Source organism: Lacticaseibacillus sp. 866-1 (genome assembly GCF_016861825.1).
Classification (GTDB): domain Bacteria; phylum Bacillota; class Bacilli; order Lactobacillales; family Lactobacillaceae; genus Lacticaseibacillus.
The window spans coordinates 1-55,632 of record NZ_BOLU01000012.1 but is presented as its reverse complement, the minus strand read 5'-3'; the positions used below and the strand labels follow the sequence as shown (position 1 = coordinate 55,632).

Sequence of the window (55,632 nt, the reverse complement as noted above, 5' to 3'; positions counted from 1 at the left end):
CAAGACGATGTCGCAGCCAGGTCACTCCACACTGATGCCGAAGATGCCTGAAATTGCGACGCTTTGGGATCAGGCCGCGCCACTGATCAACGGTGCTTACAGCGGTTCAATCAAGCCTGCCGACTACATGACGAAGCTGACTTCATTCCACAATGCCGTTTCTAAAGCCAACTAGGCGTTGAACGTTCTGATGGTTGAGCTTGACCAATCTTGTACGTAAAGGAGAAGGTAGCGTATGTTCAGGAGAAAAAATAAACTCCCACCGGCAGCAACTTATCGGGAAGTCTGGCGCAAGGGCGATTGGACGACAAAGCTCTCATTCTTTGTCATGGGCGCATCGGCGCTGAAGAATCGCCAGTGGGTCAAAGGGGCAGCGTTCCTGATCACAGAAGTGGCCTTTCTGATTTGGCTGGTTTTCAGCGGCATTTCCTCGCTCAGCATGCTGAGTAACCTGGGGACGCTCAAGACCAAGAAAGTCGTTTTTGATCAGTCGCAAGGGGTCTATTTAACCAAGCTGCCGGACAATTCCGTCGTGATCTTACTCTTCGGGGTGCTGGCGGTGATCTTGCTGATCGCGATGGTGGGCCTGTACTGGGTCAACCTGCGTTCGACCCGGAAGTTATATGTGTTGAACCGCGACCACGGTCACATTGAAACCAACGGTGAGGAATTGGCGTCGTTGCTCGACGAGCGGCTGCACAGTGTCCTGCTGACGATCCCGATTATTGGGATCGTGGCGTTCACTATCCTGCCCACGGTGTACATGATCTCAATGGCGTTCACGAACTATGATTCCCACCATTCGATCGGCTTCTCCTGGACTGGGTTCCAAGCCTTTCACAACGTGCTTTCTGGTGATTTAGCCGGAACCTTCTTCCCCGTGCTCGGCTGGACCTTGATCTGGGCGGTTTGTGCGACGGCGACGACGTTCTTCTTCGGCGTCCTGCTGGCGATGCTGATCGAATCCAAGGGAATCAAGCACAAGGCCTTCTGGCGCACCATGTTCATCATTGTGTACGCGGTCCCGCAGTTTGTTTCTCTGCTGATGATGGCACAATTTCTTGACCTTCAGGGGCCACTGAACAACCTGCTGTTATCCTGGCACTGGATCGCCAAGCCAATCAACTTTATTGGGGCCTCTGCTAATCCGCTCGTGGCTCGGATCACGGTGATCGTCGTCAACATGTGGGTCGGGATTCCAGTTTCAATGCTGGTGTCCACGGCGATCATTCAGAACTTGCCGGAAGATCAGATCGAGGCGGCCCGGATGGACGGTGCTAACCCGTTCCAGGTCTTCAAGTCGATCACCTTCCCGCAGATCCTGTTCGTGATGGCACCATCCCTGATCCAGCAGTTCATTGGCAATATCAACAACTTCAACGTCATTTACCTGTTGACCGGGGGCTACCCGATGAACAACAACTACAGTGGGGCTGGTGATACCGATTTGCTGGTGACCTGGCTGTACAACTTGACCTTTGGCCAGACGCAGCGGTACAACGCTTCGGCGGTCTTAGGGATCCTGATTTTCATCATCAGTGCGGTATTCTCACTGTTTGCTTACCGGCGGACGAACGCTTTCAAGGAGGGCTGAGATCATGAAATCATACAAAGCACAGCGGCGCCTTTCGCTGAGCCTCCGTTACGTTCTGCTGGCCGTGTTGGTGGTCGTGTGGTTGTTTCCCATTGTTTGGATCATTTTGGCGAGTCTCTCGTACAACGATACCGGGTTTGTGTCGACCATTTGGCCCGAGAAATTCACGCTGAGTAATTACACGGGAATGCTGCTGAACAAGCAGTACCCGTTCCTGGACTGGATGCGTAACACCCTGCTCGTGTCCACAGTGTCGATGATTTTATCGACCTTCATCACGATTTCCGTTGCCTACACCCTGTCGCGGCTTCGCTTCGCTTTTCGGAAGAAGTTCTTGCAGATCGCGTTGATTCTGGGGATGTTCCCCGGGTTCATGTCGATGATCGCCTTGTACTACATTCTAAAGAGCTTCAACATGCTGAACCTTGCGGGGTTGACGATGGTCTATGTCGGCGGTGCGGGACTTTCCTTCTACATCGCAAAAGGGTTCTTTGACACCATTCCGCGGTCGATCGATGAGGCCGCAGAGATGGATGGCGCGACCAGGTGGCAGGTTTTCCTGCACATTGGGCTGCCGCTGTCCAAGCCGATGATCGTTTACACGGCCTTGACCACGTTCATCGCCCCATGGGTCGACTTCATTTTCTCCGGGATCATCCTGTCTTCTTCAGGCAACCCGAAGAACTACACGATCGCGTACGGGCTTTATAACATGCTGCACAGTGCTAAGGGCACCTCAACCACGTTCTTCACCCAGTTTATTGCCGGGTGTGTCATGATCGCGGTCCCAATCACCATTTTGTTCGTGATCATGCAGAAGTTCTATGTCAACGGGATCACTGCCGGGGCGGACAAAGGTTAATGGATCCAGCGTCGTTCAAGCGCTGGTGAGTGTCTGAACTCGGCTTCGGCCTCCAACCGGAAGGGATCTGACTGGTAACGGTCAGGTCCCTTTAGTTGTCCGGCCGCCGCGTGAGGCGCTGTCTGAGTTGGTGTAAAATGAGTGGTACAAATCAGTGGTGAATCTTCAGGAGGGTCCTCATGGTTACTTTGTCAGATGTCGCAAAACAGGCTAACGTGTCTAAAATGACTGTTTCGCGAGTGATCAATCATCCAGAACAGGTGACGCCGGAATTGCGGTGCCTGGTCGAAGAGGCGATGACGGCGTTAAATTATCATCCCAACTCAGCAGCCAAGGCCCTGGCCAACAATCGCACGAACGTCATCAAAGTGGTGATCCTGGAAGACATTGATACAACGGAGCCGTATTACATGAGCCTGATTTTTGGCATTGCCAAGGGGCTGGATAAACAAGGCTATGCGCTTCAGCTGGTCACTGACCGAGCGCACCTCACTGGGGGAAACCGGGCCGATGGGTTCATCGTGACTGGTGAGCGGGCCAAGGATATTCCGCTGATCGAACAGCTGACCCAGCCGTTCGTCATTTTTGGTGAGAATCGCTACGGTTTTGATTACATCGACAGCGACAATAAGGCTGGCACGGCCTTGGCAACGAATTACGCCTTGGCCAAGAATTATCAATCGATCGTCTTCATCGGGCTGGACGTGAAAGAGTCCTTTGAGTACTCAAGAGAGGCGGGGTACATCAACACCCTCCAGCAACACCAAAAGATCCCGCAGATTTACCGGCTGGCGAATCACTCGCACGTGTCTCAGGCCTTTATCACCGATAACTGGCACAAGTTTGCGCCGGACACCTGCTTTATTTGCGCGTCTGATCGCATTGCGGTGGGCGTGGAGCGCGGCATTCTCGAAAACGGCGGCAACGTGCCCCGCGATTTTGGCATTATCGGCTTCGACGGGGTCTTTCTCGATCAGGTCGCGAACCCGCAACTGACCACGGTGAAGCAGCCGGTTCAGCAGCTGGGTGAGCTGCTGGCTCGCATGCTGCTGCAGAAATTGGCGCAAAGCGGCGCGCAACAGGGCGAGGTCCTGGTGACGCCAGAATTAGTGACACGTGGCAGCACGCGTGATTAATTAGTTGATCCGTAGCGGCAGTGGCCGTTACGGATTTTTTTGGCAAATTTTAAAATAGCGGTTGACGATAATGAGTAGTTGGTGTAAATTCTAATCATTAACTAATTTAAGGAAGGGTGAGCTTTCATGAAACAATCAATCGATCAGTTCTGTGCAGCTCGCTCTTTCCGCAGTTTGGCCTTGTTGTTGCTCGAGTAGGACCCGGTCCGTTAGCGCAAGCTGATGTGAACAGGCCCTCATTCGCGTGATGATGGGGCCTGCCAGATGCGGCCTCATCATTGATGAGGCCACTTTTTTTGAAAAGCATCTGACACTTAAGGGAAAAGGGAGATCAGTTATGAAGATTTCGATGAGAAAAGTGATGCTGGGCGCGATCACGGCCGTGAGTGCGATTGCCCTGGCTGGGTGTGCGACGACTTCCGCCGGCGATAAAGGCAATTCTAGTACAGGTAACACCGTGAAAATCGGCATGAACATGGAGCTGTCCGGCGCCGCTGCCGGCTATGGGAACCAGATGAAGCAGGGCTTTGACTTGGCGGTTAAGCAGATCAACGCAGACGGCGGGATCAAGGTCAACGGTAAGAAATTGAAGATCAAGACTGTGATCCGCGACAACAAGTCCACGACTTCCGGTTCCAGCTCCGTTGCCGCCCAGCTCGCCGGCTCCGATGGCGTCTCCGCGATTGTCGGCCCTGCCACCACCAACGACGGGACCGCGGCGATTCCGAACATCACCAAGGCCAAGGTGCCATCCGTTTCCCCAAGTGCCACCGACCCGGATTACACCCTGCAGAAAAACGGCAAGGTTCAGCCGTACGTGTTCCGCGCCTGCTTTGAAAATAACTTCCAGGGCGAAACCGCAGCGCACTTTGCCAACAACACCCTGAAGGCCAAGAACGTCGCGATTCTTGAAGACAACTCAAGCGATTATGGTACCGGGCTCGCCAAGGCCTTCAAGTCCGCCTTCAAGGGCAGCGTTGTCTCGACGCAGTCCTTCTCCGAAGGCGACAAGGACTTCAACGCCCTGCTGACCGGGATCAAGAATAAGAATATCGATGCCATTTACGTTCCGGGTTACTACTCTGAGGCCGGCCTGATCATCAAGCAGGCCCGCTCGATGGGCATCACCGTGCCGATCATCGGCTCCGACGGCATGGCAGACCCGAAGCTGGCTGAAATCGCTGGCAGCGAGAACGCGTCTGACATTTACTACACCACGCCATTTTCCACCAAGTCTGGTTCCACGAACAAAATGGCCCAGACCTTCATGGGTGACTTCAAGAAGCAGTATCACACCGACGCGCCGACGTTCTCCGCGCTGGCTTACGATTCGGTCCTGATGGTTAAGCAGGCGATTGAGGATGCCAAATCCACCGATTCCGTCAAGATCGCGCAGGCCCTGGCCAAGATCAAAGACATGCCAGCTGTGACCGGTGCCATGACCGTCAACAAGACGCATGATCCGGAAAAGCCGATCATGATCGAAAAGCTGACCAACGGCAAGGTCGTATCCGCTGTCAAACAGAAGTAATGATTGCTTGAAGCACCGGGCTTACGCCTGATGCCACCCAGATTAGGAGGCGCTCTCGTGCAAACCTTTTTCCAGCAATTGATCAACGGCTTGAGTCTCGGCAGCATTTACGCGCTGCTGGCCCTCGGCTACACCATGGTCTACGGGATCATTAAGCTGATCAACTTTGCGCATGGGGACATTTATATGATTGGGGCCTTTTGGGGCTACTATGTGATCAACCAATACCACGTCGATTTCGGCGTGGCTTTGGTGTCTTCAATGGTCATTTGCGCCGCCCTGGGGATGCTGATCGAATATCTCGCATACAAGCCGCTGCGCAACTCGCCGCGGATTACCGCGCTGATCACCGCGATCGGCGTCTCGTACTTCCTTGAAAACGGCATGTCCTTCCTGTTCGGTGCCAACACCCGCAACTTCCCGCAGGTGGTGGCCTCGCACCGCTTCACCGTGTTCGGCGTGGCGGTGACCAACATTCAGCTGCTGATCGTGACGGTGTCGTTGGTCCTGATGGTTGCGCTGCAGCTTATTGTGCAGCACACCCGAATGGGGACGGCGATGCGTGCCGTGGCGGTCGACCAAGAGGCCGCCGAGCTGGTCGGCATCAATCCCAACCACGTCATTTCCTTCACCTTCGGCCTGGGCTCCGCCTTGGCCGGGGCGGCCGGCGTCCTGATCGGACTGTATTACAACTCGATCGACCCCCTGATGGGCATGGTGCCCGGCATCAAAGCCTTCGTGGCGGCGGTTGTCGGCGGCATCGGGTCGATTCCAGGCGCCGCGCTCGGCGGATTTCTCATCGGCATTTTGGAAACCTTCGTGCAGGCGATCGGCCTGTCGGCGTATAAGGACGCGGCGGTTTACGTGGTCCTCATCGTGATCCTCGTGGTCTTGCCGGCCGGGATCTTTGGCAAAAACGTGAAGGAGAAGGTGTGAGCATGGCAGCAAGATGGAAAGCAGCGCTGGTCTGGCTGGCGATCGCCGTTGCCGGCTTCTACCTGATCAATGAACTGATCGTGGTCGGTGTGATCAATAGTTTCATCGAAAACATGCTGGTCACCATTGGCATCAACATCATCTTGGCCACCGGCTTGAACCTGATTATCGGGTTTTCCGGCCAGTTCTCGCTGGGCCACGCCGGCTTTATGGCGCTTGGCGCCTATGCCACGGCCATCATTACCCAGTACTTGGGCAATGCGCTCGGTTTTTACCTGTCGATGGCTGTCGGGGTCGTGATCGCCATGATCGTCGCGGTGATCATCGGCATTCCGACGCTGCGGCTGCGCGGGGACTACCTCGCGATTGCCACCATGGGCGCGTCTGAAATCATCCGCGTGGTTCTGAACAACCTGAAAATCACTAACGGCGCGGCGGGGATGTACAACATTCCGGCGCTGGCCAACTGGCCGACCGTCTATGTGCTGGTGTGTCTGACGACCCTGATGATCGTCAACTTCGCCCGCAGCCGCGCTGGGCGCGCGATTCAGGCGATTCGCGAAGACGACATCGCCGCCGAGGCGGTGGGCATCAACCCGACCAAGTGGAAGCTGGCCGCCTTCGTGATGGGGGCCGCGACCGCCGCCGTTGCCGGCTCGCTGCACGCCGTGTACATTCAGACCATTGCGCCGAGTGATTTTGGCATCATGAACTCGATCTCGATCCTGATCATCGTGGTGCTGGGCGGCGTGGGCTCGATCACCGGCACCTTTGTGGCCGCGACCGTGCTGGGTGTGCTCGACACCGTCCTGCAAAGCTTTGGTACGCTGCGGATGGTGATTTACGCGCTGGCGTTGATCTTGATCATGGTCTTCAAGCCAAGCGGGCTACTCGGCCGCTACGAGGTGTCCATTCGCAAACTGTTTGAAAAGAAAGGAGTCCGCCATGGCACTGCTGACAGTCACGAATCTGAGTAAAAAGTTTGGCGGCCTGGACGCCGTGTCAAACGTCGACATGCACGTGGACGACGGTGAGCTGGTGGCCCTGATCGGCCCGAACGGCGCGGGCAAAACCACGCTGTTCAACATGCTGACCGGGGTGATCCCGCCCACTTCTGGCAAGATCACGCTGACCACGGCGACTGGCACGATTTCCCTGCTCGGCCACAAGCCATACCAGGTGGCCAAGCTTGGCCTGGCGCGCACCTTTCAAAACATCCGGCTGTTTGCTAACCTGTCCGTTCGCGACAACCTGCTTGCGGCGATGACGCACCGGTACACGGAAAACTTCTTTGGCGAGATTTTCCGCCTGCCCGCCTATTACAAAAAAGAGGCCAAGGTGGGGGCGTGGACCGATGCGCTGCTGCGCGAGTTTGACCTGACAGACGTGGCCGACTACGACGCCGGTAACCTGCCATACGGGACTCAGCGGCGGGTGGAGATCGCCCGCGCCACGGCCACGTCGCCGCGAATCATTTTCCTCGATGAGCCGGCGGCGGGGATGAACCCAGAGGAAACCGCGGCGCTGATGAAGCTGATCGGCAAGCTGCGCACTGATTTTCAGCTGACGGTGGTCCTGATCGAGCACGACATGAGCTTGGTCATGAACATTGCTGAGCGCATTTACGTGCTGAATCAGGGTAAGCTGATTGCCGAGGGCACGCCCGCCGAGATTCAAAAGAACCAGGCCGTGGTCGATTCGTATTTAGGAGGTGGCGTTCATGCTTAACGTGGCAGGCCTGAAGGTCAACTACGGCGCTATTCAGGCCGTGCAAGGCGTCGACTTCACCGTTAATGACGGCGAGATCGTCACGCTGATCGGGGCCAACGGGGCCGGCAAAAGCACCATCCTGAAAACCATCAGCGGTTTGCTGCGGCCCAGCGCCGGCACGATAACCTACAAAGATCAGAACCTGGCCAAGCTGTCGCCCTCTAAAATCGTTGCGGCCGGCATTGCGCAGGTGCCGGAAGGGCGGCACGTGTTCGAAGGCCTGACGGTCACCGAGAACCTGCGGATGGGCGCGTACCTCTCACCCAAGACGCGCGATGAGCAGCTGACTGCCGTCTACGACCAGTTTCCGGTGCTGAAGGAGCGGCGCAGCCAGGATGCCGCGACGCTGTCCGGTGGCGAGCAGCAGATGCTGGCAATGGGTCGCGCCATGATGGCTAAGCCCAAGCTGCTGCTTTTGGACGAGCCGTCGATGGGGCTGGCGCCAATTTACATCAACAAGATCTTCGACATCATCAAAAACATTCACGCCCAAGGGGTGACGGTGCTTTTGATTGAGCAAAACGCGGCCCAGGCGCTGCAGGTCGCCGACCGCGGCTACGTGCTGGCCAGCGGCCAGGTCAAAATGACCGGCACCGGCAAGGCCCTGCTCGCAAACGATGATGTGCGCGCGGCATACTTGGGCGGCTGAGGGTGTCATTGAGGTTCGATTAAGGTCTGTTCCCTGATGGGGACAGACTTTTTTTCTGGCTGGACGAAAAAACGCCTCACGCCGGTTCATTGCAAACCGGCGTGAGGCGATTGAAGGTTATGGCCGCAGCTGAGGCCGCTGATTCTTGATCAGCAGGTCCTGCTTGATCAGGTCAATGGTTTCCTGGTTTTGGGGTAAATCGCTGTGCTCAGCGTTGCTGCCGGACAGGGTGATCATGGTGTAATGCTTGACCTGGTTTTGAAAAATGTACTTGCCGGCGTCTACCGAGGCCAGCGGCACGATGCCGTCGGACGTGTAGTTCTCAGACCCGGCCACCGAGTACACGGTCAGACCAGCCGGCAGGCGCTTTTTCTGCCGAATCATGTCCGTCAGCATCTGCGTGCGGTTGGCGGGCTTGCTTTCTTCCAGATTATACGGCGAGCCCAGGGTGATCATGCGCTGCATGGTGTACTTAGACTGGTCCATGTACCGCTCCAAAAACAGGGTCAGGACCAGGCCGCCGTTGCTGTGGCCGATCGCGGAAAACCGGTCGAAGTGGTATTTCTTGGCCATGGCGGTGAAGGCAATGTTGAACCAGCGCGCCTGGCGCTGAATGTTCGGGTAGCCGTCCTTGTTATTGGCAAACGCGACCACGATATAGGGCTGGCGGTCGCGGGGGGCGATGCGGCCGGACTGTTTCAGCTGCCCTGACTCGGTCACGGTGATTTTAACGTAGCTGTGGCCAATGGTTTGGCGGTTGAGGGCGGAGACCAAGGCATTGAACCGGTTCTGGCTAGCCGAGCTGCCTGGCACCAGAAAAATCGGCCGCATGCGGGAGCGGTGGACGACGCGGGCGTTTTCGACGCTGGTGTGCATCCACCGGTAGGCTGGAAAACCGATGCCCACCAGGAGGACGCAGAACACCAACAGTTTAACGAACCATTTTCGCATCGGCCTTCGCCTCCTGAGTTAAGCCCTGGACAAACGGGTAGTAAATCGCGACACTCGCGGCCAGGCACAGCAGACTGACAACCAGGGCAGACCAGTTGCCGTTAGTGCCCAAAAAAGCGAAAAGCGGCCCTGGTGTGCTCGGCGGCACCGGGTAAACCACTGGCGGCATTAGGTGCAGCCAGAGCGCCAGCGCGGCGATGCCACTGCTGGCAAGCGGCGCCAGAAAAAAGGGGATGAGCATGCGCAGATCTAATATGACCGGCGTTGAAAGCAGCGTCAACAATGGCAGGTTGACGGTGGCCGTCACCAGCTCTGGGACCGCGACGCGCCGATTGACTAGCGCAAGCGCGAGCACGAGCGCCAGCATTGACCCGGTGCCGCCCATGTTGGCAAACGGCGCAAAGATGGTGCCGGTCGTGAAGCGGTACGGGATGGTGCTTAAACTAGGGTGGGCCAGCGCAGCGTTCAAGTTGGCAGCGGCTTCTGGGCTCATTGCAAAGTTCGTCAGCGGCGCCAGCAGTGGTGGCAGTCCCAGCCACGTCAGCGCAAGATTGGCGGGCAGCACCAGGAAATCCGGCAGCGTCAGCCACGACCAGGACAGGTGGTTGGCGAGCACTCTGGCGCCGGCGCCGATGGCCAGGCCCAGCAGTACGACCCCGATCAGCCAGGTCGCGGCCCAGTGGTCATTTTTAGCGTGGTCAAACAGCCAGGCCACAGGCGGTGCGACCACTACCGCCAGCAGCAGCGCGCTGGGACCCAGGTGCGGCCAACTCAGCGTCCGGGTCGGATCCGCGGTCGCCAGTGCCATGAAACTGAGCACCCCGATCACGGCCAAGGCCAGGTACCGGTGGCCCAGCTCGGCCACCATGAGGCCCGCCACCATCAAGGCCAGACTGCCCCACAGCACGGTGGTCAAGTTACTGAGCAGCACCGGCAAAAAGCGCGGCCAGCGCAGATGGTAGATCTGGGCAAAAAAGCCGTCCTTCACCACAACGCTCAAGTTGAATGCCTGTGTCACTGCTGCAATGACCAGCACCGGCCGTAGTGTCTTTAAGGCCTCACGCAAGCTGCGCAGCACGCGCGTGGATTCTAGTTTCGTTGCCCAACTCATGGCGTTTTCCCCCTATTTGGTCGCCTACATTATGCGAGCCGAATCGTTTCTTGGCAATTTTAGAAAGCGGTTCTATGGTACTATTTAACTAGTTTGGAACATTTAAAAAGAGGGAGCAAAACATGGAAAAGCCATTAGCGAAATACATTGATCACACATTGCTCAAGCCGGACGCCACGCAGGATCAAATCGACACGGTTCTCGCGCAGGCCAAGCAGTACCATTTTGCCAGCGTCTGCATCAACCCATACTGGGTCCCGCGGGCGGCGGCCGCCTTGCGCGGCACCGACGTGAATGTCTGCACGGTCATCGGCTTTCCGCTGGGCGCAAACACCACGTTCATCAAGGTCGACGAGGCCAACCACGCCATTGACGATGGCGCTAAGGAAGTCGACATGGTGTTAAACATTGGCGAATTGAAGGGCGGCCATGACGATCAGGTCAAGGCGGACATTCAGGCCGTGGCTGATGCCGCGCATGCCAAGGCGGCGGTGCTTAAGGTGATCATTGAGGCCGTGCTGCTCTCCGATGACGAAAAGGTTCGGGCCTGCCAGGCGGCCGAAGCGGCCGGGGCCGATTTTGTGAAAACCTCGACTGGTTTTGCCAGCGGCGGCGCCACCGTGCACGACGTGACGCTGATGCGCGAAACGGTCGGCACACGGCTGGGCGTCAAGGCGGCCGGCGGCATTCACTCCTATGCAGAAGCCAAGGCGTTGATCGAGGCCGGGGCGGACCGCCTCGGCGCCAGCGCCGGGGTCACCATTCTCCAGGAAGCCGGGGTGATCGACTGATGGCAAAATTTAAACGCGTCATCAGTATCGTCACGGATTCCATCGGGATCGGCGCCGCGCCGGATGCCGGCAAGTTCAACGATGAGGGGTCGGACACCCTGGGTCACATCGGTGAGTTCTTTCACGGCGACTGGGCGCTGCCAAACTGGCAGAAACTCGGCCTGGGCAACATTCGCGAAGACGCGCCGATCAAGGGCGTCGAACCGATCGCGCGGCCCATTGGCTACTTTGGCAAAATGTACGAGATTTCTGCCGGCAAGGACAGCATGGATGGCCACTGGGAAATGATGGGCCTGCCGGTCACCGAGCCGCTCGGCTTTTTCCCGCAAGGGTTTCCTGCAAAGCTAATTAAGCAGATCGAGGACTTTTCCGGCCGCAAGGTGATCGTCAACCTGCCATACTCCGGCACTGAGGTCATCAAAAAGTACGGCGAAGAGCAGCTGAAAACGGGCGACCTGATTGTTTACACGTCAGGCGACTCCGTGCTTCAGATTGCCGCTAACACCGCGGTCATTCCGCTCAAGGAGCTCTACAAGATCTGCGAGTACGCCCGGAGCATCACCACCGACCAGCCTTACAAAATCGGCCGGGTCATCGCAAGGCCGTATGTGGGCGACAAGGCGGACAATTTCACGCGCACTTCGGACCGCCACGATTACGCGCTGATGCCAAACGCGCCAACGGACCTCGACCGCCTGCAGGCCGCCGGGATCCCGACGTACGGCGTCGGTAAGATCAACGACATTTTCTCCGGCCAGGGCCTGGACGATGGCATTCACACGGTCTCAAACGAGGACGGTATGAACCAGACCATTAAGCAGGTCAAATCGGCTCGGGAAGGCTTCATTTTCACCAACCTGGTCGACTTTGACGCCATGTACGGGCACCGGCGCAACGCGCAAGGCGATGGCGAGGCGCTGATGGCCTTCGATAAGCAACTCGGGGAGCTGATGGCGGCGATGCAAGACAGCGACCTTCTGATGATCACCTCGGACCACGGCAATGACCCCACGTTCCGCGGCACCGACCACACCCGCGAGTATGTGCCGCTGGTCGTATACAGCAAGTCCCTGCCAGGCGGTGGCAGCCTCGGGATTCGCTCACCGTTTGCCGACATGGGCGCGACGATTCTGGACAACTTTGGCGTTCAAGGCACCGGCGTTGGGCACTCATTTTTGGCTGAACTGAAATAGCTCGAATGGAGGACAATCATGAGCACACACATTGATGCGCCAAAAGACGCGATTGCCGACGTGGTTTTGCTGCCAGGGGATCCGCTGCGCGCCAAGTACATTGCCGAAACCTACCTGGACGACCCGGTGCTGTACAACACCGTGCGCAACGCGTTCGGTTACACCGGCACGTACCAGGGCCGGCGGGTGTCCGTTCAGGCGACCGGCATGGGGATCCCATCGATCTCAATCTACGCGACCGAGTTAATGAAGGATTACGGCGTCAAAACGCTGATCCGCGTCGGCACCACCGGGGGCCTTGCCCCGCAGGTCAAGGTCCGCGACCTGGTGCTGGCACAAGGCGCAACCACTGATTCGTCGATTATTTTGAACACGTTCGGGGCCGGGCTCTACTTTGCGCCGCTCGCTGACTTCGGTCTGCTGGAAACGGCGGCCAAGTTGGCGCGTGAGACAAACCTGCGCTGCCACGTCGGCAACGTGCTGGGTGAGGACCGCTTCTACAACGATGAGATGGACCGGCAGAAGCTGATTGACTACGGGGTCCTCGCCACGGAAATGGAGACGCCGGCGCTGTATCTGCTGGCAGCCAAGTACCATCGGCGGGCGCTGGCTATTCTTACGGTGTCCAACCACCTGGTGACCGGTGAGGAAACGACTGCCCAAGAGCGTCAAACCAGCTTCGACGATATGATCCGTCTGGCGTTGCAGACTGTGTGCAGTTTGTAACATAAATGAAAAATAACGTGCTTGGACAGCTGAGGCCGCTTGCTCACGGGCCTTATCGCCTTTGGCCACGTCAATTTGGACAAAAACGAACGCCCATTCGGTGAAAACACCGAGGCATGGTGCTAAGCTGAAACTAATCGTTAAGAAATCTTAAAACAGCTTTTTTAATCAGTAAATGTGATGTTGAAATTGGAGGCACTTACGTATGGGAAAATCGACTAAGGCAATTGCACTGACCGCTGGTCTCGCGGGGGTTGCGGGACTAGCAGCGCTGGTGTCTGCACCGAATCAGGTCAGCGCGGCAACTACCGGTACAGTGACTTACCAACAGGGTGCAACAACTGTTTGGCAGACGCCGGCCTTTAACCAGGTCAAGCGCTACGTCCTGTTCAACCAGCGCATTGCAATTCAGGGCTCCAAGGTCGTTAACGGGGCAATCTGGTATCAGATTGGCGCTAACGAATGGATCCCGGCTATTTATCTGCAGGCCGATGATGGCCAGACTGCCAACGCCAACGCAGCAGCCGATCAGGCAACCAGTTCAAATTCCGCCAGCGACACCGAGGTGGGGTCGTACACGCTGACAGTGACTTACGAAGGCGGTGCGACGACGGTTTGGGCTTCGACTCACTACCAGACGGCGACTGGCCGTTATTTGACTGCTGGCCAACAGGTCACAGCGGTTGCCAAGACCACCAGCAATGGTGAAACATGGTACCGCCTGAGTTCTGGCGGTTACGTTCCGGCACGCTTTACCTCTGAAAATGGGACAGTGGCGGCGCCGGCGGCAACGCCAGCACCCGCTGCTTCTGCTGCGCCAGTCGCTAGTGCCGCTGCACCAGCCGCTTCAAGCGCCGCACCGGCTGCTTCTTCTGCAGCACCTGCAGCCTCTAGTGCTGCGCCTGCTGCAAGCACTGGGACGACGGTTGCAACCAGTGCTCCCCAGGCCGTCACCCCAGCAGTCACTGCTGGCAGCTTCAACCTGACGGTCAACTACGCTGGTGCGGTGACGGTATGGAATGCCCCTAGCTTCACGACCGCTTCTGGCAAGTACCTGAGCAATGGCCAAAAGGTCACGGCCAACGGCAAAGTTACTGCCGGCGGTGCCACATGGTACCAGCTGACTTCTGGCGGTTATGTGCCAGCTAACACGGTTACCACTGGCACGGTTGCTGCTCCTGCAGCAACAGCCGCTCCTGCGGCAACTGCCACACCTGCAGCACCAGCTGATCCTGCGGCCACCCCTGCACCAGTAGCTAAGCCTGCGACCGCGACGGCCACGGCAAGCAAGCCGGCCACCGCGACGCCAGCGCCAGCAGCCACGGCGACCCTTAGCCGGGCAGCCAAGGTTCAGCGTCTGATTTCCACTGCGCGTGCGGAGATTGGCAAACCTTACTTATGGGGCTCCAAAGGGCCGAATAGCTTCGATTGCTCTGGCCTCATGTACTACACATTCAAGAATGCGCTGGGCATTACGCTTGGCGGTTACACCGGGACCCAGCAAAACAATGGGACACGGATCTCCATGAGTCAGGTCCAGGCTGGCGATTTGATTTTCTGGGCCACTAATGGGACTCCTTACCACGTCGCACTGGCCATTGGTAACAACCAGTACATCAATGCAGTCAAGCCAGGCGTCCCGGTCCAAATTGGGACGATTTCCCAGTACTTCAACCCAAGCTTCGCGGTTCGCGTGGCGTTCTAAAACCAATTTCGACAATCAATAAGCGTCCATCTAATCAAAGAGATGGACGCTTTTTTGGTGGTTAGAATGAGGTGTCGAGGTAGTGGCCCATCACACTGAGAAAATGCCGCAGCTGCAACTTGCGCAACACTCCGGCACCGGGAAAATGACGGGCCGCGGCCAGCTCGATCAGCTCACGCAGGGCTGGCGTGGCCGCTTTGGGGTGTGCGGCCAGCCACGCCGGCAGTGGGGCGGCCGCCTCGAAAAATTTGTCCTGGGGGCGGCTAAAGTCCTCATTGTTCACTGAGGTGAAATGCTGCACCCACAGCTGCTCGTGCTGCTCAAATAGTAGGTGCAGGGACAGCGCCCGCTGCGGGTACCCGCGTTCGTCGTAGTGCCGCGTCGCGAGCGGGTAATCGGCAAAGCCGCTGCCAGGCAAAGTCTGTTGAGGGTACTGATAAAATTCACGCTGGACCAGGCGGTAGTTTTCGGTGCGCTCGCGCGTGGGGGTGTGGTCTTCCAAGTACGCCGCATGTTTCAGGTGCAGGCGGCGAAACCGGGCGCCTGCAGGAATCAGGCTGGCTTGGCCTTTTGGCAGGGCCACCACCTGCGCCAGGGTCTCGGCGATGATCAAGGCGCCTGCCTGGCCGTCAAAATACCGCGCGGACCGAACCCAAGGCGATAGCCCAGCGCGGTGGACCGGGCTGGCTAGGAGGCCGTAGCGGCCGACCTGCGGGTTTTGCACGACAAACAGGAGATGTTTTCGGGCGGTGAAGGCCTTGGCCACGGCAGTCAGGGCCGGCAGGTCTTTGACCGGTTCAATCACCGGCAGCACGTGCGGCGAAAGGGCGTCTTTTTCGACGGCCTCTTTCAGGGCCAGCAGATCGTACTGGCGTCCACGAATCAGCGGGTAGTAGTTCATGATGGCTGCCTCAGCAAGGCCAATTCCTCAGCGAGTGCGTCTACTTCGGCCTGCAGCGTGCTGACAGCGGTGCCTTCGACCCCGCCCATGACGCGATCGTAAAGGTTCGATTCGGGGTCGTACACGCGGTACTGATCCGAGCGCCGCTTGATTTCGGCCAGCAGCTGCTCGTCGGAAAAGTGCGAAAGGCCTTTGTCCACCTGCTTGGCTTTTTGCACCTCGCGGTTAAGGCTGGCGATGAAGCGCTCGAGGAGTGCCGTTTGCGGCACCTGCAGGGCCTGCCGGCGCGGCGGGCGGCTGATGGTCAGCTGGCCGGGCACCGTGATCGGCACCGTGGCCGCTTTGATGGCCGCCGGGTCAAAGGCTTGGTATGTCATGACCCCGATACCGGCGGGAATCTCATCGGCCACCTGCTGGTAAAGGGTTAACGGCAGCACAAAATAGTTGTAGTCGCCGATGAAGCTGAGTTTGGCGCTGCTGTGGAAGTCGCTTTTGGTCACCTTCAGCTCGAAGCACCGCCAGGTCAGCGGGTCACCGGGCTGCATGACCAGTGTGTCGACGATCCCGCGGTCGGCTGGCATGGTGACCTCTTCGACCGCCACCGCCCCCAGGTCTTCCCAGTAGGCGTACAGCGTTTTTTCCAAATCAAGCGTTAGGGGTGTTTTCACGATGAGCCTCCCAAAAGTCGGTCAGTTGCGCGGCCATGTCGTCAAGGTCAGTGGCGACGGTGGCATGGGTCCAGTGCGGCGGAAACAGCGGCGCGTATCGCGGCCCGGCGAAGCGGCTGTCGGCCAGCAGCACGACGCCGACGTCCTTGGCCCCGCGGATGACCCGCCCGCCGGCCTGCAGGACATTGTTGAAGCCGGGCAGCTGGTAGGCGTAGGCAAACCCGTCCTGGCCCTGCGCGTCAAAATACGCACGCAGGCGGTCGGTTTCTGCGTTCAGGCCGGGCAGGCCGACGGTGACAATGGCGACGCCGATCAACTGGACGCCGCCCAGGTCGATGCCTTCGCTGAAAATCCCGCCGAGCACGGCAAAACCGACCACGGGACTGGGGTCATCGCGAAACCGGGCCAGAAACGTGGTGCGTTCGTCGCTGGTCATGCTGCCGCCTTGCACGACGGTGGCCAAGTCCGGGTTGGCAGCCTTGAAGGCGTCGGCGACGGTGGTCAGGTAGCTGTGCGACGGTAGGAAGATCAGGTAGTGCCCAGCTTTGGTGCTGACCATCATAGTGAGGCTGGCGATCAGCGCCGGCAGGCTGGACTCGCGATTGCGATAAGTCGGGGTGATAAAATTGGTGACCAACACCTTGAGGTTTTCCTGGGGAAACGGCGACGGTAGGCGGTAGGCCAGCGACTGGTCGCGGCCGCCGAGAATGTCCTGATAGTAGGGCAAAGGCGACAGGGTCGCTGAAAATAGCACGGCGCCGCGGCCTTTGTCCAGACAGTCCGAGATGAACTGGCTGGGATCCAGGCACAGCTCCTTGAGGTGGATGGCCCCGGCCGCGTTTTCAATTTCCGTTTCGTAGGCGTCGTTGTAGTAATCAGCGATGCGCAGGTAGCTGGTGGCGCTGAAGAACACTGGCAGCACCTGATCGACGACGGCCTGGTCACGCGTGTCGGGGTCCTGGCCCAGCCAGTCGTGCACGGCGCTGGTGAAGCCGGTCAGCTGCGCGATGAAGTCGTCGAGCTGTGGTTTTTGAAACGTCAGCGGCTGGTCATTGACTGTCAGGCGCACGGCGTCAAAGGCGGTCAGGACCTTGGACAAGGCGCCTTTGACTGGCGGCAGACCCTTGCCCTTTTGCTTATCGATTGCAGACCGTAACGTGGCAAAATCGGTGTCGAGCAGCTCGGCGCTGTACATTTCCCGCGCCCTTGCCACCAGGTTGTGCGCCTCGTCGATCAGGAAGAAGTTGCCGGTGTCCGGCTCGGCAAAGAAGCGCTGCAGGAACACCGCCGGGTCGAACAGGTAGTTGTAGTCGCAGATGATGACATCGCAAAACAGGCTGACGTCCAGCGAAAACTCGAAGGGGTCCAGCGTGTGCTTCTTGGCGTACTGCTCGATCACCGGCCGCGTGATGGCGTCCTCGTGGCCCAACAGATCTTTCAGCGCCGGCTTGAGGCGGTCGTAGTAGCCGAGCATGTAGGGGTTGATGCTGGGGTCGTCGGGCTCGTCGGCAAAGGTGATGGTGTCCTTGGCCGTCAGCGTGATGCTTTTGGCGTGCAGGCCGTGTTTGGTCATCAGCGCCATCGCCTCTTCGGCCACGTGCCTAGTGCTTTGCTTGGCGGTCAGGTAGAAGGTGCGCTGGATGAGCCCGGCGCCCATCGCCTTGATCACCGGAAACAGCGTCGAAATGGTTTTGCCGGTGCCGGTCGGGGCCTCGACAAACAGCCGCGTCGAATTGGCGACGGTGCGATACACCGCCGCGGCCAGTTCGCGCTGCCCTTTGCGGTACACCGGGAAGGGAAACGGCAGCGGCTCAATGCTGGCGTCGCGGCGGACGACAATGTCGCTGCGCATTTTCAGCCAGTCACCAAAATCGTTCAGCAGGTCCTGAAAATCATCGGCGAGCTCAGCCGCGGTTTTGACCTCGGTGAAGCGCGTGATTTGGTCGGTGGTGGTTTGGTAGTAGATCAGATCCAGCTCGACTTCGGCCAAGTCCCGCTCGTCGCACAGAAAATGGCCGTAGACCCGGGCCTGCGCCCAGTAGCGGTCCTTGGTGTTTTGGGTGACGTCGGCCCAGTCGCGCGCTGAGGTTTTGATCTCCTCGACCACGGTACGCTTCTTGCTGGTGTCCACGCCGTCTGCGCGTCCGTCGATGGTGTAGGCCACACCGTTGACCGTGACCGTCTGGGCCAGGTAGACTTCCTTTTCATAGTTGCCGTCATGGGCGGCCTGCAGGCGGCGGTGGATCGAAGCGCCCAGCATGGCGGTGTTATTGGAATTGGTGGTGACCGGGTCCAGGTCACCGGTGCGGACGGTGAGTTCGACGAGCTCGCGCACGCCAATGCGGTTGTCTGCCATGAGAACGCTCCTTTCTTAAGCAATTTTAACCGGCGCAGTGAAACTCGTCGCGCCGGCTTTTCCTTCCAGTATAAAACGGATGTTCGGGCTTGAAAAGGGAAGCCGGCTTGAACCGAGCCGCTTACATAGGATATGATGGCCAAAGAATAAGTAAAGAGGGATAAACATGGAAATCAACGTGAAGGCTTTTCAGGAAGCCATTGAAGCGGAAAACTTCGAGCAGACCAATTATCCAATCACCGAGGCAGCGGCGACGTCCGATATCGAAAAGGCCCTGGCGCCGGTGTTTAACGACGTGGACCAGGCGCTTTCAACCGGCAAGCTCATTTCGGCGCAGCTGACGATTGCAGGGGATGAGCCCACCTATGTTCGGATCGAAACCGGCATCATCAACCTGCCGTTTGAGGACAGCAAGAAGGTCACCAACTTCCTCGATGCGGACAAAGAAACGCCAATCGACCTCAACCTGATCGTGGTGTCGCCATACGTCAACGCGTCTGGTCTCCGCATCGATGAGATCGCGACGGCGGACGCCTACCTCGCCGATAAGCGGGCCAACATGGCGGCGGTTGCGGCCGAGGTCCACGAAAAGCTGGCCGTCATCAAGACGACCCGTGAGGCGCCAAAGCCAATCGTCAAGGAAGTCCCGGCGAGCCGCGCCAAGACCACCCGCAAAACCACCACGCGGCGCACGGCGGCCAAGAAGCCGGCGACCCGCAAGCGCACGACGCGCAAGCCCGCGGCCAAAAAGCGCAGCACGACTAGCCGCAAAAAGGAGGACTAGCCGATGGTGGGTCAAGCACTTTTGCTCGCCGGCGTTGGCCTGATGGCTGGCATCCTGGGCGCCTTGCTGGGGCTGGGCGGCGGCATCATCATCACGCCGGTGTTGACGTTGATGATGGGTCTGCCGATCCAGTACGCGATCGCCGCCAGCATTGTCGCGGTCATCGCCACCTCCAGCGGCGCCACCATCGCGTACCTCAAGGACGACATGCTCAACCTGCGCGTCGCGATGTTTTTGGAAATTGCGACCACGGTTGGCGCGGTGCTCGGCGCGATTTTAACCGGGTTGTTCAACGCCAACATCCTGTACTTCCTGTTCGGGGCGCTGCTGCTGTTTTCGGTTTACAACATGATCCGCAAGATGCTGATGAAGCCGGAAAACATCAAGGCGCCGGTGCCGGACAAGGCGGCCGAAAAATTGAATCTGAACGGCGAGTACTTCGACAAAAGCACCGGTCAACGCGTTGAGTACCAGGTCACGAATGTCCCAGGCGGGTTTGCCATGATGTTCGGTGCCGGGCTGGCATCTGGTTTGCTGGGCATCGGGTCTGGGGCCTTCAAGGTCCTGGCAATGGACACCATCATGAAAATGCCGCTGAAGCCGTCGACTGCCACGTCAAACCTGATGATGGGGGTCACCGCTGCCGCCAGTGCGACCGTGTACTTTTTCAACGGCTCGCTGCAGCCGCAAATTGCCGCGCCGCTGGCAATCGGTATCCTGATTGGCGCCACGCTCGGCACCCGGCTGATGCAGATCATGCCGACCAAGGTGCTGCGCTGGATCTTCATTCCGGCGATTGGCTACATGGGCCTGCAGATGCTGCTTAAAGGATTCGGGGTGAACATCGGATGAACCAGAAAATCGAAACCGAAACCAAAGACATTGAGCTGATCATCGGCAAGATCCTGCGCATCGGCGTGATCGTCGCCGCGACCGTGATCGGGATTGGCCTTCTGATGTTCCTGATTGAAGGCACCGGCGGTTATCCAGCCGGCGCGCACCCAAGCCGCCCAGCGGCCATCCTGCAAGGAGTGATCGCGCTGAAACCATACGCGGTGCTGATGCTGGGGTTGTTTCTGTTGATCCTGACCCCGGTCCTGCGGGTCGTCGTCTCCATTTACGCCTTCATCAAGGAAAAAGACCGCCTGTACACCTGGATCACCACGGTGGTGCTGGTCATCCTGATCGGTGCAATGGTCATTGGGTACTTGGGCTAACTGGTAACGCCTCGCTGGCAAGCGAGGCGTTTTTGCATGACACGAGGGCTTGACCGCCGCCCGGACAGGCGTATGATTATTCACATAACATGATTTACTGTGAAAATTCATCACGTGAGGAGCCGCCATGTCCAACTTCAGTTACCAAGTTTTTCGCGCCGTGGTCACGGAGAAAACCTTTATCCGCGCCGCCGCGGCGCTCAATGTCACGCCCAGCGCGATCAGCCACAGCGTCTCGCAGCTGGAAACCGCCCTTGGCTTTCCACTGTTCATTCGTAATCGCACTGGCGTTGAGCTGACCCCGGACGGCCGGCAGGTGCTGCCGACGGTGCAGGCCATCTTGAACCTTGAGGATCAGCTCACCCAGATTGCAGACAACATCAACGGCCAAAACACCGGCCGCGTTCGGCTGGGGGCTTTTTCCTCAGTGTCGACCAACTGGCTGCCGCCGGTGATTCGCCAATTCAAGGCCGAAACGCCGAAGGTTGACGTGTCGGTGATGCAAGGCGGCTTCAACGAAATCGGCGAGCAGGTGCGCACCGGCACGCTCGACATCGGTTTTTCACTGCTGCCGGTGGAGTCGTCGCTGGTGGTCGTGCCGCTGCTCAAGGACCCGATTTACTGCATCACGCCGCGCGACTTTACGCCGAAAAACGGCAAGACGATGACCGATGCCGACATGAATAAGCAGACCTTCATCCTGCAGCAAGGCGACTACGACCGCGACACCAAGGCGGCCCTGGACCGCTATCAGGTGTCGACTAACTCGCTGAATTACTCGATCGATGACCAGTCGATTCTGTCGATGGTCGAGGCGGGACTGGGCTTTGGCGTGCTGCCTGAGCTGGCCTTGCAGAAGCTGACCGGTGATGTCAACGTTTGGCCGTTTTCCGAGCCCTTCGCCCGGACTTTGTGTCTCGTCACGAATCCGACCACGCAAAAATCACCGTCAGTGGAGCACATGCTGACGGTGATCGCGCAGTTCGTTCAAAAGACGTATCCGGATAACTTAATGCCCGCGGGCCGGTAGCTTGTCCATGGCGGCATTGAGCGCCGCGTCGACCTCGTTGTTGTGCTGGTTGGTCGCGTGGCCCTTGACCTTGTGAAACACCGGCGGTTCGGCGAAGCGGTCGACTTGCGCCAACAGCGCCTGCCACAATTCTTTGTTGATGACCGGCTTGCCTTTTTTCTGCCAGCCGTTTTGCTGCCACTTGACCCACCAGCGCTCGTTCATCGTGTTGATGACATAGGCGGAGTCGGAATAGACATCGACCTGGTAGTTCGGCTTGGTGATCGCCTTGAGGCCTTCGATGACCGCGGTGATCTCCATGTAGTTGTTGGTGCGACCGTAATCCGCGCCGGAAAGCATTTTCTTATGCGCCCCGTAAATCAGCAGCGCGGCCCACGCGCTTTTGTCCGTCGGCCGCACGGAGCCGCCCTTGACGTTGCCTGTGTTGCGGTTGCCGCCGTCTGTGTACAGTTGAATGTTGATGTCTGCCACCTCCAGCAATCATTATACGTGCTGGTGGGCTTCAAGCAAGAAGGAGAACCCATTGACCAATCCCAAAAGCATCTACTTTGCCGCCGGCTGGTTCACGCCGGCGCAAAAACAAGCCTACGACCAGGCCTTAGCCGCCATGACCCAAAACCCGACCCTGGCGGCTGATCAGTCATACATCCCGCTGGCCCACCCGTACAAAAACTTGGACGTGGGCCAGCACCCTGAGTACCTGAAGGACCCGGAATGGGCCACGGCCACCTATAAGGGCGACCTGCTGGGCATCAAGCAAACCGACCTCGTGGCGGCCGTTTATCTGCCCAAGGCGGAAGACGTCGGCTGCGGCGTGGAGATCGGGTACGCGCACGCGCTTGGCAAGCCGGTGGTGCTCATCGTTCCCGACGCGCAGTTTGGCGAGCCCATCAATCTGATGGCCTGGGGTGCCGCCGATATTGTGATGCGGCTGTCCGAGATGGCCACTTACGACTTCTCCAGCCTGACCGCCAATTTCTATCCCGGCGCCGTGTACTGATCCGAACCAAGAGTAGGAGGAACGCTTATGAACCAAAAATTGATTGCCTTAGACCTGGATGGCACGACCCTGAACCAGGACAGCCAGCTGAGTGCTGAAACCATTAAGACGCTGCGGGCGGCCATCGCTGCCGGCCACCTGGTGGTCATCACCACCGGCCGGCCGGATTCGATCACCGAAAATTTTTACGATCAAATCGGCCTGACCGGGCCCATGATCAATTTTAACGGCGGCTTGATTCAAAAGCCGCACCAGCAGTGGGACCGCGAGCTGCAGGCGACCATTCCAATCGCCACGGCGTTGCAGCTGCTGGACCTGCGCCAGGATTTTGACATTCGCGTGATGGTGGCGGAAGGCAAGCAGCTGCTGCGCGCCGACCACCCGTACACCAACATTCCCTTCCTGCCCGACCTGCCACATCCGGCCCACCTGTTTGATCAGGTCGGCTTGACCCAGGCCCCAATTTCGGTGACCCTGTTTGTCGACGGCGACCTGCTGGCGCCGCTGACTACCGCCGTCCACCAGCGCTTCCCGCAGCTGGTCGCCAAGACCTGGGGCGCGTGGAGCGGTGAGCACACGGCACTTGAGATCACAACGGCGCACGCCTCCAAGTCGCGCGCTGTGGCTTACGTCGCCGGCGCTTACGGCATCGCGCAACCGGATATTCTTGCGTTCGGGGATGACCTCAACGACCTGGATATGATCGAATACGCCGGAGTCGGCGTGGCCATGCAAAATGCCCGCCAGGAGGTTCTGGCCGCGGCCAATGCGGTTACCCCGGCTGACAATGCGCATGACGGGGTCGCCCGCTTTTTGCAGTCGTACCTTCACCTTGCCGCCTAAGGAGGAGCCATGGCCTCACATCAACTGACGAAACGGGAACAACTTGTCATCGGCTCGATGCTGTTTGGGCTCTTTTTTGGCGCCGGCAATCTGATTTTTCCGGTGTTTGTGGGTCAGCAGGCCGGCAGCCACCTGGGACCAGCACTGCTGGGCTTCTTGCTGTCCGGCGTCGGGCTGCCGCTGCTCGGAGTGGCGGCAATCGGCATCACCAAAACCGACGGCGTCTACGAGCTGGCCAAGCAGGTGAACCGACATTACGCCTTTTGGTTCACGCTGGTGCTGTATCTCTGCATTGGACCGGCGTTCGCACTGCCGCGCCTGGCGCCGATTTCCTACGAGATTGGATTGGCCGATGTGGTTGGCCGCGGCCATCAGACGCTGGGAATGTTGGTTTACTCGGTGCTGTTCTTCGGGTTGGCGTGGTGGTTTGCCCGCCGGCCGAGCAAGATCATGGATTATGTCGGGAAAATCTTGACGCCGGCATTTCTGATCGTGCTGGGCATTTTGCTGGTCGCCGTCGTGGTTCATCCGCTGGGCCAAGGCGGCGCTCCTGCTGGGGTCTACCGCAGCCAGCCGCTGCTCACTGGCTTCACCGCCGGGTATTCGACCATGGACGCGCTGGCCGCCTTGGCTTTTGGCATCATCGTCGTCGATGCGCTCAAGGACCTGGGCGTCACCAAGCCCACGGCCATTGCCGGTAACACAATTAAAGCCGGGGCGCTGGCCGTCGTGTTGATGGGCATCTTATACGCGCTCTTGGCACTGCTAGGCCGCGATTCGTTAGGTGTCTTTGCCCGGGCCAGCAACGGTGGACCGATTCTGGCGAACGTCGCACGGGCCTACTTTGGGCCGGTGGGGGCGATGCTGCTGGCGGCGATTGTGATCTTGGCCTGCCTGAAAACGGCGATCGGGTTGATCTCCGCGTTCGGCGATGCGCTGCACGAGCTGTTTCCGAAAATCTCCTACTTCACGCTGATCAGTTTGGCCTCTGGGGCCGCGCTGCTGTTTGCGAATTTTGGGCTCGATGCCATTCTCAGCGTGGCCACCCCGGTGATGTACTTCCTGTACCCGCTGGCGATCACGCTGATCTTGCTCAGCCTGCTGACGCCGTGGCTGGGCCACGCGCGCGGCTTGTTTGGCACGGTGACGTTATTCACCCTGGTGCCGGCGCTGCTCGATGGCCTCAACGCGCTGCCCACTGGTCTGCACCATGGCTGGATCGCCCAGTTGCTGCGGCTCGGTCACTTTCTGCCGGGGTTTGCTTACGGCCTCGGCTGGGTCGTGCCGGCCGTCCTGGGCCTGGTGGTCGGCACCGTGCTGGAGCGCGGCTTGCGGCATCAAAAAAGCGCCTGATTTCAGGCGCTAGGGTTTTTACTTTTTGGCGTTGCGAGCCGGCTGGTCTTCCGGTTCTGGCTCGGGATCGGGATGGCCGCCGCCGAGGTTTTTGGTGACGGCTTTGAAGTTGATGACAATTTTGAAGTTGAGTTCGGCGGCGTTTTGCTTGTCGCTGGGATCATAGTCGGTGATGTTGAGCAGTGCTGAGTTTTCGTACTTTTTCTGCACGGTGCCAGTGAAGACGTGCGCCATATCTTCCTTGACTTTGGCTCTCACGGTATCGCCGAGCAGGATTTCTTCTCTCTTCATGACTTTCAGTTCCTTTCGCTCTATTCCTTAACGGATAGGAAGGATACTAACGCATCACTAGGGTGAAAGCAATAGATATTGCTTAACTTTTCTCGAACCAGAATGATTTGCCAAAAAGCCTGTAGAAGGCTTATCGTATAGAGGAAAGAAAACGAGAAGGGATGACGATTTTTGGCTGAGACCACACTTTTGTTCAAGGATCTGAGCGATGCCGCAAAACACACGGCGATCTCGGATTTTGCCACGTTTTACATTGATCAGTACCAGCACGAGGGGCTAGACGCTTTGGCGCAGATCGACTTGACCGGACACATTGCCGATATTAACCAGTGGCTGCTGGTCAACGACTCATTTCTGCCGGACGAGTTGCATGATGGCCTGGTTCGTGACCGCAGCGACAACTTTGCCGCCTTGCTGACGACCGTGAAGGCGAAGTTTAACGCCAACGGGAAGCCCGCACAGCCATGGTCGGAATGGTACGACAAGACGATTGCAAAGGCCCCGCAAGGTCGTTAATCCATTGCAGCAGTGAGTGATCACTGCTTTTTTGATGCGCGGGGTTCCTGTATAATAACCTGATATTCTTTGGGAGGCGAGAGCATGACCCCATATTTGATCGTTTCAGACGTCGACGGTACCCTGGCCATCGACAACACCACCATCACCGCGCGCACCAGCGCGGTGATCAATCAGCTGCTGGACCGCGGCCACCAGTTCTACCTGGCCACCGGGCGCATGCACGCGCTGGCCGAAAACATGGCCAAGCAAATCGGGCCGCGGGCCGAGATCATCGCCTCTAACGGTGCCTCCTACGACGCCCCAGGCGGTCGGGTTCACCATCTGCTGGGAGCCAAAGCCTTGGCCGCTATTGAGGCCGCCACGACCAAGCACGGACTGACCGGTGTCTACTACACCGACGATGCCGTGTACTACGTCAGTGACCCTGATCCCGTGCTGAAGCAGTACATGTATTCTTTTGCGCCCAAAGATCTGGCCATGGCGGTCACACAGCTGCCTGACGTTTCCGCCCTGGTGGCGCACGCCGGTGAGATCATCAACGGCAATGTGTTTTCACTGCACGACCATGGTGAGCTAGCCGCGGTCCGAGCCGAACTCGCCCAACAAGACCTGCTGCACCTGTCAGCCAGTTTCACCAACAACATCGAGCTGATTCCTAAGCACGTCGACAAGGCCAACGCGGTCGCCGAACTCCAGGAAAAGCTCGCCATTCCGGCAGATCACACCATTGCGTTTGGCGACGGGCAAAATGACATCGGGATGCTGCAAAGTGCCGGCATCTCGGTCGCGATGGGTAACGCGGTGCCAGCCGTTAAGGCGGCCGCCAAGTACGAAACCGGCCCCAACACCGAGGACGGCCTGGCTAACTTTTTGGCTGATTACTTCAAGCTGTGAGTGCCGCACCCAGCGGCGCTTTTCTTATGCTTTTGGCCGGCTTCGTGGTACCGTTAAGGCAAACTAAAGGAGAGTGATCACATGTATCACGCAGACGAAAATCGTTACGCGAACGTGCCAGTGCGGCATGCCGGGAAAAGCGGCCTGATGCTGCCGGCGATCTCGCTGGGGCTCTGGCAGCACTTCGGCTCAGCGGACCCACTCGCAGCGCGCCGGGAGGTCATCCTGGCTGCTTTTGACCGCGGGGTGTTCCACTTTGATGTGGCCAACCACTACGGCGACGGGGACTTTGGCTCCAGCGAAAGCTTACTGGGCCAGATCCTCGGCAATGAGCTGAAACCGTATCGCGACGAGTTGGTGATTTCCACCAAAGTCGGCTACGAGATCCATCCCGGCCCCTACGGCACGGGCACCTCGCGCAAGGCGGTGCTGCAAGGCATCGACGACTCGCTACAGCGCCTGCAGTTAGATTACGTCGATTTATTTTACGCGCACCGCTTCGACGACACTGTGGATGTGGCCGAAACCGTGCGGGCGCTGGATGACGTCGTGCGGCAGGGCAAGGCGCTGTACATCGGGGTCTCGAACTATGACACGCCGCAGGCTAAGCGTGCAATCCGCTTGTTCCAGGACTTGGGCACGCCGTTTGTGGTCGACCAGATGAGCTACAACATGTTCAACCGCAGTGTCGAAACCACCGGCCTGCTGGACGTGCTGCGTGATGCCGGGGCAGGGCTGGTTGCTTATGGGCCACTGTCTGAGGGCCTGCTTTCCGATCGGTACCTGACGGGGATTCCGGAGACGTTCAAGATCCACCCCACCAACGAGGCGACCTTTGCCGCCGGCCGCGCTTCGGTGGTCACCAAGCTTAATGCCTTGAACGACCTGGCCGCGGGACGCGACCAGACGCTGGCACAGATGGCGCTGGCCTGGCTGCTGCGGGATACGGTCGTCACGAGTGTGATCATTGGCACGACTAGCGTGGCGCACCTCGAGGATAACCTGAAAGCTTGTTCACACCTGGACTTTACGGCGGATGAGTTGGCGACAATCGATAAGATCATTAGCTAACAGATAAGATTCACTAGGTTAACTATCGGCCTGTATTCCTGTTAAATCAGGGATGCAGGCCTTTTTGTATTGTTCATTCTTTTCCAGGACCTCGGCACCCCGTTTGTGGTCGACCAGATGAGCTACAACATGTTTAACCGCAGCGTCGAAACCAGCGGGCTGCTTAATGTGCTGCGCGACGCCGGGGCCGGTCTGGTGGCGTACGGCCCGCTTTCGGAGGGGCTGCTCTCTGACCGCTACCTCGGCGGCATTCCGGAGACCTTCAAGATCCACCCGACGAACGAGGCCACGTTTGCCAATGGGCGGGCCGCTGTCGTCACCAAGATCAATGCGCTCAACGAGCTGGCAAAAGGCCGCGACCAGACACTGGCCCAGATGGCGCTGGCCTGGCTGCTGCGTGATCCGGTCGTCACCAGCGTGATCACTGGAACCACCAGTACGGATCACTTAGTGGATAACTTAAGATCTTGTTCACACCTGGACTTTACTCCTGATGAATTGACGGAAATTGAGAAAATCATCAAGTAGCTAGACGTTATCATCAATTGCCAAAAAGCCCGCATTCTCTTATCAAAGGGGTCCGGGCTTTTTCTTTACATAATTATATAAATAACAAATGTCTGATTTTCTTGTGAGTGAGGCAACATGCTAGGCTTTAAATAGGTAAAAAATAACCGTATTCATAAGTTTGGAGGGGAATGTATGCGTTTTTTTAAACCGTACTATGACGACGGTTAGCGTGTCTCGCTGAGGTAGGGATCACACGTTAAGGAGGAACCACATGAAAAAAACTATCATGCACGGCCTCATGGTGCTGGTGTTGCTCTTGACTCAGGCCGCCAGCCTGAGCGGAGTGAACGTCAATGCGGTCGCTCCGCCCGAAGAACACGTCATCCTGGATGATGAGCAGCAGCGGGTGACGGTCAGCGGCGAGGAGACAGGCGATGAGATCACCTGGACGCTGAACTATCAGCGCTATCACACCACTGACCTGCGCGCATTAAAGCTGCGGGTCAGCACCGATGAGGCGGGCAACGATCAGCTCGCACCGCAGGAGAATGATCTGGTTCAAGCGACCCAGGCCACGACCCCGGCGGAACAATGGCAAATTGAAAAAGACTATAGTCAAACGGCTAAGGGCACGTTGAAATATACGACCCGCAAGGACGTGCGCAAGATCTTCGTCGCTGTCCAGGCTAACCAAAAAGGCGGCCGAACCGCCCAGATGCCTGCGGGCGTTGCGGTTCACACCGCTGGCGATGAAGCAGCCGCGGCAGGGGATGCCGACCCTGACGCCGACGCCGACCCTGATGCGGATGTTCAAGCTGATATCCTGAACGAGGATCAGGCCGGCCCGCACGAAGTGGCACTGCCGGAAGCCCCGGCAGTTGAAGAAGCTGCTCCGGAAGCGCCAGAAGCAGAAGCGACTGAAGACGAGGCCGAAGCAGCCGAAGAACTGGCGGCAGTATTGCCAGAAACAAAAGCGATCGGCAATATTACCAAGCCAGGCGGCGGCGCAGATCTCAATGCCGTTAACCTGATGCTCAGTAGCTCGGTTCAGGCCCAGAACTTCCGGGTAGCCGCCTATTCTGACGGCGTAGAAATACCTCTCAACAATAGTCAAGGTGTTAATTACTACGACAAAAGCGTGAACAGTCAGGCTGGCCGTGGCAAGTATGGTTCGCGGGAAGACATGGAAAAAAAGGTCTCGACTGATTACACGACTGGCACTTCAGCCGCAGTGATTTTCTCGCGTACTAACCCACCGACAAAATTCGAAATTCGCGTTTATTACAGCAACGTCGGCCAAGTTCTGGATACAAATCTCAATCCGGTCGACATTGGCGCGTATGTGACGGTAAACAATATCCAACGGCGCCAGAACAACCTCGAATGGAATTACCCTAATCCGATGGGAATCGATTTTTCTAGTAACTTCTACTCAGGGATCTCGATCGCGAATATCTTTGCCCTGGACTGGGAGGTTCAGTTCTTCCAGGCGAACGATCCGAGCCGCTTGATCAACTTTGTCACTTCCGAAAACGCGACTGGCAGTCCTCAACTGACGTTCACGTCACTTAACCCAGGGGAATTCGCTGGTTCAATGCAAGGCTTGACGGCGAGTGTTGTTAAGACCGACTGGGTAAAAAACACCGCGTTTAACGCAACCCGGCTTGGGCCGAGCAACAGTAAAACTTCCGTTAATTCGTGGCGTAATGGGACTCCGCCTAACACCTGGGTCGAAGCCGATAAGGCAGGCGCAGGCGATGTCACGGGGTACACGGCTCGTTACTGGGGCAACTGGGACAATCCTAACAACTTAGAAGACGACGAGTGGGGCGATAACATCACTGGCGACCGGTTTGAGTATGGTGCCGTCGCTTTCAACCTGACTGGTCACACATTTAAGTTTGTTCGCGGAACTGGCTCGCAGGCGACCTCAACGTGGCTGGCCAATGCCAGTGGGGACATCAAGCTCTTTAACCCGGACGTTGCAGTCAATAAGAGTGTCACGACTAATTCTGATGCGGGTGGTGGCACGGAGCAAGACATCCGTGATAAAGGTGCGATCTACACGCCTAACGAAATGGACGGAGAGAAGGTCAACGACTATTACGTTAATCCGCAAACCGGTCAAAATAACGCAGGTGGCAAGCAACTTTACTACTACCTCAACCAACAGCTGTACAGCCAGGTTGGTGACTACATCGCTCGGCCAGACAGAATTGAGATTACTGATCTGCTGCCAGCAGGGGTTAAGCTTTCGAGCTCCCGCACGCAACCAGCAGTTAGCTTGTTTGGTGATCGTACGGTAACCAGCGCTTCTCGCGTCATTTCCCTACCAGCTAACCAAATCGTCACGCAAGACGAAGGCGGCCGAACGAGGGTGACAGTGAAGCTTGATTCGGAGCAGATCAAACAGCTCAAATTTACTAAGGGATTCTTCAGTATTCGCTTGGCCATTGAGCCGACCACTGCAGAAGCTGACCTGCCAGATGGTAAATTCTGGATGGAGAACGTTGCCACCTCCGAATGGTTTATGCAAGATGAAAAGAATCAAGAGGAAAAGGTTTATAGCGAGAAAACGAACATGGTCAAAATCTTCCAAGAAAAGGAAGAAGTCGATGTTTCCTTCACCAAGATCGGCGACGCAGGCCAAACGCTGAAGGGTGCAAAGTTTGCCCTCTACGATGATGAGATTGAAAAGTACGTTTCCAACATCACCGGAGATAACGGCGTGGTTAACTTCACCAAGGTGCGTCCGGGAAAATACACCATGAAGGAAATTGAGACCCCGACTGGTCATAAAGGATTGCCAGCAGAAGGTATTCAAGTAGAGATCAAGGCCGACGGTAGTATTACTTGGGATACCAAGTGGGGTGAAGCCGGAAAGTTTAAGAATGCCCTTAAGCCATTCCGCCTTGATTTGACCAAGAAGGGTGAACCTGAGGACTACCTTAATGGGGCGGTCTTCAAGATCACTGGCGACGACTATGACAAAGAGGCAACCACCGAGGACGGCAAGCTAAACTTTACCGATCTCACTGCTGGTGTCTACACCCTTGAAGAATTGGTCGCACCAAGCGGCTATAAAACGCTGGAAGGTAAGTTCACCCTGACTATCGGCAAGAACGGCGAAGTGAGCCTGGAATACAGTGCCGATGACATTGCGCTGGATAAGGGCTACACCTTCGATTCCGAGCTAACCGCGGTCAGTGTGACCCATAATCAGATCAATATGACCGTGAACAACGAGCCAATCGATCCGGTGCTGCCAGCAACTGGTGGTCCGGGCACGTCAGCCTTCGTCGCGATGGCGGCGATGATCGTGGCCCTTGCCGTTGGCCTTTGGCTTTTCTTCCGCCACACCCGCGAAATGGAGGTGCGCTAACATGTTGAAAAAACTTCTGCTGTTTGCCGCCGCCGCGGCGTTGGCGATCCCATTTTTGAAACCGCAGGCCACGGCTGCGGCCGAGGCGGCGCCTAAGAACACGGAGATCGTGATCCACAAACGGATCAACCGCGATATTCGCACCACCGCCCGGCCGGATGATGAATGGGGGGATTTCTCCTGGAACTACAACAACACCGGGGAACTTCTTGACCAGATTCAAACCGACAACACCTTCGGCCTGAACGGCGCGACCTTCAAGCTGTTTGATGCCACTTCGGCATACAACGAAGCGCGGGCGAAGGGCCAGCCGGTGAAAGCGTTCGTCGACGAGTGGGCGAATAAGAAACGTAGCGAGGCGTTGAAAGAAGCCGAAGCGGATTTCGCCACTATCGCGGAGCAGACAACCGAAACTAGCACAGTTGCCGGCAAGGCTGAAGACGGGATTGCCCGCTTCACCGTGCCGACCAAAGTGGGTGATCAATACGCCGCCTACCTGATCATTGAAACCGGGGTTGGTGCGGAGTCACTTGTCAACGTCGACTTGTCACGCAAGGCAGCGCCGCTCATGGTGGTCCTGCCGCAGCGCAACTCGGCCAATGAGTACTTGAGCACGATTCACATCTACTCCAAGAACATCGGCTATGTTCGCGATCCGTACTTCTTCAAGTTTGGCCGGACCGCGACCGGTGAGGATGTTCGTCTGGAAGGTGCCGTGTTTGCCCTTTACGAGATTCAAAATGGGCAGAAGCGCTACCTGAGCATGTCCGAAGTGACCGACCTGAAGAACGAATGGGTTGAATCCGCAGACCCGCTCAACGATGACAAGGTGAACAAGTTCATCTCCGACAAGGATGGCCTTGTGAACACCGGCGAACGCTTCCTTCCGTCGGGCACGTACTACTTCGAAGAATTGCGTTCCGTGCCAGGCTATGTGAATGACTTGGGTGATAAGGGCGTTAAAGTTGAAATTCCCACTTCTTGGGAAAAGGAAGACGGCAGCAAAAACCCGGTACTGATCAACGGGGAACCAATGGACGAAACCGAATCCGGTGTCGTGCTGAAGCCGACGATTGAAAAGGGCCGCCCGCGTGTCTACAACGCGCGCAAGACCGACCCTTTCCAACCGACGACGCCAACGACCCCAGCGGCTCCGACCACCCCGGACAAGCCGTCTTCCGGCCGCTTACCGCAGACTGGCAATCTGATCAGTTTTGCGATGATTGCGCTTGGAATGCTTCTGATGCTCTTCGCTTGGCGGACAACGCGTCGCCACCAACTCAACCGATAAGGAGAACACAACAATGACAAAAGCAACTAAACTGACTCGCTTCACGATGGCAGGCCTGATGGTTTGCTCGATGGCCCTCACCACGATGACCACAGTTGCCGCAACTTCCCCAAACGTGACCACGGCGGCGAAGGCTAAGACAGACAATAAGCTACCGGAAACGGTCACCGTCAACGTACATAAGCTCAGCTTCCTTGATGCTGATTCAACCCCTCAGCAAAACACTGGGGCGCAGATGACTTTTGAAGGCTCAAAGCCTGTTCCGGGTGTTCAGTTTGATCTTTATAACATTCGTGGGTTAGTTGATTCCATGGTACCGGACTTGATGGAAAAAGACGAATCACTGACTTTGACAGAGGCGATTAAGAAAGCAACAACGCAAATTAGTCATGAATGGTCGCAAAACAAGGGCACCTGGATTGGCGCCGGTGCTGTAAAGGGCGACAGTGTGATCACAGGCAATGATGGTGTTGCCAAGTTTAATAACGTGGTCACCAAGACGGGTGATAAGTATCAAATCTACCTAGCTGAAGAAGTTCGGAGCGAAACGCTAGGTAACAGCAACATGTTCATGAGCTTGCCGCTAGTTTTTGGGATGCCTATCACGGACGATGAGGGTAAGTACTTCGAGGATATTCACCTGTATGCCAAAAATAGTGCCATCGAAAAGCAAATCACAAACACCAAGGATGAAAATTCTTCAGATGAAAAGGTCTATAACTTCGAAGTTGGTGAAGAAATTTCATACGATGCTCGCGTGAATATTCCGGGTAACATTAAAGATAAGAAAGCCAACGGAGAATACCTCTACAATAAGCTTAACATCAAGGACCAAATGACCGAAGTGGGAACGACCCTTAAAGGAATTGATAAAATCGAAGCCGATGGGGAGGACGTGACGCAGCTCTTCACTGATTTAGCACAACGAACAATCATATCAGGTGACGCAAATAGCAAGGCTGGGTTTACATACAATATTGACTTTGCAACGGCTAATCAGGATAAGCTGACTGAACTGCTGAATGCGATTGCCGGCACGCAGGTGAAGTTTACCTATACTGTTGTGATTAACGAATATGCGGTACCGACTCAAGATATCGGTAACGAATTCGGGGTAACGCTTGGTGATGAATCAATTGTGGCCAAGGCTAAGGAAGTTGAAACCGGGGGCTACAAGTTCACTAAGGTAGACTCCAATGACGACGATATTAAGCTGGCCGGTGCAACCTTTAAGGTTTCACGCCAACGCGGTGATATCACTGAGTATGCCGAGTTTGATGGTAAGGCAACCCTCAAGAATGTCGATGGGGTGTACGCAACGGATGACATTGTCTGGAATGAGACAGGGACAACCTTTGAAACGGGTAGTTCAGTAGGTAACGAGGGTAACCTGCAAATCAGAGGGCTAGAAACCGGTGACTATAAGTTGCACGAAATCAAGGCGCCAGACGGCTACGCTAAGTCTGATACCCCGCTGGATTTCTCGATCACCAAAGGGGCAGATGGCAAGCTTGAACTGAACACCGATAATAATCTGTATGCCGAAGTTGAAAACACCCCGATCGACGGCGTTCTGCCGATCACTGGTTCCATGGGCATCGTGGCCTTCCTGATCGTGGGGACGGCAGCGATGGGCACGGCGGTGATGATCAAGAAGCGCCGCGCGTAATCAACGAAACGGAGATGAGGCTGGATGGCCAAAAAGAAACGTAAAAAAGCGACCCTCTTCACGGACCTGCTCGTGATCATCGTCTTTTTCATTGGCTTGGCCGTCTTCGCTTATCCGTTCGTGGCCCGTGCCGTCAACTTCGTGGTGGTGGAATACCGCCTCAAGCGGGACGCCGAAACCGCGAAAAAGAACGCCGCGGACCGCGAGAAGGCACAAAAGGAATTCAACAAGCGCCTGGCAGAAACCGGGATGCGGCCGAACGCCGATGTCTTCCGGCAGCCGGGTAAAGGGATCCAGGACGTCAGCGCCCTGAAGAAGCACCTGATTGGCGCCGTCACGATCCCCAAGTTGAAGGTCAACGTGCCACTGTACGACACCGTCAGTGACACCCTGCTGGCCTCTGGCGCCGTCGTGCTGCCAGGGACCAGCTACCCGACCGGGGGCAAGAGCACCCACACGGTGATCTCGGCGCACAGTGGGGTCCCGAGCAAGACGCTGTTCGATGACCTGGAGGACCTGAACAAGGGGCAGCAGTTCATCATCACGGTGAACGACAAGCACCTGGCTTACAAGGTCCACCAGATCAAGGTGATCGAGCCCGATGACACGTCCAGCCTCAAGATCGAGGCGGAACGGGATCTGGCCACGCTGATGACCTGCACCCCGGTGGGGATCAATTCTCACCGCCTGCTGGTCACCGGTCACCGGGTGCCGTACTCTGAGGCGACCGCCAAGGAGGCCGACCGCGGCAACCGCCGCGCTTGGTGGCAGAACATTGGGATCATCGCCGTTGCGGTGGCGGCAGTCGCCCTGGTGATCACGCTCATTGTGCGCGCCGTCAAGAAGCATCGGCGGGTGCCGTAGCCAAACTTAAAACGCATCGACAAGCTTGTTAGCCAAGCGAGCCGGTGCGTTTTTCTGTGCCTTAATGGGTAAATTTGGCCAGGTGCGCCTTGAGGAAGGCACCAGTGTGGCCGTCAGTGCTTTGTGCAACTTCTTTTGGCGTGCCGCTGGTGACAATTTGGCCACCGAACCGCCCACCTTCCGGCCCAAGATCGAGCAGGTAATCCGCGTTGGCGAGCACATCCAAGTCATGCTCGATGGTCAAAACGGTTCCGCCGGCGTCGATCAGGCGCTGGAACACTTGCAGCAGGGTCGCCACGTCCAGGGGATGCAGACCGACGGAAGGCTCATCAAACACAAACAAGGTGCCTTTCTGGGTCCGGCCCATGTGGGCGGTCAGCTTCAACCGCTGGGCCTCCCCGCCGGATAGGGACGGGGTGCTTTCACCGAGGTGCAGGTAGCCAAGGCCCATGTCGTGCAGTGTCTGCAACGTCGCTTCGATGGCAGCCTCGCCTTTAAAGACAGGCAGCGCGGCGTCGACCGACAAGTCGAGCAGATCCGCGATGGACTGTCCGTGCCACTTTACGTCCAGAACTTCTGGGTTGTAACGGCGGCCGCCACAGGTCGGGCAGACTTGCTGCATATCCGGCAGGTACTGAATGTCCAAGCTGATCTGCCCGGTGCCCCCGCAGGTTGGGCACGCGCCGGCAGTGACGTTGTAGGAAAAATTGCTGGCGGTGTAGCCGCGCTGCTGACTTTCCGGCAAGCTGGCGAACAAGTCGCGCAGGCGGTCCAAAATGTTGGTGTAGGTGGCAACGGTGGAGCGCACATTCTTGCCGACTGGGCTGGCGTCGATGGCCACGACTCGCCGTAGCCCGCCGCGGTGCAGGTCTTTGACAAAACTCGGGGCCGGGTTGGTTTTGGTGGCCGTCAGCGCTGGCACCAGCGCGTCAAAGACCAGCGTCGACTTCCCGGCGCCGGAAAAGCCAGACACCACGCTGAGCTGGTTGACCGGAAACTGAACGGTCAGGTTGTGCAGGTTGAACCGGTCCGTGACGGTCAGGCCGTACCACTTTTTGGCGGTGGTTGTCTTTGCCTCAGCGGTTGGGCGCACGATCATCTTGGCGCGGCCGGTCAGGTACGGCCCAATCAGTGAGTTCGACTGTTTGGCGACTGCGGCCGGCGTGCCTTGATTCAGCAAGCGACCGCCCGCCTCACCGGCCCCAGGGCCGATTTCCAGCACCTCGTCGGCAGCGTCAATGATGGCCGTGTCGTGGTCGACCACAACGACTGAGTTGCCTTGGTTGACCAAACTGCGCATGACGTCGATCAGGCCGGCGACGTTAGCCGGGTGCAGGCCGATGGAAGGCTCATCCAGCACGTAAAGGACGCCGGTAGTTTGGGTGCGCAGGGTGCGGGCCAGCTGGATGCGCTGAAGCTCGCCGGTGGACAGGGTCGCGCCGGCGCGGCTGAGTTGCAGGTAGGACAGGCCGAGGTCGATAAGCGGTTTGAGCACCGTGGTCAGCTCGCGCAGCACATCGTGCGCCAGCGCCTGCATGTCATCCGGCAGCCAGGTGTAGATGGTCGGAATGAAGGCTTCCAGTTCGCTGAGAGTCATGTCTGAGACCTCGGCGATGTTTTTGCCGTTGATTAGCTGGTGCAGGAGCTCTGGACGAAAGCGGGAGCCATGGCAGGTCGGGCAGACGTCGAAGCGGTAGAACCGGTTCAGGCGGGTGATGGCCCGCTCGTTAGTGGTGGTGGCCATCGAGTCCTCAACGGCGTTAAAGGCATTTTCGTACATCGCGTTGTTCATGTGGAAAATTTTGCCAGTCTTGGACGGAATGTTGATAGCGTAGGTCTGCTTTTTGCCGTGCCAGACCATTTCTTGCTGAGCCGCAGGCAGATCCTTGAACGGCGTGTCGATGTCGATGCCGATCTGCTGCGCCACATTCATCATAAAATTGCGGCCAGGCAGGCGCCATGAAGCCACGGCCCCTTGGCGGATGGTCAGCGATTGATCAGGAATCAGCCGCTCTGGCGCAAGGGTGCGCGCGACCCCGGTGCCGTTGCAGGTGGGGCAGGCGCCAGCTGCATTAAAGGCGAAGTCCTCGGCGCCAAAGGCCTTAAATTGCGCCCCGCAAACGGGGCAGGTCAACATGCCCATGCCGCTGCCTGGCTGATTCGGCAGATCCATGAGGCGGGCGATCGTCAGCGTTGGTGGCAGCTGGTGGCCGTTGGGACAGCGCACCGAGCCGAGCCGGGAAAAAGCCAGCCGCAGCACATTCAGCGCCTCGGTCGTGGTGCCGACGGTGGAGCGTATGCCAGGCACGACGGGCCGCTGGCGCAGCGCGATGGCACTGGGAATGTGCTCGATCGACTCGACCTGCGCGTGGCCGACCTGGCCCAGGCGGCGCCGGGTGTAGGTCGACAAGGCGGACACATACCGCCGCATGCCTTCCGCGTACAGGACGCCCATCGCCAGTGAGGACTTGCCGGAGCCGGAGCGGCCGGTGATGGCGACCAGCTTGTGCAGGGGGATGTCAACGTCGAGGTGCTTGAGATTGTGCACGGCTGCCCCGCGCACCTTAATTGCTTCTGGAATCGTGGTAGACTTAGACATTAGAAAACCTTCTTTGAGAAAAGAGTGACTTTTATGACCAATAATCATAGCGGGTTGCATCACCGCAGCATTCGCAAATTCAGTGCGGCTCCGAGCCTTGCGCAGCAGCAGACCCTGGAGGACGTGGCCCAGGCGACAGCCTCAAGCAACTTCTTGCAGCAGGTCACGCTGATTAAGGTGACCGATCCGCAAAAGCGTCAGCGCATTGCAGACCTCACGAACTGCCCGTTTGTGGCAGGTGAGGGTCTGCTTTACGTGTTTGTGCTGGACCAGTACCGCAATATCGAAACTGCTCACCTGACAGAAGAACAGGCGGCTCATTTTACCGGTTGGGCCGGCTTTTTCGGCGGCGTTGCCGACGCTGAACTGGCCGCGCAGAATGTGCTGGCTGAAGCCGAGCGAAACGGGCTGGGTGGGTGCTTCCTGGGCAGCGTCTTGAATGATCCGCGGCAGATGCTCGCCTTGCTGGCCTTGCCGCGCTTCACGTTCCCAGTGCTCGGCCTGATGGTCGGCGTGCCGGCGGAAGCACCGCAGCAGAAGCCGCGGCTGCCGCACGCCGCTGTGGTCGGTGAAAACGCCTATCCGGCTGCCCAAGACCTTAAAGATTATGATACCACCCTGAACAATTATTACCGGACCCGGGCGTGGAACGCCCGCGAGGAGACGTTCACCGACAGCCTTTTGGCGTATACAAAAACCGACCTCCATCATCGCCTGGAGATCGGTCAGATTTTGCGCGAGCAGGGCTTTCACCTGCCGCAGTGATCACTCATCGGCGCCGACCAGGACCTCATTAGCCTGATCGAGCAGATTGATCAGCTTGTTGAACTTCTTTTTGCCGAGGCCTTCGCGCAGCGCGTTCATCGGCTTGAAGTAGTCATCGCTCATGTCCCGCACCGCCTGCTTGCCATCCTCAGTGAGGGTCAGGGTGAAGCTGCGGTTATCATCGGGGTCGATGGTCTTCATGAGCAGCTGATCATCGAGGAGCGGCCCCATCATTTTGGTGATCGCCGCCTTGGACAAGCCCATCGCCTCAGCAAGCTCAGTGGGCGTTGGCGGCACCGGTTCCGCCGCAACCCAAAACAGCAGGTTCTGCTGGGCAACGGGGCGGCCCTCGGCGCCGTCGCTGGGCGTCAGGCGGCTAAACTGATTCAGGGTCTGATTGATTTGTAAATGGCGCAATTTCACAGTACCACGTCCTTTCGCGGCGGGCTTTCGGTCACTATCTTAAGCATACCGAGATGAAGGCGTGAAACGCAAAGGAAAAGGAGCGGCTGATGACCCAAGAAGAACAATTGATGGCCTACGCACAAAAGGTGCTTGGCAAAGACGCGAGCGGCCACAACATGGACCACATTCGCCGGGTGGTGGCGACCACTAAGACGCTGCTCAAAGGCACGCCGGCTGCCGATGCGACCATCGCGCTGGCGGCGGCGACCCTGCATGATACGTACGACGATAAACTGGTGGCCGATGTGGCCGCAGCCAAAAAGCGGACCGTGGCGGCGATGACCGCAGCCGGATTGACGGCGGCACAGAGAACCGCCGTGCTCGCCATCATCGATCACATGAGTTTCAAGGCCAGTCTGGCGTGTAAACAGCCGCTAAGTCTGGAAGGTCAGCTGGTGCAAGACGCCGACCGGCTGGATGCCATCGGCGCCATCGGCATTGCCCGTACTATGATGTACGGCGGCGCGCATGCTACCCGCCTGTACGACCCGGCCTTGCCGCCGCGCACGCAGCTGGACGCGGCCAGCTACCGGCAAGGCGAAAGCACCATCATCAACCATTTTCACGAAAAGCTCCTGCACTTAGCCGCTCAGATGAACACGCCAGCCGCTCGCCGGCTCGCCGCGCATCGCCAGCAGGTGATGACAGATTACCTGGCTGAGTTTGGCGCCGAGTGGCGTGGCGAAAAATGAGGCACTTTTTAGGCGTGTAGGGTTGCAAGGCACTGGGGATATATAGTATATTGTTTAGGCAGTTGTTTTTAGGTAAACAACCCCATGCCGTTTTAGCTCAGCAGGTAGAGCGCATCCATGGTAAGGATGAGGTCACCGGTTCAAATCCGGTAAACGGCTTTTTTTGTACTTTGTTGGTCTTCGTTGAGTAGCAGGAACGCCTATATAAAGGCATTCCTGCTTTTTTCTTTTCGTTGATTTTCGTCGCTTTTTGAGCCGAGTGGGACAAAAGTGGGACAAAAAGTTCAGAGCTCAGCCAGCGCCAGTACGGCTTTTGAGGCCTGTTCGTTTTCAAAGTCCTTCAGCAGGTGGGCATATGTCGTCAAAGTGATTTGTATATTTGAGTGACCCAGTCGGTGGGAGATGTATGTGATCGTGCAGCCATTACTGATGAGGTAGGACACGTGAGTATGACGCAGTCCGTGAAAAGTAATCCGGGGATGGATGTCCAAACGGTCTTCAACAGCATGCAATGTCTTATTACACCCGTACTCACCAGGGACCTGGCCCAGTGGATTACGGAAGATGAGATTTTTGTCATCTCGCCGGCCCGTCTTTAAATTGTACGCGTATTGCTCATATTTTAGCTGTTTCAGTAGTTTTAGAAGGTCATCCGGTACAGAGATGGTACGCACGCTTGATGGCGTCTTAGTGGGCTTAAATCCCGTATTATGGACATAGTCCCATGATTTACTTATAGAGACAGTTTTATTTTTGAAATCCAAGTCCGTCCATTGCAGGGCGAGAATTTCAGAAATGCGCGCGCCAGTCATGATTCCGGTCGCAATCACGTAGTATGTAATTGCAGATAGTGAAGCATGGTTGAAGGCGTATGCTTTGACTCTGGCAAAATCCGCCACCTCTAAATATTTAAGGCTTGCAGATTTCCCCTGGTGTCCTGGATTAACAGCACCACGGGTGAAATTTGAGTAAATAATTTGATCGTCAATGGCGTTGTTGACCATCGTGCGCACATAGCCATTTAGTCGGCCGACTAAATCTTTTGATCGTGGTTTGCGCTCGTGTGTCTTGGGGTCAGTCGGACCGGCTGCATAGTCGTTAAGAAAGGTTTGCCAATCGCTCTTGGTTATCTCGCGGAGTTTATGATCACCCCAGTAGCCTTCCAGTGCCTTCCGTAGCGTCTTGTAACGACTCTCGGTGATCATGGCGTGCTTGCCCTGTTTGTATGCCCCAATCCAAGTGTCCCAGTATTCTAACAGGGAAATGTCCATCTTATCCATCTGGGCGCCGCGTCGATATTTCCGCTCAATTTCTGCAGCTTCCATAGCTGCCAGTGCTTTGGTGCGGTATCCACTATTGGAGATCACTTGTTTTACGCCGTGATTGTCGGTGTAGGAGACTCTGTATTCCCATGTCTTACCGCGTTTCCGAAATGATGCCATGATATCTACCTCCATGTGATATACTGGGGTACGCAAAGAGCGCACTCGTGGTGCTGTTTGTCCTAGCGTCTACCCGACCGGCCAAGGTATGGGGTAGGCGCCTTTTGTGTGGTATAATGATGAAGAAAATTCAATCAAATTGAAATAAGGTGAAACTTTGAGCGCTTCGTATTTTCTTCAAACCTTGGCACTGTCAGGGGTTCTTGGATTTATCGGGTTAAACTGGTTGCAAAGTCATGACGTGGTAACTAGTTACTTGTCATCAAGTGAAGCTAACCTATGCCGAGTTGTTCTGGGACTAGTAGCATATTTACAGTATCTTGGATACAGCGCCGTCATCACGTTGGCGTTTTCTGAAATGCCAATGATTGCGCAGACGATAGTTTCTGTTCTAATCACAGTTTTAGGCACAATGGGCGTCACCGTAGCATACGGGGCTTGGCGTAAACACCATGATCAGAACCCGGCCGGTTATAACACGATGACTGCTAGAGAGCAGGCATTTACTCAAGACCCGGGTGCTTGGACACGGTTAGATATATTTGACTTTCAAGGCCACAAGGTCGCATCTGGATACCTAGCCAACTTTGATAAGGCTGGGAATCTGTCTGGCGACGTTAATCTTCGACCGCTCCTTCCCAAAGATCCGATTCATGATACCGAACAATCTGTCGAGTCAGCTGGCCAGTACAAAGATCTGTATATCGACGCGAATAGCGCGCTTAAATATTACATTACTTCTGTCCTGATTGAGGAACAGAAGGTCGGCTAGGCGGGGCGACAACTGATTTATTAGGACTATTCCTGGTCTCGTGAGTAGGAAACTTTGGATCCACTGGTTTGGGCATTTGAATTACGCTTTCTGTCTCCCGTCTAGCGGGGGGCTTTTTGTTTTGCGTCCAGTTTGGGCGTAAGCCCGCGGACTGGCTTGCACAGTCCTGCCGCTAGACGGGCTTTGTTACGCAGGTGTTACTTGTCTGCGTGGTGCCAGTGGAATACGAATAGCAACGAGGATACTACCAGCATGATGGCCCCGCTGAATAGTTGCTGGTAGAGGTAGATTCCAGGCTGCGCGGACTTGTCAAACCATATAAGCTCGGATATTCCAGATACAACGACGTACAGCGAAATCAAAGCGACTACGAGACAAACCAAACATGCTGCATACATATATAAGTTCTTGATCTTCATATCGATTCTCCTTTCAGATTAACGCCCGCGGCCCGAGTTGCACGGGCCCGATACTGTTGCGGGTTAGTTCAGTACAACACCGATGATAGGGAACGGCACGCTTTGTTTAGATCTATTTAGTGTTCACTGTCTTCTTAATGACAATGAGATGCCATGCGAAGAACCCGACCCCAATTATAAATGATAGCCAACCCCAAATTTGTAGGTCAGAGTATACGTGTGCGTTGCTAATGGCAAAAATCCATGCAATCAGCATCATGATTAATCCTGCGATGTCGCCACCAAGCTTATCTGATTTGCGCGTAGCAATGTAGACGGTGCCGGTTGCGATGAACAATATGGCGACAATGAATCCTGCGCTACCACCGACATCCTTTGATTCGTCTATGGCATTACCAACACCAACTGCACACGATTGAAGCAAGATAACAAGTGCTAAGACAATCTGTAATATCCCAACAACCAATTTTGTAACTTTCATATGACAATCCTCCGAGCAGCTTTTAACGTCGATCACGCTTGGACGTAAGCCCACGGCACGTCCTGCCCGTGCCTGCTGCTTAGTGGGTTAGTTCAGCACAACACCGATGATGCTGACATCTTCGGGATCGAGGTATCTGTCGGGATACTTGTCATTCAGTGAGTGGAGAACAATTTTCTTTTGTTGATAATCGCGGGATACCTGCTTGAATGTGACACCTTCGTCAGCCACACGGACAACGGCCAGATCGCCGTCATCGATCGTGTCTTGCCATCGAACAAATATCTGCGAATACTTCGGGTAGTCTGGCTCCATCGAGTCACCCTCAACGGTCACGATTTCATCTGCACTAGCTGGGATGTCGTTAACATTGACGCGCGTCCTACGCACCTCAGCGTCCTGTGTGGCGCCATCGATAGGATCACCGGCTGCCGTGCCACGCCCGCAAACAATCTCACGCTGTTCTGGTAACGGGACAATATTCTCGTTCTGCTGTTGCTTGAGCTGATCTTCCGCATAGGTGTACACGTTCTGCTGGCGAGCGGGGTGGAGCTTGTTGTATATGGGGAGTATGTCAGTGGAAGCCTCGCGGTTCTTTTTGCTCGATCGACGTTCTTGGGGGACATCGAACCCCATCAGCCAAGGCTCACTAACGTTAAGAGTATGTGCTAGTAAATAAATACGATCTTGGTCGGGTGACTGAACCCCATTAACGTATTGGGAAAGAGTGCTTTTCCCCATTTTAATGCCAAGAGACTTTTGGAAGGGCTTGGACATGTTCAAAATATCGACCTGTTTTAGTCCGCGGTCTGTCATTAACTGATTTAGCCGTTGAGCTGTTGTTGACTTCATCTAAAGCACCTCCTTAATTAGAAGTATACCGGCGAATGAACATAAGTTCAACAGAAAAGTTCACGAAACATGAATATTTGTGTTGACAGACATACTAGCCGCTGATATGATAAGTTCATAAAGTTCATGAGTAATGAACTGGAAAGGAGGACGGACAATGAGCTATGACTATTCTAAACTTCTGGGAAAGATCACAGAGCAGTTTGGCACACAATATAACTTTGCGATTGCCATGGGGCTGTCAGAACGCAGCATATCTCTAAAGCTGAATGGGAAAACATCATGGCGCGATAGCGATATTGAAAAAGCAATGTCGGTGCTGCACGCAGACGTTAGAGACATACCAGATTATTTTTTTAAGAAAAAGGTTCACGTTGCATGAACACAAGGAGGCATAGTAATGAACGAATTAAAAGTAATCGGTCGTGAGCATATCGGCCATATCGAATTCACCGGTATCGAAGGCGGATTCGGTAAGAACAAAAAGGCGATGTTGGTTAAGGACATCGCGTTGATTCATGAACAGCCACTTGGTGAGATTAATCGACGTATCAATGACAACCGTAAACGTTTCAAAGATGGCATCGATATTCTAGACCTAAAAAAACTCGATGGGTTTGAGCCATTGAGTTTCGGGTTCACCAAACAGTCCGCTTCGAACTCAGCTAATATCTATCTGCTTTCCGAGCGTGGCTACTCCAAGCTTCTGAAAATTCTCGAAGACGACAAGGCTTGGGAAGTATATGACCAGTTGGTCGATGGGTACTTCACCATGCGGGCGGAGGCCAAGGCAACACAGCCGCGTATCGATTCCGCTAAGCGGCTTGAGATCATGAGCGAGAATGCACAAACACGCAAGGGAGCATTGCTTTACCGTATCGCCATGCAAACCAAGTCCGAAACGTCCAAGCAGGCGCTGTTGGCCAAGGCTGCGGAAGCAATCACCGGTGAGATGACCATTCCCGTGTTGCTCAAGAAGGAGTACAGCGCAACGGCGGTCGCCCAGAAGCTTGGAACCACAGCCAACAAGGTGGGCCGCATTGCTAACCGACTGGGAATTAAGGCCGAACAGCCGGGCCAGAACAAGTATGGCCGCTGGGCAAACAGCAAGTCACAGCACAGCGACAAGGAAGTACCGCAATGGCTGTACTTCGATGAAGGTGTCAAGGCTATTGCAAAGGCAATTAATTCAGCTAAGGAGGCCGTATAGATATGAACGAACATGCAAAGGGTGAGCGTAGTGCTGAACATCTTGCTTCGGTAAAGAAGGTACAGGACAAAGAAGTCGAAGACCAAGTTACTGAAATGGTCATTGATCTGCTCGCGCAAAAAGGCTTCACATTTGCCAACTTCGAATCCGTTGTGGCTCGTGTGAAGTCTCACTTTCAAGACAATGCAACTATTTAGACCAGGTGTAACGGTATTGTTCGCCTGACCCGTTATCGACAATCAGATACCAGCGTCCCGATCCAGACACCCGAATTGTCACAGGCGTTTGGTCATAGTGGCCGCCAAAATACTGGAAACGACCGCCACGTTGTCGAACGTTGAAATTTGCTTGATCCACCAAGTAAACATCTGCAGCGTGCTGGAGTTCAACCGTAACAGCTAAAGATCCGCTCGGATTGTCGTAATAAGGAATTTGTGCCATTAATTTTCACCTCCTTTCATCATCAGATAACCTGATTATCGGTCTGGAGGAGGCCAAAAGAAAGGAGGCCGTATAGATATGAACGAAAAAGAATACAAGTATCTTCGTAAGGTTGCTGATGAATTAAATGGTGCATCAGGGCACATTGTGCCCGGCTCAGAAGAGTTAAGCAATCAGATTATGGATGTTATCCGTAAACAAAAAGGGCTCACATACTTTACAGTATATGCAGCCCTTCAATACACACACAATCGACTAGTTGCAGAAGCTAACTTTGTTCAAACCCAACCAGCTCATAGCTTGGTTGATCTAGTGAAACAAAGTCTAGCTGAAGATGGTCTTGGAAAGTAACCGTAGCCAGGTTTGCTAAGCGTTGTTGGTCAACACCCAGTGGTAGATTTCCGGGGCCTTCAAACTCGCTTTGATGCGTTCGCTCGTTTTTCAGAATGACATCAACGATTTCGAGTGGCGCACTTAGGTCATGGTCATTGGAATCTTCCAAAGACCACGGGAATAAGACGGCTAACCGACCCAATAGCAAATCTTCAAATACAGGGGAAAGTTTGTCTCGATTAATCCAGCCACACCTTGCTTCAGAGTCGAAAAAAGTGGGTCTGAATAAGCCTTCATGGGATGAGTACCAGGGTTTGTATTCAATTTTCCGTCGGGACATTACAAATTCTAAGACCTGCATTTCAAGAATCGTAAGTTTCATATTTTTCACCTCCCTTCGAGGTGAATTATCCCACAAAAAGGAGGCATCAGATATGCCACCAACATTAGACCTGATGCCATTAATTCAGGAGGCAATCAAAACAGCCGTGGATCGATCCGTTGCCGACCAGTTCAAGCACGAACCCGACTATCGCCGCTGGTGGTCAGCAAAGGACGTTCAAGACCGCTACGGTGTCACACCTACGTGGCTGAGTGAACACGTGCTCAACAAGCCGAGGTTTCAGCGGCAACTTGACGGCTTCGCATTCAACTACCGCGGTCAGATTGGCTGGCGGTTTGAACCGCTGGCGTTCAGCGAGTTCATGCGTAAAGAGTTCCGCAACATAGCGAAGGAGGCTAAGTCATGACGATAAGTATCTTGCATTTGGTTGGCGCACTGCTGGCCGCCGGCATGATAGGCTGGCTGATCGGCATCGTGGGAACGCACAAAGAGAAGGGGTGGTTGCGTTGAGCAATGAGGGATATGCGAACGATGATCCGGCTACGATCTACCCACCGGAGACGGACTGGCAGGACGAGCCTATCGACCCCAGCCAAGAGTACTGGCTAATCGATGACGACATCGTGCGTGACAGTCAGCTGTACGACTACCTGCAGTGGGAGAAGGGAATGAAGCCTTATGAACCTTAAAGCATATGAGATGAACGAAGCACGCAAAGGAGGAAAAGAACAATGCTAATTTACTTGACTAGTGAAGAGATTATGGAGGAACTACTGAAGGACGTTATTAATGCTAGGGACTATGTAGACCGTGCCGAAGGCGATGATTCATACTTTGCCGGCCGGCTGGTGCAGGCGACAGACACGTACACGCGTCTGATCAACCTGGATGAGAGCAAGCGCCGGGAGGCCATGGAAGACTTCGAGGCAAAACAAAAAGCCGCTGACGCTGGAACATCAACGACTGACAAATAGAAAGGAAATTAATCCATGGACACATTATACAGCATTGACCAGAAGATTGCAGAACTGTCTGCAAAGTTTTCTAATGGCGACATCGACGAGGAAACGTTTACCGATAGCGTGGATTCAATCGTTGACGGCTCATTGCAAGAAAAGTTAGTTGCCTATACACACGTTGGTGAGAACGCACGAGCCCTGGCAATGGGCCAGAAGGAAAAGGTAAAGTCTCTCACCCAGCGGATGAAGAGCAATGAAGCCTTAGCTGACAAGATGTTTGAGATTGTGCTGGATCGCATGCTGGAATACAAAATTCCGACCATTGAAACTGACGACACTTACATCCGCGTCCAGAAGAATGGCGGAAAGCAGCCAATTGTCATCCACGAAGACAGTCTACAAGCTGACGGATGGAAGCAAGTATTCCAACCTGACATGAGCAATATCCGCGAGCGACTGGAAGCGGGAAAGAAGATTGTTGGTGCCGAATTAAAGCCGCGCGGTTATCACTTGGTAATCAAGTAGGAGGGCAATAGATGAAACCAATTAAACACGCCGAATCAATCGACCGTACTACTAAGTGGCGAGTGTTGATCTATGGCAAGCCGGGTGTCGGCAAGACGTCGGCGATTCGCAATCTGACAGGTAAGACGCTGGTACTAGATTTGGACGACAGTTCCAAGGTACTTGCTGGTGCGCCGAACATCGACGTACAACCATTCGACCGGAGTAAGCCAAGCGAAGAATGGAAAGATTTCCTGACCGGCCTAGCTGAGCGGCTAGCAGGCTATGACAATCTGGTCATCGACAACGTGTCAGCGTTCGAGAAGGACTGGTTCGTGGAGCGTGGCCGTGCCAGTAAAAACGGCATCGGTAATGAGATTCAGGACTACGGTCAGTGGACGAATTACTTTGCCCGCATTCTAACCACGGTGTTCATGGACGCGCCGATTAACGTGCTGGTGACCGCATGGGAGAACACCCGAGACATCACTTCGGAGACTGGACAGCAGTTCAGCCAGTATGCACCGGCAATCCGTGACAGCGTGCGGGACGGCTTATTGGGCCTGACAGACGTTGTGGGGCGTGTTGTCATCAATCCCAAGACGGGCGGTCGTGGCGTCATTCTGGAAGGCACGGACGCGGTCTACGCAAAGAACCGCTTAGACAATCGGACATTAGTTTCGATCAAAGATCTATTTGAATTTGGAAATCAACAATCAAGCACACAGGAGGGCAAATAATGGCTATTACGATGGATTACTCACAGGCATCAGAAGGCAACGGGGACATCCAAGACGGCGTTTACGAATGCGTTATTAACCACTTTGGATTTGATAACTTCAAGAACCGTGAGTTTATCAAGTTCGATCTAATCGTACGTAATGACGTTCCGCAAAAGTATCAGAACAAGCACATCTTCGACAACCAATATCCAAAGAAAGACACTGGAGAATATGCAATGGGCTACTTGTTCATGATTGGTAAAAATGCTGGCATTCCAGATCATAAAGCGTGGGCTGACCTTGCAGCAATGCTGCGTGATTTTGCGGGACATGCCGTTAAGGTGACCGTCAAGAACGAAGAATATAACGGTAAGACATATCCACATATCAAGAAGTGGGAGCCAACCGCTTTCCCACAACTTCAGCACCGTTGGAAAGACAGCAAAGATGCGTCTTCTTCAAATTCTAATCCATCTTTCGGCACATCGGCACAAGCAAGCCAAGCCAATACGGCCGATCCATTTGCCAACGACGGGCAACCTATTTCGGTCAGTGATGACGATTTACCTTTCTAACTAAAAGTGAGTGTGAATAACTATGACAGGATATGAAATTCGTAACCGTCGTTTGGCGCTAGGCTTGTCGCAATCAGAACTGTCAGATAAGTCCGGCGTGCCCCAGTCAACTATCTGCACAATCGAAACAACAACACGCAACGCAAAGATGAAAACCCTGAACGCGTTAGGCAAGGTGTTAGGCTTTCGGGTCGTAATCGAATGGAAGTAGAGGTGATTGCATGGCAGACGGAGGCTGGATCAAGCTGTACAGAGTATTGCTAGATGACGACCTCTGGATTGACTGCACACCAGTTCAGAAGGTCGTGATGATCACCTTGCTATTGATGGCCAATCACAAGGAACGTAAGTGGATATGGCAAGGCAAGAAGTTTGTGGCCAAGCCGGGGCAAATGGTCACATCGCTTGAGTCAATCAAGGGAGAGTCTGGGAAAGGCGTCAGCATTAGAGCTGTTAGGACGTCTTTGGCTAAGTTTGAAACGGTCGGATTTTTGACAAGCAAATCGACAAACTCTGGGAGGCTTATAACCGTTGTCAACTGGGCAAAGTACCAGTCATCAATTGAAGAAGTGACAAACGAGTTGACAAGCAATCGACAAGCAACTGACAAGCAACTGACAACTAACAAGAATGTAAAGAATGATAAGAATGAAAGAAAGAGTAGTAGGAAGGCCGACACCGAACTCACGTCTTGGTCTCGTTGGCAGAAGATATGGGGATTCCCAAATGCAATCGCCCAGCAAGACTTGATGACGTGGATAGACGAGTTTGGCGATGATCTGGTTACTTGGGTCATCGAGTATGCGGCAAGGCGCGATGTGCAGAATCGATCAGCTGATAAGTACCTTGAACGGGTCTTCGATGGTTATCGTAAACAGGGAATCAATACCGTGCAACAGGCAGAGGCTGCTGCAAAGGAACACGCAGAGGTGGCAAGAGCCAGCGCTCCGCGAACACAGCAAGCGCGTTACGGCAAGCCACTGAGACAGGAGGCCGTTCCAGAGTGGATGCAAGCAGGCTACCATCCGCCGAAGCAAGAGGTCAGCGCAGAAGATAAAGCGGAGCTAGCGGAGAAACTCAAGGAATTAGAACAACTTAGGAGTAGAAATGCAACCAGCAGTTAAATTAACTATTCCCGGTGAACCGGTTGCTCAAGGACGGCCTAGGTTTTCTCGGCGAGGAAAGTATGTAAGTGCGTATGATCCGCCCAAGTCACGTGGCTACAAAGAATACATTAAGCAGATTGCACGGCAGGAGCTCCATATTGAGCCTATGACGGGTTCTATCAGGATAAGCGTGAAAGTATACAGGGGCATTCAAAAAGCCGGTAGCAAGCTTATTAAACGGCAAAAACGGGATGGCATTATCAGGCCGACTGTTAAGCCGGATACAGACAACTATTACAAAGCGGTGTCTGATGCGCTGACCGGGATCGTGTGGGTAGACGACAACCAAATCGTTGAGATGCATGTTAGCAAATGGTACAGCGACACACCGCGGGTAGAAATTGAGGTAGAGGAACTATGAGTTATCAAGTTATTGGCTTCGAGAGCGGTAAGTCTTACTTCACGGCCAAATACAAGGAACTTTGCTATCAGTGGATTAATCGGCAAACAAAGCATGGGGCGGCACAGAGCGACCGGCAGCGTGTACACATCACACTGAGCGAGCCCGTTATAGTGTCGAAAATCGGCTGCGAGTCATGAAAGGCGAAATTATGAAAAATAATCCGAAAGCAAATGCGGCGGTGCGGATCTTTAACTATCTAGACTGGCACAATATCGAAGTTAAGGACTTCGCACGTGCAATTGGACATTCGGCCGGGGCAGTTAGCAATTTTGTCAATCGAGACAGGCTTGACCAGCTTGGCTCGCCAGCGCTTCATGAGTGTGCCAAGGTGATGAATATTACTTTTGACGAGCTTGTGAGTCCCATCGGGCCTGAATACTACGAGGAGAACAAGCAATGGATGATTTTGTGAGTTTGGTCGTCACGGTGTGGAAGTATTGGGACATTGCCACGGTAGCTGCCATTTACATCATTGGCTGGGCAGCATGGGCGATTGGGAGGAAGCAAGCATGACAGATAAAGAAAAACTTTACGCAGTTAAAAATGATAAAGGTGAATGGCTATATTCGGACGAATACAATGACTGGGTTGACCATCTATCTCAAGCCACGTTTTATGACACTTTTGAAGATGCAGATGATGACATCGAATGCTGGGAATTGTCTAACGCCTATGTCGTTGAGCTGGCCGAGGCCCCAAAGCTGAAGGTGGTGAGCGAGAAGGAAGCAGGCGATCTTGACCGGGCGCTTAAGCCACTAAGCGAACCACACGCTGTGGCCAATCCATTTAGTTATCTTGCTGCTCGTTATGACTCAGAAGAACAGCGCCGGCTAATCCATGCGCTGGTAAATGGCTACACGGTGGCGAAGGAGAAACGTTATCAACTTAAGGTGCCATACGCTGACGGTTGGATTTTTCAGAAGTATTCACCGGAGTCAAAGCTCAAACACCACAATCGCAGTGACACATTCCCAGTTCGAGATACTGGATTAAGTGGTTGCCAGCTTGAATTGACCTGGTTCACCGAGGCTGAGATTGAGCACTACGGCTTGCATGGATGCGAACGCGTGGGGGTGACTGACGATGAGCAATGAGACGAAGCGGGACGTGTTCGAGAATGCGCTTGATGAGCTTTTGCTATCAAAGGACGATGGTGCGTTAGACGCCGAATTACGCTGCCGTTATGATGCCGCCGTACCAGATGATCTGCCGGTGATTCCGCAGGCCGTGGCGTATGCGATTGAGTGGTTCCAGCAGAACGATGAGACCATCGGAGAAGTCTGGCGGAACCTGTACGAAGACGTTGACGATGACTGGCACGAATGCCCACAGCTTCGCGAGGCTGAGGAATGGATGCTCGACAATCAGGACACATTTACTAGAGCTTGGGTATTAGGCCAGTGGGAGGCGGAAAAATGATGAGTGAAGAAAAGTTCGACAAGCTATGTGATGACAATTTCGACGAGTTGGTAGAGCTGATAATTGACGACACAGACTTCATCGAGGACTTACTAAGAGACAACCAGCTATCTGACGTGGTTTATGGCTGGTTTTACGACCACAAGCCCGAGGTTATGGAATGTTTAGGTGAGGAGATGGATAAATGAAACGAGAGATTGATAAAAAAATGAAATTCAAGATTGTGGGCCGCAATGGCGAAACCAAAATCAAGGAATTCAGGTCTCAGTACGAAGCAGATTTATACTGCGAGCGTCTCAACCATGAGCGGTTGGAACGCCTTGGCTTGATTGAGCACCTGAACACACCAGCAATCGAATTTGAGTAGGAGTACATGGACGCTGGGTGTCTGGCGCGTTGAGAAAACTTTGGAGGTAGTCAAGCTATGACAGCAAAGAAATATCGGAAAACGGCAACCATTGAGGCGGAGCAATTTAACGAAGCTAAATGGCAAGAAAAATATCGTGCATGTCACAACCCTGATCAGTGGGAAGCATTGGCTCATCCGTACGGCATTGACCGTTATCATGGTCACTTTATTATTGTGACTCTTGAAGGCGATCTTATCCTGCATGATGGGGACTGGATCGCAACGGGTATCAACGGCGAGCACTGGCCAATTGCTGACGATATTTTTCAGAAGACATATGTGGAGGCGGAGAAATGAGCTTATATGATTATCTCGGAATCAAGTTCTGGTTCGAGGCCATCGCGACAATTATCGGCCTCACCGCGCTTGCTATCTGGCTAATTTACAACTGGTGGCATGATCGTTGATTGCCGTTATGCTGTTCATAGCCTTGGTGGGCGTGTGGTTCTGGGCTAATTGGGAAAGGAGTGATGCGCAAGTGAGAAAGACAACAGCTAGTGCTGTGAGCCCATGGGACTATGAAGCGTCTGTGGCTGAAGCTGACAATGTGCTAGAAGACTATCGTAGACGAAAGCAAAGGTCACGGGTCAAGGCTTCTATCCAGTCGCCATCACTTGACGGTATGCCAAGATCATCATCAATCGGCAACGTTATGGAAATAAAGATTACCAACCATTTGGATGATGAAACGTACGTAGAAGTCTGCGAAAAGACAATCGAGTGCATCGAAGATGATGCTCGGCGAAACATACTGAAGGACTATTACATCAAGCGGCCCATTGCTGTAGAGCTGTTAATCGCTGATTCTGGATATGAGAAAAGCGGATACTACGATGCGCTTAAAGACGCGTTGTATACCTTTGCCGGACTATGGCCGGTTGGTGACCATGGATTGCTGGTCCGGACAAACAGCGGACAAACACCGGACAAAGAGCGGACAAAGAGCGGACAAAGAGCGGACATCTACCCTGAAATGGCGTGCTAATATTGTATTGTGCCAAAGGTGAGAACCTGAGGCACGCCTTCTTTCATTTTGTGATGTTCCAACCCGATTCGCGGTGATCATGCCTCCGTGGATAGGTAGCTCCGATGTGGAAGCCACGCATGGCTGCCGGTTCGATTCCGGCGCGGAGCATAGCTTGCGAAGATCCCGGCTGACGGGGGAGCGAGCAGCAACCAAAGGATTAACTTTGTGGCCTCTATTATCGGGTTCGACTCCCGAAGGTTGCGTTGTACTAGTTGACTTGCGAACTAACGTTTGAATATAATACTGGTACATCCAAATATTGTTTGTTGGTGATGGGAACCCACCCACCACCATTTTTGCTATACTGAGGTCACAAACAATATTTGGGAGATGTTGATATGAAATTAGCTGATATGGGCAAGACCCTGAGGGATGCAAAGACCGATGTCTCTTTGCATTTATGCCATTGGAATGCTACAAGTACGAAAGTAACGACTGTATCACCAACTATTCAAAAGATATTAGAATCTCAAATTCGTCAAATAGTTCTGGATAATGTCGAAGCGATGGAATCAAAAGACCAAGAAGCATATAACATCATTGGAAAAATTGATGAGACTGTTGAAGTTGCTAGTGTCAAGGCCTATGAAAAAAATATGAGTATAGTCTGTGACAGTTTTGCTAGTCCTGCGCAAGCTTATAGGTTTTCTCCGGACAACTTCGACTTTTTTGTCTATGACTTTACTTATACCGACAAAGATGGGAAAACAAAAAATATTTATAGTTTTAAGAGAACGAAGAAGCTTACCTATTTGAAGAAGGGATTTGCTGGTAAACTGCAAGCTGGAACTTTTAAGGAATTTGTAGAAAAGGATTTATTGGCAACGGATGGCTCTGTAGACTTGATAGTCTCTGAAGATGACGTTTTTATTTTTCAGCATATTTCTTTTGAGCGCATTTTTCATTTAAAAAATGAATTTGCCGATGAAGCAAATACAATTCTTAAGAGTCAAGAGCTTAGTAAAGTTATTGAAAATTTTAATGCTTTAAAAAATGTAGCACTTGAGAATGCTGGATATGTAAAAAGACTTGCTAAGTTATCTGATGATGGCGATGTTGCGTTATTTACAAGAGATCTTACAGCAACAAAAGAAGTAATAGATGAATTTAAGTTGGACATAAAGGTTGACCCTTCTAAAGGAAAAATTATTTATGAGGATAGTACACAAGTGGGAAACTTTATTAACTTGATGCAAGATGCTTATTATAAGACGTTGTTGGGTCATCGAAAAGGGATCGACGATCGCAGCAATATTCAAGGTTAACATATCAGAAGAAAGGAATTACAAAATGGAGAAACTTTTTAAGTGGACGATTTTCCTATCTTCCTATGTTCCAGTATTTATTATGGTGTTTTTGAATAGCTTGAAAAGCTTTTCGATGAAGAGCTTGAAAAACACATGGCAACTCAACCCACCTTTTTGGGCTTTCCTTATAGGGATTTCTATTGTCTCACTAATTATTCTTGTTTTATGGCTTCAACATTTGAAGAAAGAATCCGAACGAAAAGCGCAGAAATTTAAAACAGGCATTCTTGATTCAAATGATGTTGAGGTTTTGAATTTTTTTATAACTTTTATAGTTCCTATAGTTTCATTAAACCCATCATCGTGGCCGTCAATTGCTATGAATGTTTTGCTAATTGCGGTTGAAGGAATATTCTTTACAAAAAACAATACTTTATATTTTAATGTTTTATTGATAATATTTGGCTTCCATGTATTTTCTTTTGACAATCAAAAGAATATTGTCATAACCAGAAAACAACGAGGCGATTTTGAGCTGGAAGACACAAAAGCAACTCAAATGGGAACAACTAATATTTTTTACATGTAATGTCGAAATAAAAAAGGCTCTTCGTCAAGTGAAGTTGAACATAATTTATGAGAGTATCTATACCTTAATTGGTCTAGGTACTCTTTTTTTAAGCCGCCAGGTTGTGGGCTTTGGGGTTAAACCAGACACGCTCAAGGAAAATACGGTTGATAAAGTTATCCCAGTTTTTATAACCATAGGCAGTGTTCTTGATTTTCTTG

The 55,632-nt window shown here is 54.6% G+C and carries 65 protein-coding genes, 1 tRNA gene and 1 pseudogene (1 of these 67 only partly in view); 54 read left to right on the top strand and 13 right to left on the bottom strand.

Annotation, left to right across the window (positions count from 1 at the left end; genetic code table 11):
• The 9 genes from JUE30_RS05330 to JUE30_RS05290 all read left to right on the top strand — a co-directional run.
• Positions 1-175 carry the final stretch of an extracellular solute-binding protein gene (locus JUE30_RS05330; protein WP_203623945.1) on the top strand. 1,064 nt of this gene lie to the left of the window's left edge, so the window shows 175 of its 1,239 coding nt (coding positions 1,065-1,239); its start codon lies beyond the left edge, outside the window; the stop codon is at positions 173-175.
• Between the two features lie 60 nt (positions 176-235).
• Positions 236-1,594: a carbohydrate ABC transporter permease gene (locus JUE30_RS05325; RefSeq protein WP_125758228.1), complete on the top strand. Its 1,359-nt coding sequence runs from the start codon at positions 236-238 to the stop codon at positions 1,592-1,594.
• Positions 1,595-1,598: 4 nt separating this feature from the next.
• Positions 1,599-2,456, top strand: a complete 858-nt coding sequence (locus JUE30_RS05320) for a sugar ABC transporter permease (RefSeq protein ID WP_203623944.1) — start codon at positions 1,599-1,601, stop codon at positions 2,454-2,456.
• A 179-nt stretch (positions 2,457-2,635) separates the two neighbouring features.
• A complete protein-coding gene (locus JUE30_RS05315) occupies positions 2,636-3,592 on the top strand; it encodes a LacI family DNA-binding transcriptional regulator (RefSeq protein ID WP_125758232.1) in 957 nt (318 codons plus the stop codon).
• Between the two features lie 337 nt (positions 3,593-3,929).
• Complete coding sequence (locus JUE30_RS05310) at positions 3,930-5,123, top strand: ABC transporter substrate-binding protein (protein WP_203623943.1); 1,194 nt, start codon at positions 3,930-3,932, stop codon at positions 5,121-5,123.
• A gap of 57 nt (positions 5,124-5,180) precedes the next feature.
• Complete coding sequence (locus JUE30_RS05305; protein ID WP_203623942.1) at positions 5,181-6,059, top strand: branched-chain amino acid ABC transporter permease; 879 nt, start codon at positions 5,181-5,183, stop codon at positions 6,057-6,059.
• Positions 6,060-6,061: 2 nt separating this feature from the next.
• The gene (locus JUE30_RS05300; protein WP_203623941.1) at positions 6,062-7,036 is read left to right on the top strand and encodes a branched-chain amino acid ABC transporter permease; all 975 of its coding nucleotides are present in this window, start codon (positions 6,062-6,064) and stop codon (positions 7,034-7,036) included.
• Positions 7,005-7,787, top strand: a complete 783-nt coding sequence (locus JUE30_RS05295) for an ABC transporter ATP-binding protein (protein WP_203623940.1) — start codon at positions 7,005-7,007, stop codon at positions 7,785-7,787. Before JUE30_RS05300 ends, JUE30_RS05295 begins: the two co-directional genes overlap by 32 nt.
• Entirely contained in the window at positions 7,780-8,478 is a 699-nt protein-coding gene (locus JUE30_RS05290; RefSeq protein ID WP_203623939.1) for an ABC transporter ATP-binding protein, read from the top strand. Before JUE30_RS05295 ends, JUE30_RS05290 begins: the two co-directional genes overlap by 8 nt.
• Before the next feature lie 117 nt (positions 8,479-8,595).
• Here the strand turns inward: JUE30_RS05290 and JUE30_RS05285 are convergent, their stop codons facing one another.
• Together JUE30_RS05285 and JUE30_RS05280 are read right to left on the bottom strand one after the other, a co-directional pair.
• On the bottom strand, positions 8,596-9,429 hold the full coding sequence (locus tag JUE30_RS05285; RefSeq protein ID WP_203623938.1) for an alpha/beta hydrolase: 834 nt from the start codon (positions 9,427-9,429) through the stop codon (positions 8,596-8,598).
• On the bottom strand, positions 9,410-10,540 hold the full coding sequence (locus JUE30_RS05280; protein ID WP_203623937.1) for a hypothetical protein: 1,131 nt from the start codon (positions 10,538-10,540) through the stop codon (positions 9,410-9,412). Before JUE30_RS05280 ends, JUE30_RS05285 begins: the two co-directional genes overlap by 20 nt.
• 122 nt (positions 10,541-10,662) lie before the next feature.
• Here JUE30_RS05280 and deoC point away from each other — a divergent pair, with 122 nt between their 5' ends.
• The 4 genes from deoC to JUE30_RS05260 all read left to right on the top strand — a co-directional run bounded on the left by deoC (position 10,663) and on the right by JUE30_RS05260 (position 14,955).
• On the top strand, positions 10,663-11,331 hold the full coding sequence (gene deoC, locus JUE30_RS05275) for a deoxyribose-phosphate aldolase (RefSeq protein WP_203623936.1): 669 nt from the start codon (positions 10,663-10,665) through the stop codon (positions 11,329-11,331).
• A complete protein-coding gene (locus tag JUE30_RS05270) occupies positions 11,331-12,524 on the top strand; it encodes a phosphopentomutase (RefSeq protein WP_203623935.1) in 1,194 nt (397 codons plus the stop codon). Before deoC ends, JUE30_RS05270 begins: the two co-directional genes overlap by 1 nt.
• Before the next feature lie 18 nt (positions 12,525-12,542).
• Positions 12,543-13,250, top strand: coding sequence for a purine-nucleoside phosphorylase (gene deoD / locus JUE30_RS05265; protein WP_203623934.1), 708 nt, complete (start codon positions 12,543-12,545; stop codon positions 13,248-13,250).
• A 205-nt stretch (positions 13,251-13,455) separates the two neighbouring features.
• Entirely contained in the window at positions 13,456-14,955 is a 1,500-nt protein-coding gene (locus JUE30_RS05260; protein ID WP_203623933.1) for a C40 family peptidase, read from the top strand.
• Positions 14,956-15,016: 61 nt separating this feature from the next.
• Here the strand turns inward: JUE30_RS05260 and JUE30_RS05255 are convergent, their stop codons facing one another.
• From JUE30_RS05255 to JUE30_RS05245, 3 genes are read right to left on the bottom strand one after another with little or no spacing between them, the layout of a single operon-like run.
• Entirely contained in the window at positions 15,017-15,856 is an 840-nt protein-coding gene (locus JUE30_RS05255) for a sce7725 family protein (RefSeq protein WP_203623932.1), read from the bottom strand.
• Positions 15,853-16,524, bottom strand: a complete 672-nt coding sequence (locus JUE30_RS05250) for a hypothetical protein (protein WP_203623931.1) — start codon at positions 16,522-16,524, stop codon at positions 15,853-15,855. The genes JUE30_RS05255 and JUE30_RS05250 overlap by 4 nt, the downstream gene beginning before the upstream one ends.
• Positions 16,502-18,880 (bottom strand): ATP-dependent DNA helicase, encoded by a 2,379-nt coding sequence (locus JUE30_RS05245; protein ID WP_203623930.1) that lies wholly within the window; start codon positions 18,878-18,880, stop codon positions 16,502-16,504. The genes JUE30_RS05250 and JUE30_RS05245 overlap by 23 nt, the downstream gene beginning before the upstream one ends.
• Positions 18,881-19,046: 166 nt before the next feature.
• On the opposite strand from JUE30_RS05245, the gene JUE30_RS05240 reads away from it, so the two are divergent.
• From JUE30_RS05240 to JUE30_RS05225, 4 genes are all read left to right on the top strand, one after another.
• Entirely contained in the window at positions 19,047-19,664 is a 618-nt protein-coding gene (locus tag JUE30_RS05240; RefSeq protein WP_203623929.1) for a hypothetical protein, read from the top strand.
• Positions 19,665-19,670: 6 nt separating this feature from the next.
• Positions 19,671-20,516 (top strand): sulfite exporter TauE/SafE family protein, encoded by an 846-nt coding sequence (locus JUE30_RS05235; protein WP_203623950.1) that lies wholly within the window; start codon positions 19,671-19,673, stop codon positions 20,514-20,516.
• Positions 20,513-20,881 (top strand): DUF1634 domain-containing protein, encoded by a 369-nt coding sequence (locus tag JUE30_RS05230; protein ID WP_125757510.1) that lies wholly within the window; start codon positions 20,513-20,515, stop codon positions 20,879-20,881. Before JUE30_RS05235 ends, JUE30_RS05230 begins: the two co-directional genes overlap by 4 nt.
• Positions 20,882-21,008: 127 nt before the next feature.
• Positions 21,009-21,911, top strand: coding sequence for a LysR family transcriptional regulator (locus tag JUE30_RS05225; protein WP_203623928.1), 903 nt, complete (start codon positions 21,009-21,011; stop codon positions 21,909-21,911).
• On the opposite strand, the gene JUE30_RS05220 is transcribed toward JUE30_RS05225, so the two are convergent.
• Positions 21,891-22,373, bottom strand: coding sequence for a ribonuclease H (locus JUE30_RS05220; protein ID WP_374706435.1), 483 nt, complete (start codon positions 22,371-22,373; stop codon positions 21,891-21,893). The two genes, JUE30_RS05225 and JUE30_RS05220, sit on opposite strands and share 21 nt — an antisense overlap.
• Positions 22,374-22,434: 61 nt before the next feature.
• On the opposite strand from JUE30_RS05220, the gene JUE30_RS05215 reads away from it, so the two are divergent.
• From JUE30_RS05215 to brnQ, 3 genes are read left to right on the top strand one after another with little or no spacing between them, the layout of a single operon-like run.
• Complete coding sequence (locus tag JUE30_RS05215; protein ID WP_203623926.1) at positions 22,435-22,911, top strand: nucleoside 2-deoxyribosyltransferase; 477 nt, start codon at positions 22,435-22,437, stop codon at positions 22,909-22,911.
• A gap of 27 nt (positions 22,912-22,938) precedes the next feature.
• Positions 22,939-23,754 (top strand): Cof-type HAD-IIB family hydrolase, encoded by an 816-nt coding sequence (locus tag JUE30_RS05210; protein ID WP_203623925.1) that lies wholly within the window; start codon positions 22,939-22,941, stop codon positions 23,752-23,754.
• Between the two features lie 9 nt (positions 23,755-23,763).
• The gene (gene brnQ / locus JUE30_RS05205) at positions 23,764-25,107 is read left to right on the top strand and encodes a branched-chain amino acid transport system II carrier protein (RefSeq protein ID WP_203623924.1); all 1,344 of its coding nucleotides are present in this window, start codon (positions 23,764-23,766) and stop codon (positions 25,105-25,107) included.
• A gap of 18 nt (positions 25,108-25,125) precedes the next feature.
• Here the strand turns inward: brnQ and JUE30_RS05200 are convergent, their stop codons facing one another.
• Complete coding sequence (locus JUE30_RS05200; protein WP_125757498.1) at positions 25,126-25,398, bottom strand: DUF2187 domain-containing protein; 273 nt, start codon at positions 25,396-25,398, stop codon at positions 25,126-25,128.
• Positions 25,399-25,569: 171 nt separating this feature from the next.
• Here JUE30_RS05200 and JUE30_RS05195 point away from each other — a divergent pair, with 171 nt between their 5' ends.
• From JUE30_RS05195 to JUE30_RS05160, 8 genes and pseudogenes are all read left to right on the top strand, one after another.
• A complete protein-coding gene (locus tag JUE30_RS05195) occupies positions 25,570-25,914 on the top strand; it encodes a hypothetical protein (protein ID WP_203623923.1) in 345 nt (114 codons plus the stop codon).
• A gap of 84 nt (positions 25,915-25,998) precedes the next feature.
• Positions 25,999-26,811, top strand: a complete 813-nt coding sequence (locus JUE30_RS05190) for an HAD family hydrolase (protein WP_203623922.1) — start codon at positions 25,999-26,001, stop codon at positions 26,809-26,811.
• Positions 26,812-26,892: 81 nt separating this feature from the next.
• The gene (locus JUE30_RS05185; RefSeq protein ID WP_203623921.1) at positions 26,893-27,882 is read left to right on the top strand and encodes an aldo/keto reductase; all 990 of its coding nucleotides are present in this window, start codon (positions 26,893-26,895) and stop codon (positions 27,880-27,882) included.
• 78 nt (positions 27,883-27,960) lie between these two features.
• Positions 27,961-28,410: pseudogene (locus JUE30_RS05180) on the top strand (aldo/keto reductase); the annotation flags it as partial.
• A 253-nt stretch (positions 28,411-28,663) separates the two neighbouring features.
• Positions 28,664-31,774, top strand: coding sequence for a collagen binding domain-containing protein (locus tag JUE30_RS05175; protein ID WP_203623920.1), 3,111 nt, complete (start codon positions 28,664-28,666; stop codon positions 31,772-31,774).
• Between the two features lies 1 nt (position 31,775).
• Entirely contained in the window at positions 31,776-33,065 is a 1,290-nt protein-coding gene (locus JUE30_RS05170; protein ID WP_203623919.1) for a pilin N-terminal domain-containing protein, read from the top strand.
• A gap of 13 nt (positions 33,066-33,078) precedes the next feature.
• Positions 33,079-34,734, top strand: coding sequence for a SpaH/EbpB family LPXTG-anchored major pilin (locus JUE30_RS05165; protein ID WP_203623918.1), 1,656 nt, complete (start codon positions 33,079-33,081; stop codon positions 34,732-34,734).
• A 24-nt stretch (positions 34,735-34,758) separates the two neighbouring features.
• The gene (locus JUE30_RS05160; protein WP_203623917.1) at positions 34,759-35,598 is read left to right on the top strand and encodes a class C sortase; all 840 of its coding nucleotides are present in this window, start codon (positions 34,759-34,761) and stop codon (positions 35,596-35,598) included.
• Positions 35,599-35,659: 61 nt separating this feature from the next.
• Here JUE30_RS05160 and JUE30_RS05155 read toward each other — a convergent pair whose 3' ends face one another.
• The gene (locus JUE30_RS05155; RefSeq protein WP_203623916.1) at positions 35,660-38,197 is read right to left on the bottom strand and encodes an excinuclease ABC subunit UvrA; all 2,538 of its coding nucleotides are present in this window, start codon (positions 38,195-38,197) and stop codon (positions 35,660-35,662) included.
• Positions 38,198-38,230: 33 nt separating this feature from the next.
• Between JUE30_RS05155 and JUE30_RS05150 the strand changes: the two genes are divergently transcribed.
• The gene (locus JUE30_RS05150) at positions 38,231-38,962 is read left to right on the top strand and encodes a nitroreductase family protein (protein ID WP_203623915.1); all 732 of its coding nucleotides are present in this window, start codon (positions 38,231-38,233) and stop codon (positions 38,960-38,962) included.
• Here the strand turns inward: JUE30_RS05150 and JUE30_RS05145 are convergent, their stop codons facing one another.
• Positions 38,963-39,385: a MarR family winged helix-turn-helix transcriptional regulator gene (locus tag JUE30_RS05145; RefSeq protein ID WP_203623914.1), complete on the bottom strand. Its 423-nt coding sequence runs from the start codon at positions 39,383-39,385 to the stop codon at positions 38,963-38,965.
• 89 nt (positions 39,386-39,474) lie between these two features.
• On the opposite strand from JUE30_RS05145, the gene JUE30_RS05140 reads away from it, so the two are divergent.
• The gene (locus tag JUE30_RS05140) at positions 39,475-40,119 is read left to right on the top strand and encodes an HD domain-containing protein (protein ID WP_203623913.1); all 645 of its coding nucleotides are present in this window, start codon (positions 39,475-39,477) and stop codon (positions 40,117-40,119) included.
• A gap of 86 nt (positions 40,120-40,205) precedes the next feature.
• A tRNA-Thr gene (locus JUE30_RS05135) sits at positions 40,206-40,278 on the top strand.
• Positions 40,279-40,403: 125 nt separating this feature from the next.
• On the opposite strand, the gene JUE30_RS05130 is transcribed toward JUE30_RS05135, so the two are convergent.
• Positions 40,404-41,561: a site-specific integrase gene (locus tag JUE30_RS05130; RefSeq protein ID WP_203623912.1), complete on the bottom strand. Its 1,158-nt coding sequence runs from the start codon at positions 41,559-41,561 to the stop codon at positions 40,404-40,406.
• Between the two features lie 157 nt (positions 41,562-41,718).
• On the opposite strand from JUE30_RS05130, the gene JUE30_RS05125 reads away from it, so the two are divergent.
• On the top strand, positions 41,719-42,333 hold the full coding sequence (locus JUE30_RS05125) for a hypothetical protein (protein ID WP_203623911.1): 615 nt from the start codon (positions 41,719-41,721) through the stop codon (positions 42,331-42,333).
• A 531-nt stretch (positions 42,334-42,864) separates the two neighbouring features.
• On the opposite strand, the gene JUE30_RS05120 is transcribed toward JUE30_RS05125, so the two are convergent.
• Together JUE30_RS05120 and JUE30_RS05115 are read right to left on the bottom strand one after the other, a co-directional pair.
• On the bottom strand, positions 42,865-43,233 hold the full coding sequence (locus tag JUE30_RS05120; protein ID WP_203623910.1) for a hypothetical protein: 369 nt from the start codon (positions 43,231-43,233) through the stop codon (positions 42,865-42,867).
• Positions 43,234-43,320: 87 nt separating this feature from the next.
• Positions 43,321-44,085: a S24 family peptidase gene (locus JUE30_RS05115; protein WP_203623909.1), complete on the bottom strand. Its 765-nt coding sequence runs from the start codon at positions 44,083-44,085 to the stop codon at positions 43,321-43,323.
• Between the two features lie 157 nt (positions 44,086-44,242).
• Between JUE30_RS05115 and JUE30_RS05110 the strand changes: the two genes are divergently transcribed.
• From JUE30_RS05110 to JUE30_RS05100, 3 genes are read left to right on the top strand one after another with little or no spacing between them, the layout of a single operon-like run.
• Complete coding sequence (locus tag JUE30_RS05110) at positions 44,243-44,467, top strand: DUF739 family protein (protein WP_125753768.1); 225 nt, start codon at positions 44,243-44,245, stop codon at positions 44,465-44,467.
• Positions 44,468-44,485: 18 nt separating this feature from the next.
• Positions 44,486-45,295: an ORF6N domain-containing protein gene (locus tag JUE30_RS05105; RefSeq protein WP_203623908.1), complete on the top strand. Its 810-nt coding sequence runs from the start codon at positions 44,486-44,488 to the stop codon at positions 45,293-45,295.
• Between the two features lie 2 nt (positions 45,296-45,297).
• Positions 45,298-45,492, top strand: a complete 195-nt coding sequence (locus JUE30_RS05100; protein ID WP_125753762.1) for a hypothetical protein — start codon at positions 45,298-45,300, stop codon at positions 45,490-45,492.
• Here JUE30_RS05100 and JUE30_RS05095 read toward each other — a convergent pair.
• Entirely contained in the window at positions 45,485-45,736 is a 252-nt protein-coding gene (locus tag JUE30_RS05095; protein WP_203623907.1) for a DUF1883 domain-containing protein, read from the bottom strand. The two genes, JUE30_RS05100 and JUE30_RS05095, sit on opposite strands and share 8 nt — an antisense overlap.
• Before the next feature lie 78 nt (positions 45,737-45,814).
• On the opposite strand from JUE30_RS05095, the gene JUE30_RS05090 reads away from it, so the two are divergent.
• The 19 genes from JUE30_RS05090 (at position 45,815) to JUE30_RS05000 (ending at position 55,432) form a co-directional block, all read left to right on the top strand.
• Positions 45,815-46,087 carry a hypothetical protein gene (locus JUE30_RS05090; RefSeq protein WP_203623906.1) on the top strand — a complete coding sequence of 91 codons (273 nt, stop codon included), beginning with the start codon at positions 45,815-45,817 and terminating at the stop codon, positions 46,085-46,087.
• 416 nt (positions 46,088-46,503) lie between these two features.
• The gene (locus tag JUE30_RS05085; RefSeq protein ID WP_203623905.1) at positions 46,504-46,818 is read left to right on the top strand and encodes a DUF771 domain-containing protein; all 315 of its coding nucleotides are present in this window, start codon (positions 46,504-46,506) and stop codon (positions 46,816-46,818) included.
• A 100-nt stretch (positions 46,819-46,918) separates the two neighbouring features.
• Positions 46,919-47,101 carry a hypothetical protein gene (locus JUE30_RS05080; protein WP_203623904.1) on the top strand — a complete coding sequence of 61 codons (183 nt, stop codon included), beginning with the start codon at positions 46,919-46,921 and terminating at the stop codon, positions 47,099-47,101.
• A gap of 42 nt (positions 47,102-47,143) precedes the next feature.
• Positions 47,144-47,386 carry a hypothetical protein gene (locus tag JUE30_RS05075; protein ID WP_203623903.1) on the top strand — a complete coding sequence of 81 codons (243 nt, stop codon included), beginning with the start codon at positions 47,144-47,146 and terminating at the stop codon, positions 47,384-47,386.
• Between the two features lie 15 nt (positions 47,387-47,401).
• Entirely contained in the window at positions 47,402-47,896 is a 495-nt protein-coding gene (locus JUE30_RS05070) for a siphovirus Gp157 family protein (protein ID WP_203623902.1), read from the top strand.
• 11 nt (positions 47,897-47,907) lie between these two features.
• On the top strand, positions 47,908-48,615 hold the full coding sequence (locus JUE30_RS05065) for an AAA family ATPase (protein ID WP_203623901.1): 708 nt from the start codon (positions 47,908-47,910) through the stop codon (positions 48,613-48,615).
• A complete protein-coding gene (locus tag JUE30_RS05060; protein WP_203623900.1) occupies positions 48,615-49,172 on the top strand; it encodes a DUF669 domain-containing protein in 558 nt (185 codons plus the stop codon). The genes JUE30_RS05065 and JUE30_RS05060 overlap by 1 nt, the downstream gene beginning before the upstream one ends.
• A 22-nt stretch (positions 49,173-49,194) precedes the next feature.
• The gene (locus tag JUE30_RS11375) at positions 49,195-49,383 is read left to right on the top strand and encodes a helix-turn-helix domain-containing protein (protein WP_125753735.1); all 189 of its coding nucleotides are present in this window, start codon (positions 49,195-49,197) and stop codon (positions 49,381-49,383) included.
• Positions 49,384-49,393: 10 nt separating this feature from the next.
• Positions 49,394-50,296 (top strand): DnaD domain protein, encoded by a 903-nt coding sequence (locus JUE30_RS05050; protein ID WP_203623899.1) that lies wholly within the window; start codon positions 49,394-49,396, stop codon positions 50,294-50,296.
• Positions 50,280-50,699, top strand: coding sequence for a RusA family crossover junction endodeoxyribonuclease (locus JUE30_RS05045; RefSeq protein WP_203623898.1), 420 nt, complete (start codon positions 50,280-50,282; stop codon positions 50,697-50,699). The genes JUE30_RS05050 and JUE30_RS05045 overlap by 17 nt, the downstream gene beginning before the upstream one ends.
• A 175-nt stretch (positions 50,700-50,874) precedes the next feature.
• Positions 50,875-51,153, top strand: coding sequence for a helix-turn-helix domain-containing protein (locus JUE30_RS05040; protein WP_203623897.1), 279 nt, complete (start codon positions 50,875-50,877; stop codon positions 51,151-51,153).
• Positions 51,154-51,250: 97 nt separating this feature from the next.
• Positions 51,251-51,835 (top strand): DUF1642 domain-containing protein, encoded by a 585-nt coding sequence (locus JUE30_RS05035; protein WP_203623896.1) that lies wholly within the window; start codon positions 51,251-51,253, stop codon positions 51,833-51,835.
• A complete protein-coding gene (locus tag JUE30_RS05030; RefSeq protein ID WP_203623895.1) occupies positions 51,825-52,160 on the top strand; it encodes a DUF1642 domain-containing protein in 336 nt (111 codons plus the stop codon). The genes JUE30_RS05035 and JUE30_RS05030 overlap by 11 nt, the downstream gene beginning before the upstream one ends.
• Positions 52,157-52,348 (top strand): hypothetical protein, encoded by a 192-nt coding sequence (locus JUE30_RS05025; protein ID WP_203623894.1) that lies wholly within the window; start codon positions 52,157-52,159, stop codon positions 52,346-52,348. The genes JUE30_RS05030 and JUE30_RS05025 overlap by 4 nt, the downstream gene beginning before the upstream one ends.
• Positions 52,345-52,527: a hypothetical protein gene (locus JUE30_RS05020; protein WP_203623952.1), complete on the top strand. Its 183-nt coding sequence runs from the start codon at positions 52,345-52,347 to the stop codon at positions 52,525-52,527. The genes JUE30_RS05025 and JUE30_RS05020 overlap by 4 nt, the downstream gene beginning before the upstream one ends.
• A 57-nt stretch (positions 52,528-52,584) precedes the next feature.
• The gene (locus JUE30_RS05015) at positions 52,585-52,866 is read left to right on the top strand and encodes a hypothetical protein (RefSeq protein WP_203623893.1); all 282 of its coding nucleotides are present in this window, start codon (positions 52,585-52,587) and stop codon (positions 52,864-52,866) included.
• A gap of 106 nt (positions 52,867-52,972) precedes the next feature.
• Complete coding sequence (locus JUE30_RS05010) at positions 52,973-53,554, top strand: hypothetical protein (RefSeq protein ID WP_203623892.1); 582 nt, start codon at positions 52,973-52,975, stop codon at positions 53,552-53,554.
• Between the two features lie 380 nt (positions 53,555-53,934).
• On the top strand, positions 53,935-54,861 hold the full coding sequence (locus JUE30_RS05005; protein ID WP_203623891.1) for a Kiwa anti-phage protein KwaB-like domain-containing protein: 927 nt from the start codon (positions 53,935-53,937) through the stop codon (positions 54,859-54,861).
• Between the two features lie 25 nt (positions 54,862-54,886).
• Positions 54,887-55,432 (top strand): hypothetical protein, encoded by a 546-nt coding sequence (locus JUE30_RS05000; protein ID WP_203623890.1) that lies wholly within the window; start codon positions 54,887-54,889, stop codon positions 55,430-55,432.
• Positions 55,433-55,632: the final 200 nt, after the last annotated feature.

Coding starts and splice junctions, on each gene's coding strand:
- JUE30_RS05140 (WP_203623913.1), top strand. CDS start 39,475: ATGACCCAAGAAGAACAATTGATGGCCTACGCACAAAAGGTGCTTGGC.
- JUE30_RS05050 (WP_203623899.1), top strand. CDS start 49,394: ATGGCAGACGGAGGCTGGATCAAGCTGTACAGAGTATTGCTAGATGAC.
- JUE30_RS05260 (WP_203623933.1), top strand. CDS start 13,456: ATGGGAAAATCGACTAAGGCAATTGCACTGACCGCTGGTCTCGCGGGG.
- JUE30_RS05290 (WP_203623939.1), top strand. CDS start 7,780: ATGCTTAACGTGGCAGGCCTGAAGGTCAACTACGGCGCTATTCAGGCC.
- JUE30_RS05240 (WP_203623929.1), top strand. CDS start 19,047: ATGGAAATCAACGTGAAGGCTTTTCAGGAAGCCATTGAAGCGGAAAAC.
- JUE30_RS05110 (WP_125753768.1), top strand. CDS start 44,243: ATGAGCTATGACTATTCTAAACTTCTGGGAAAGATCACAGAGCAGTTT.
- JUE30_RS05280 (WP_203623937.1), bottom strand. CDS start 10,540: ATGAGTTGGGCAACGAAACTAGAATCCACGCGCGTGCTGCGCAGCTTG.
- JUE30_RS05160 (WP_203623917.1), top strand. CDS start 34,759: ATGGCCAAAAAGAAACGTAAAAAAGCGACCCTCTTCACGGACCTGCTC.
- JUE30_RS05060 (WP_203623900.1), top strand. CDS start 48,615: ATGGCTATTACGATGGATTACTCACAGGCATCAGAAGGCAACGGGGAC.
- JUE30_RS05090 (WP_203623906.1), top strand. CDS start 45,815: ATGAACGAAAAAGAATACAAGTATCTTCGTAAGGTTGCTGATGAATTA.
- JUE30_RS05175 (WP_203623920.1), top strand. CDS start 28,664: ATGAAAAAAACTATCATGCACGGCCTCATGGTGCTGGTGTTGCTCTTG.
- JUE30_RS05325 (WP_125758228.1), top strand. CDS start 236: ATGTTCAGGAGAAAAAATAAACTCCCACCGGCAGCAACTTATCGGGAA.
- JUE30_RS05040 (WP_203623897.1), top strand. CDS start 50,875: ATGAAAGGCGAAATTATGAAAAATAATCCGAAAGCAAATGCGGCGGTG.
- JUE30_RS05105 (WP_203623908.1), top strand. CDS start 44,486: ATGAACGAATTAAAAGTAATCGGTCGTGAGCATATCGGCCATATCGAA.
- JUE30_RS05000 (WP_203623890.1), top strand. CDS start 54,887: ATGGAGAAACTTTTTAAGTGGACGATTTTCCTATCTTCCTATGTTCCA.
- JUE30_RS05015 (WP_203623893.1), top strand. CDS start 52,585: ATGACAGCAAAGAAATATCGGAAAACGGCAACCATTGAGGCGGAGCAA.
- JUE30_RS05170 (WP_203623919.1), top strand. CDS start 31,776: ATGTTGAAAAAACTTCTGCTGTTTGCCGCCGCCGCGGCGTTGGCGATC.
- JUE30_RS05065 (WP_203623901.1), top strand. CDS start 47,908: ATGAAACCAATTAAACACGCCGAATCAATCGACCGTACTACTAAGTGG.
- JUE30_RS05295 (WP_203623940.1), top strand. CDS start 7,005: ATGGCACTGCTGACAGTCACGAATCTGAGTAAAAAGTTTGGCGGCCTG.
- JUE30_RS05100 (WP_125753762.1), top strand. CDS start 45,298: ATGAACGAACATGCAAAGGGTGAGCGTAGTGCTGAACATCTTGCTTCG.
- JUE30_RS05190 (WP_203623922.1), top strand. CDS start 25,999: ATGACCCCATATTTGATCGTTTCAGACGTCGACGGTACCCTGGCCATC.
- JUE30_RS05150 (WP_203623915.1), top strand. CDS start 38,231: ATGACCAATAATCATAGCGGGTTGCATCACCGCAGCATTCGCAAATTC.
- JUE30_RS05185 (WP_203623921.1), top strand. CDS start 26,893: ATGTATCACGCAGACGAAAATCGTTACGCGAACGTGCCAGTGCGGCAT.
- JUE30_RS05255 (WP_203623932.1), bottom strand. CDS start 15,856: ATGAACTACTACCCGCTGATTCGTGGACGCCAGTACGATCTGCTGGCC.
- JUE30_RS05200 (WP_125757498.1), bottom strand. CDS start 25,398: ATGAAGAGAGAAGAAATCCTGCTCGGCGATACCGTGAGAGCCAAAGTC.
- JUE30_RS05030 (WP_203623895.1), top strand. CDS start 51,825: ATGAGCAATGAGACGAAGCGGGACGTGTTCGAGAATGCGCTTGATGAG.
- deoD (WP_203623934.1), top strand. CDS start 12,543: ATGAGCACACACATTGATGCGCCAAAAGACGCGATTGCCGACGTGGTT.
- brnQ (WP_203623924.1), top strand. CDS start 23,764: ATGGCCTCACATCAACTGACGAAACGGGAACAACTTGTCATCGGCTCG.
- JUE30_RS05315 (WP_125758232.1), top strand. CDS start 2,636: ATGGTTACTTTGTCAGATGTCGCAAAACAGGCTAACGTGTCTAAAATG.
- JUE30_RS05285 (WP_203623938.1), bottom strand. CDS start 9,429: ATGCGAAAATGGTTCGTTAAACTGTTGGTGTTCTGCGTCCTCCTGGTG.
- JUE30_RS11375 (WP_125753735.1), top strand. CDS start 49,195: ATGACAGGATATGAAATTCGTAACCGTCGTTTGGCGCTAGGCTTGTCG.
- JUE30_RS05245 (WP_203623930.1), bottom strand. CDS start 18,880: ATGGCAGACAACCGCATTGGCGTGCGCGAGCTCGTCGAACTCACCGTC.
- JUE30_RS05020 (WP_203623952.1), top strand. CDS start 52,345: ATGAAACGAGAGATTGATAAAAAAATGAAATTCAAGATTGTGGGCCGC.
- JUE30_RS05130 (WP_203623912.1), bottom strand. CDS start 41,561: ATGGCATCATTTCGGAAACGCGGTAAGACATGGGAATACAGAGTCTCC.
- JUE30_RS05120 (WP_203623910.1), bottom strand. CDS start 43,233: ATGAAAGTTACAAAATTGGTTGTTGGGATATTACAGATTGTCTTAGCA.
- JUE30_RS05035 (WP_203623896.1), top strand. CDS start 51,251: ATGACAGATAAAGAAAAACTTTACGCAGTTAAAAATGATAAAGGTGAA.
- JUE30_RS05070 (WP_203623902.1), top strand. CDS start 47,402: ATGGACACATTATACAGCATTGACCAGAAGATTGCAGAACTGTCTGCA.
- JUE30_RS05075 (WP_203623903.1), top strand. CDS start 47,144: ATGCTAATTTACTTGACTAGTGAAGAGATTATGGAGGAACTACTGAAG.
- JUE30_RS05025 (WP_203623894.1), top strand. CDS start 52,157: ATGATGAGTGAAGAAAAGTTCGACAAGCTATGTGATGACAATTTCGAC.
- JUE30_RS05300 (WP_203623941.1), top strand. CDS start 6,062: ATGGCAGCAAGATGGAAAGCAGCGCTGGTCTGGCTGGCGATCGCCGTT.
- JUE30_RS05310 (WP_203623943.1), top strand. CDS start 3,930: ATGAAGATTTCGATGAGAAAAGTGATGCTGGGCGCGATCACGGCCGTG.
- JUE30_RS05045 (WP_203623898.1), top strand. CDS start 50,280: ATGCAACCAGCAGTTAAATTAACTATTCCCGGTGAACCGGTTGCTCAA.
- JUE30_RS05085 (WP_203623905.1), top strand. CDS start 46,504: ATGCCACCAACATTAGACCTGATGCCATTAATTCAGGAGGCAATCAAA.
- JUE30_RS05095 (WP_203623907.1), bottom strand. CDS start 45,736: ATGGCACAAATTCCTTATTACGACAATCCGAGCGGATCTTTAGCTGTT.
- JUE30_RS05230 (WP_125757510.1), top strand. CDS start 20,513: ATGAACCAGAAAATCGAAACCGAAACCAAAGACATTGAGCTGATCATC.
- JUE30_RS05155 (WP_203623916.1), bottom strand. CDS start 38,197: ATGTCTAAGTCTACCACGATTCCAGAAGCAATTAAGGTGCGCGGGGCA.
- JUE30_RS05115 (WP_203623909.1), bottom strand. CDS start 44,085: ATGAAGTCAACAACAGCTCAACGGCTAAATCAGTTAATGACAGACCGC.
- JUE30_RS05005 (WP_203623891.1), top strand. CDS start 53,935: ATGAAATTAGCTGATATGGGCAAGACCCTGAGGGATGCAAAGACCGAT.
- JUE30_RS05210 (WP_203623925.1), top strand. CDS start 22,939: ATGAACCAAAAATTGATTGCCTTAGACCTGGATGGCACGACCCTGAAC.
- JUE30_RS05270 (WP_203623935.1), top strand. CDS start 11,331: ATGGCAAAATTTAAACGCGTCATCAGTATCGTCACGGATTCCATCGGG.
- JUE30_RS05165 (WP_203623918.1), top strand. CDS start 33,079: ATGACAAAAGCAACTAAACTGACTCGCTTCACGATGGCAGGCCTGATG.
- JUE30_RS05225 (WP_203623928.1), top strand. CDS start 21,009: ATGTCCAACTTCAGTTACCAAGTTTTTCGCGCCGTGGTCACGGAGAAA.
- JUE30_RS05320 (WP_203623944.1), top strand. CDS start 1,599: ATGAAATCATACAAAGCACAGCGGCGCCTTTCGCTGAGCCTCCGTTAC.
- deoC (WP_203623936.1), top strand. CDS start 10,663: ATGGAAAAGCCATTAGCGAAATACATTGATCACACATTGCTCAAGCCG.